The following is a 55,244-nucleotide window of genomic DNA, read 5'->3' on the forward strand; positions in this document are numbered from 1 at the left end:
GGCCGTCGAGCGGCTCGCATGGCTGGCCGTACCCCACCGGGACCGAGAGGTCACAACCCTATCCACCAGGGCTGCAGAAGGGATGGTCCTCTAGTGAGCGCGGCAGCCAAGAAGGTCGTCGTCTTCGACTACGGCTTCGGCAACGTACGGTCCGCCGAGCGGGCCCTTGCCCACGTCGGCGCCGACGTCGAGATCACCCGGGACTACGACCGGGCCATGAACGCCGACGGGCTCCTCGTCCCCGGCGTCGGCGCCTTCTCCGCCTGCATGCAGGGCCTTCGCGACGCACGCGGCGACTGGATCGTGGGGCGCCGGCTCTCCGGCGGCCGCCCGGTCATGGGCATCTGCGTCGGCATGCAGATCCTCTTCGAGCGCGGCATCGAGCACGGCGTCGAGACGGAGGGCCTGGACGAGTGGCCCGGCGTCGTCGAGCCGCTCAACGCCCCGGTCGTGCCGCACATGGGCTGGAACACGGTGAAGGCCCCCGAGGGCAGCGAGCTGTTCGCGGGCCTGGACGCCGAAGCCCGCTTCTACTTCGTGCACTCCTACGCCGTGCGCGACTGGAGCCTCGAAGTCACCAACCCCAAGATCCGTGCCCCCAGGGTCACTTGGGCCACCCACGGCGAGCCGTTCGTCGCCGCGGTGGAGAACGGTGCGCTGTGGGCCACCCAGTTCCACCCCGAGAAGTCCGGCGACGCCGGAGCCCAGCTGCTCACCAACTGGATCGGAACCCTGTGATGGCCCCCAAGCTCGAACTCCTCCCCGCCGTCGACGTCCGCGACGGCCAGGCCGTACGCCTGGTCCACGGCGAGTCCGGCTCCGAGACGTCCTACGGCTCGCCCCTGGAGGCGGCCCTCGCCTGGCAGCGCTCCGGCGCCGAGTGGCTGCACCTGGTCGACCTGGACGCCGCGTTCGGCACCGGCGACAACCGCGCGCTGATCGCCGAGGTCGCGGGCGCCATGGACATCAAGGTCGAGCTGTCCGGCGGCATCCGCGACGACGCCTCCCTGGCCGCCGCCCTCGCCACCGGCTGCACCCGCGTCAACCTCGGCACGGCGGCCCTTGAGACCCCGGAGTGGGTCGCCAAGGTCATCGCCGAGTTCGGCGACCGGATCGCGGTCGGCCTGGACGTGCGCGGCACCACGCTGCGCGGCCGCGGCTGGACCCGCGACGGCGGCGACCTGTACGAGACCCTGGCCCGCCTGGACTCCGAGGGCTGCGCGCGCTACGTCGTCACCGACATCGCCAAGGACGGCACGCTCCAGGGCCCCAACCTGGAGCTGCTGCGCAACGTCTGCGCGGCCACGGACAAGCCGGTGGTGGCCTCCGGCGGCGTCTCCTCCCTGGACGACCTGCGGGCCATCTCCGAACTGGTCCCGCTCGGAGTCGAGGGCGCGATCGTGGGCAAGGCCCTGTACGCGAAGGCCTTCACGCTGGAAGAGGCGCTCAAGGCGGTTGCCGCATGAGCGACGAGGTCCGCAAGATCTCCTCCGGCGCCCCCTGGGAGGAGCGCTTCGGCTACTCCCGCGCCGTGGAACTCCCGGGCGGCCTTGTCCTGGTGGCCGGTTGTACGTCGGTGACCAACGGCCGCATCGACGAGGGCGGTCCGTACCAGCAGACGGTGAACGCGTTCGGCGTCGCCATCAAGGCGCTGGAGTCCATCGGCCTCGGCCGCGCCGATGTGGTCCGCACCCGTATGTACATCACCCATGCCCGGGACGTGGAGGATGTGGGCCGAGCCCACAAGGAACTGTTCGACGACGTACGCCCCGCGTCCTCGATGCTGATCGTGTCGGGCTTCGTGGACCCGAGCCTGGTGGTAGAGGTCGAGGTAGAGGCGTACAGGGGAACGGTGGCGTCATGACCTTGGCCGTACGAGTGATCCCCTGCCTGGACGTGGACAACGGCCGGGTCGTCAAGGGCGTGAACTTCCAGAACCTGCGCGATGCCGGCGACCCCGTCGAGATGGCCAAGCTGTACGACGCCGAGGGCGCGGACGAGCTGACGTTCCTCGACATCACGGCGTCCTCCGGCAACCGCGAGACCACGTACGACGTGGTGCGCCGCACCGCGGAGCAGGTCTTCATCCCGCTGACGGTGGGCGGCGGCGTCCGAAGCACCGACGACGTGGACAAGCTCCTGCGGGCGGGCGCGGACAAGGTGGGCGTGAACACGGCCGCCATCGCCCGCCCCGACCTGATCCGCGAAATCGCCGAACGCTTCGGCCGCCAGGTCCTGGTCCTCTCGGTGGACGCCCGCCGAACCGCGTCGGGCACCTTCGAAGTGACGACCCACGGCGGCCGCAGGGGCACGGGCATCGACGCGGTCGAATGGGCGCACCGGGCGGCCGAGTTGGGGGCGGGGGAGATCCTGCTCAACTCGATGGACGCGGACGGCACGAAGGACGGCTACGACACGGAGATGATCGCGGCGGTCCGCCGCCACGTGACCGTCCCGGTCATCGCCTCGGGCGGCGCCGGCCGCCTGTCCGACTTCCCCCCGGCCATTGAGGCGGGCGCGGACGCGGTCCTGGCGGCGTCGGTCTTCCACTTCGGCGACCTGCGCATCGCAGAGGTGAAGGAAACCCTGCGAAAGGCGGGCCACCCGATCCGCTGAACCCCGTCCCCACCCCACCCCTTCCCGAGACCCGCCGGGGGTGAATCAGGTGCGGACCGTGGGCGGCTGGTCGCGCCCACGCGGCGCAGCCGCACAATGTCGCAGCCCCGCGCCCCTAGCGGCATGCGGTACGGGCATACCCAGCCTGTCCGGCGCTTGAGGACGAGCGCCCTCAAGGCGCGAACGGGGTCTGGGGCGGAGCCCCAGGAACGACCACCGGGCCGCAGCCGAGCCATCTCACCCCCGGCGGGTTTCGGGAAGGGGGGTGAGGGCTCAACGGGGTCTGGGGCGGAGCCCCAGTGATGCTGGGCCACCACGACACCCCTGCCAGATGCGCAGCACTTCTTGCGCAACTTTTATTGCGCAACATTCCTTTCCTATCTACGCTCGATGCCATGGCACCCAAGGGCAACCGCAGGATCACCGACGTCGACACCCTCAAGGCATTCGGCCACCCCCTGCGCATGAAGCTCTACCGCGCGCTCTACAACGCCCGCTCCGCCACCGCCTCCCAGCTCGCCGACCAGGTCGACGAAGCCGTCTCCCTCGTCAGCTACCACCTGCGCAAGCTCGCCGACCACGGGCTCATCGAGGAGGCCGAGCCGCAGGGCAAGGACGGGCGCGAGCGTTGGTGGCAGCCCGCGTCGGACGGGATCAGCTACCGCCACGAGGACTTCAAGGACGCCCCCGAGAAGGTCGCCGTGCACACCTCGGTGACCCGGCTCCTCCTGGAGCAGCGGATCGAGCTGTACCGCGCCTTCCTCGACGCCATGTCCGCCTGGCGCGAGGAGTGGGTGACCGCCTCGTTCAGCAGCGAGTACACGGCTCACCTGACCCCGGCCGAACTCACGGCGCTGGACGGGGAGTTGGACGCCGTGCTCGGCAAGTACAAGCAGCGCGGCGAAGCCGCCGTCGCGGCGGGCGACACCGAGGGGCGCGAGAACGTCGCGGTCCACCTGTACGGCTTCCCCTTCCGCGCCTGAGAGGACTTCCGTGTCGATGAGAACCCCGGTCGGGCCGGAAGCCGCCACCCTCATACCGGCCGCCCCCGCCCGCCCCGCCCACCGCGACGGCAACGTGCTGCGGTGGCTCGCCGCGTACACCTCGTCGCTCGTCGGCGACAGCGTGTACTACATGGCGCTGGCCTGGGCCGCGGCGCGTTCCGGGAGCCCCGGGCAGGCCGGGCTCGTGCTCGCGGTGGGCGCCGTGCCCAGGGCGCTGCTCATGCTCGGCGGCGGCGTGGTCGCCGACCGGTTCGGGCCGCGCCGGGTCGTGATCGGCAGCGACGCCGCCCGCAGCCTGATCATCCTGGGCATGGCCGCGACCCTGCTGGTCACGGGCCCCGAACTGTGGCTCCTGATCGTGCTCGCGCTGGTTTTCGGGGCCGTGGACGCGGTGCTGCTGCCCGCGCTCGGCGCGCTGCCGCCCAGGCTCACCGGCCCCGGCGAACTCGCCCGGGTGCAGGGGCTCAAGGGGATCGGTGCGCGGGTCGCCAACATCGCCGGGGCCCCGCTCGGCGGGCTCGCCGTGGCGCTCGGCGGGACCGCGGCCACCTTCGCCGTGGCGGGAGCCCTGTTCGCCGTCTCGACCGCCCTGCTGGTGCGCGTACGCATCGCCCGGCTGCCCGGCGACGACCAGAAGGCCGAGGAGCCCGCGCTGCGGGAGCTCGCCGACGGGCTGCGCTACATCCGCCGCCACGCCCTGCTCGCCCCGCTGATGCTGGTCATAGCCGTCGGCGAGCTGGGTTTCGCCGCCCCGCTCAACATCGGGCTCACCCTGCTCGCGAAGGAGCGGGGCTGGGGCGCGGCCGGCATGGGATGGATCGTCGCCGCGTTCGGGGCGGGCGCGGGGGCCGCCTCGCTGCTGCTCTCGGTACGCGGCCGGATCCCCCGCGCCGGGCTCGTCCTGCCGGTGTCCCTGCTCGGCGGCGCGACCGCCATAGGCGCCCTGGCGTACACCCACTCGGTGGCGCTCGCCGCGGCCGCCGGCGTCCTCATCGGACTGCTCGCCGGGCTGAGCGGCGCCCTGTGCGGGGCGCTGGTGCAGACCGCGACGGAGCCCGCCTACCTCGGCCGGGTCACCGCCGTGTCGTCCCTGTTCACCATGGGCATCGCGCCGCTCGGCTATCCGCTGGCGGGCGCCGCCATCGGCGCCTGGGGCACCACGCCCGTGTTCCTGGCCAGCGCGGCGGTGTGCGCGACGGGCGCGGTGACGGGACTTGCCTCCGGCCACCTGCGCCGCGCGGAGCTGCCCAAGACCGCGGTCTAGATCCCGAGCTTCGCCTCCAGCGCCCGTGTGGACGCCTCCTTGTCGCCCTCCAGCTCGACCTGCGCCGCCTCCTGGCGGCCGTGCGCGAACAGCGTCAGCTCGCCCGGCTCGCCCGTGACCGTCACCACCGGGGTGCCCTTGTGCGCCACCGCCGTCTGGCCGTCCGGGCGGCGCAGCACGATGCCCACCGGCGACCTGCGGCCCATCAGCCGGGCCGCCTTCTCCAGGCGGGACCACAGCGCGTCCGAGAACACCGGGTCGAGCTCGCGGGGCGTCCAGTCCGGCTGCGCCCGGCGGACGTCCTCGGCGTGAACATAGAACTCCACCGCGTTGGCGCCCTCGTCGACCTGCTTGAGGTTGTACGGGGAGTACTTCGGCGGGCCGGTGCGGATGAGCTGGATCAGTTCCTCGTACGGCTTGGCGGCGAATTCCGCCTGGACCCGGTCGAGGCGGTTCTTCAGGGCCGGGATCACGATCCCGCCCGCCGCGTCGAGGCGCCGCTCGCGCACCACGACATGGGCCGCGAGTTCGCGGGCCGTCCAGCCCTCGCAGAGGGTCGGTGCCTCGGGGCCCGCCGCCTCCAACAGGTCGGCGAGCAGAAGCCGTTCACGCTTGGCATGGGTCGACATGTCCGCCAGCGTACGGCCGCGGCCGTCGTCCGGACAGTGGACGCACCGCCCGACAGCCCCGTCGGCCACGGCAGAATGGGGGCATGACCAGCAATCTCGACCCCGCCATCGCCGCCCGCCTCAAGCGCAGCGCCGACGGTCTGGTCCCGGCCATCGCCCAGCAGTACGACACCGGTGAGGTGCTCATGCTCGGCTGGATGGACGACGAGGCCCTGCACCGCACCCTGACCACCGGCCGCTGCACGTACTGGTCGCGCAGCCGTCAGGAGTACTGGGTCAAGGGAGACACCTCCGGGCACGTCCAGCACGTGAAGTCGGTCGCCCTGGACTGCGACGCGGACACCGTCCTGGTCAAGGTCGACCAGGAGGGCGCCGCCTGCCACACCGGGGACCGCACCTGCTTCGACGCCGACGTGCTCGACCTCGGGAAGTAGTCATGGACCTCGACACCTTCCGCAAGCTCGCCGTCGACCGCCGCGTCATCCCCGTCCACCGCCGCCTGCTCGCCGACGGCGACACCCCGGTGGGCCTCTACCGCAAGCTCGCCGCCGAGCGGCCCGGCACCTTCCTGCTGGAATCCGCCGAGAACGGCCGGTCCTGGTCGCGGTACTCCTTCGTCGGCGTGCGCTCCGACGCGACCCTCACCGTGCGCGACGGAGAGGCCCACTGGATCGGAACGCCGCCGGTCGGCGTCCCCACTTCGGGTGATCCTCTTACGGCCCTCAAAGCCACCGTCGAGGCCCTGCACACCCCGCGCGACCTGGTCGCCGGAATGCCGCCCTTCACCGGCGGCATGGTCGGCTACCTCGGCTACGACATCGTGCGCAGGCTCGAAAAGATCGCCGAGCACGGGGGCGACGACCTCCGGCTGCCCGAGCTGACCATGCTGCTCACCTCGGACCTCGCCGTGCTCGACCACTGGGACGGCTCGGTCCTGCTGATCGCCAACGCGATCAACCACAACGACCTCGACACCGGCGTCGACGAGGCGTACGAGCACGCCGTGGCCCGGCTCGACGCGATGGAGGCCGACCTCGCGAAGCCCGCCGAGTACGCGCCGGTCGCGCTGCCCGCCTCCGAGCTGCCCGAGTACACCGCGCTGTGGGGCGGCAAGGCCTACCAGGACGCCGTCGAGGACATCAAGGAGCGCATCCGGTCCGGCGAGGCCTTCCAGGTGGTGCCTTCGCAGCGCTTCGAAACGCCGTGCCGGGCAAGCGCGTTGGACGTCTACCGGGTGCTGCGGGCGACCAATCCGTCGCCGTACATGTACCTGTTCCGCTTCGACGGCTTCGACGTCGTGGGATCGAGCCCCGAGGCGCTCGTCAAGGTCGAGGACGGGCGCGCGATGCTTCACCCGATCGCCGGGACCCGGCCGCGCGGCGCCACCCCGCAGCGCGACCAGGCGCTCGCCGACGAGCTGCTCGCCGACCCCAAGGAGCGCGCCGAGCACCTCATGCTCGTCGACCTCGGCCGCAACGACCTGGGCCGGGTCTGCGAACCGGGCTCGGTGGAGGTCGTGGACTTCATGTCGATCGAGCGGTACTCCCATGTGATGCACATCGTGTCGACCGTGACCGGCCGGGTCGCCGAGGGACGCACCGCGTTCGACGTCCTGACGGCCTGCTTCCCGGCCGGCACGCTCTCGGGTGCCCCCAAGCCCCGCGCCATGCAGATCATCGAGGAGCTCGAACCCAGCCGCCGCGGGCTCTACGGAGGCTGCGTCGGCTACCTCGACTTCGCCGGGGACTCCGACACCGCGATCGCGATCCGCACCGCACTGCTGCGGGACGGCACCGCCTACGTGCAGGCCGGAGCCGGCGTGGTCGCCGACTCCGACCCGGTCGCGGAGGACGACGAGTGCCGCAACAAGGCGGCCGCCGTCCTGCGCGCGGTCAACACGGCCAACCGGCTCAGCCGGTGAACGCGGCGGTCCCGTTCGGGGTGCCGAGCCCCGTCGGGCCGTCGTAGCCGCTGCCCGAGTTGCACAGGTAGCTCGGCGAGCAGCTGCCGTTGGAGCCGCTCGTCACGTCGTTGAGCGAACCGGTGTGGGCGTACGGGAACGAGGCGGGCGTGGAGCCCGAGGACGGGGTGCCCGCGAGCGCGTACACCGCGGCGATCAGCGGCGAGGAGGCGCTGGTGCCGCCGAACACCTCCCAGCCCGGGTCGCCGCCGTAGGTGTCGTACACCGCGACACCCGTGGCCGGGTCGGCGACCGCAGAGACGTCCGCGACGGTCCGCTTCGCGCAGCCGGTGTCCTTCTGCCAGCTCGGCTTCGCGTCGTAGGCGGAGCAGCCGGAACCGGCGTCGCTCCAGGCGCTCTCGGTCCAGCCGCGGCTGTTGGACGAGGAGTTGAGCGAGGTGCCGCCGACCGCGGTGACATAGCGGGAGGCCGCCGGGTACTCGGTGCCGTAGGCCCCGTCACCGGAGCTCACCGTGATGGCGACGCCCGGGTGGTTGAAGTACTTGGTGTCGTACGAGGTGTCGGAGGAGGACTCGCCGCCGCCGTAGCTGTTGGACACGTACTTCGCGCCGAGCGACACCGCCGTGTTGACGGCCGTGCCCAGGTTGGCCATCGACGACGACTTCGCCTCGACCAGCAGGATCTTGCAGTTGGGGCAGGCCGCGCTGACCATGTCGAGGTCGAGGGATATCTCCTCGGCCCAGCCGGCGTCGGCGCTCGGCAGGGTCGAGGTGCCGGTCTGGCCGACCTTCTGGAAGCAGCCGTTGGCCGTCGTGCAGGCCGGAAGCCCGTACTGGGAACGGTACTTGGCGAGGTCGGCGGCCGCGTTGGGGTCGTCGTACGCGTCGACGATCGCCACGGTCCGGCCCGAACCGGCCGTCGAGGACGGCAGCTTGTACGCGGACTGGATCGAGGCGGGGCCGTAGCCGGAGGGCGCGGCTGCGGCGGTCAGCGCGCGCTCGGCATTGGCGGACTTCACCGTGCCGCCGGTCACCTTCAGCGCCTTGCAGGCCATGACGTCCTTCTGCGTCGGGGCCGCGCAGGAGCGGACGGTGGTGACGTGCGCCGCGGTCGAAGGGGTGGCCGCCTGGGCGAGGGGAGTTGCCAGGGCGAGCGCTGCCGCGGCCAAGGTGGCGGCCAGGGCGGTGGGGGACTGGGATCTGCGCAACTTACTTCCTCCGTGAGGTGGGTCAACCAGGAGACGTGCGGGTGCGCTGTGCGGGCCGTGCCGCGTGGTGCGCGACTCGGACCGGCGGTGAACCTAGGTGTGACCCGGCCATGCCAACAAGAAGGTGGCTGGAATCTCTATCGCCGCTTTGCCTTCGGGGGCCGTTCAAGGTCTGTTCGGGGACAGTTCCCGGGCTGATCGGGGGCAGCTGATGGCCGATCCCTTGCCCGCCCTTGGTTCCTGTCGGCGGCTGGGCGTGGCAAGGACGCGGGCCCCGGGTGCGGCGCCGGGCCGCGCGCAGGCGATAGTGGAGTACGTGAGTGCCGCATCCGTACCCCAGCCCCGTGCCGAAGCAGCCGCGCCGTCCGCCCGCGGCGGCGGCCGCCGCAGCCTGGCCGCCGCACTGCTCGCCGGCGCCGTCGGCGCCGCCGTCGTCCTCATGGCCTCCGGGCAGACCTGGGCCCACGGCCAGGCCGCCGTCGGCGGTGGTGCGCTGCCGCTGAAGGCCTCCGGCGGCGACATCACCGGCGTGCCCTCCGCCCTCGCGATCGTCGGCCTGGCCGCCCTGGTGGCCGTCTTCGCGGTACGCGGCCCGGGCCGCGTCCTGGTCGCCGTGCTGCTCACGCTCAGCGGCGCCGGGGCCGCCGTGACCGCCTGGCTCGGCGTCGGCGACAGCGCCGCCCTGGACGAGAAGGCGGCCAAGGCCAGCGGCGACGCCGCGGCCACGATCAACGCGCTCACCCACACGAGCTGGCCCTACGTCGCCGTCGCCGGCGGTGCCCTGCTGCTGCTCGCCGGGCTGCTCGCCCTCCGCTTCGGCGCGTCCTGGCCCGCGATGGGCGGCCGCTACGAGCGCGACGGCACCCCCCGCCCGCGCAAGGCGCGCACCGCGCCCGACCCGGAGCGCCCCGAGGAACTCTGGAAGGCGCTGGACCGCGGCGAGGACCCGACGCGCGAGAGCTGACCCCCGCACCCGGGCATCCGTTCCGGTGCGGGACAATGGCGTGGAGCGTCGGGTTCGACGACAGCGGTGGCAGCGGAAAAGACGCCGACAGCAGCGCCGACAACGACAACAACACGGAAACACCTACGAGGAGCAACCCCCATGGCGAAGAGCGGCCACGGCCACACCCCGGCAGCCTGGACCGGTGTCATCATTGCCTTCATCGGATTCTGCGTGACCTGCGTCTTCATAGTGGCCGCCAACCCGGTGGGCTTCTGGGCCGGCATCGCACTCCTCGGCATCTCCGCCGTCGTCGGCGGCGTCATGAAGATGGCCGGCCTCGGCACCCCCAAGGACACGCCCGAGATGCAGCGCATGCGCGAGGACGCCGCCGCCAAGGTGCGCGCCCGTCTTGAGGCCCAGGCAGGCTGAACCGCCGGCCACCCTGTTGGGCGCAGCCCCCACACGGGCTGCGCCTTTTCATGTGATCGGGGGACAATCACCCAGTGGACGCAGCCCAGCCGACCCCCGCCCCGGCGCATCCGGCCGCCACGCCCGCCACCCCGGCCAGGAGGCTCCTGGTGCCGTTCGGCACGCTCGGCGCGGTGGCCTCCGCGTTCGCGTACGTGGGCCTCGTCGACCCGAACCATCCGGGGCACTATCCGGTCTGCCCGCTGTACCGGTTCACCGGCGTCTACTGCCCCGGCTGCGGCGGGCTGCGCAGCGCACACGACTTCATCACCGGGCACTTCGCCGCGGCCGTCCACTCCAACGCCCTCGCCGTCGCCGGCTATCTGCTCTTCGCCGCGGGCTGGGTCCTGTGGGCCGTCCGCTCGGCCCGGGGGCTGCCCGTGCGATTCACGCCGAGCGATCGCCAGTGGTGGTTGATCGGATCGGTCGTGTTGATCTTCTCGGTGGTCCGGAACCTGCCGTTCGGCTCGGTACTCGCGCCGTGACGGAATCGGTGAATCCGCAGGTGACGTCCCAATTATTGGGACGCCGGTCAACCGGATGCGACCCCTTCGCTCCGGTGCGGATACCATCGTCATGGCTGATCGTGACCGCTTGTGAGGGTCACCCTCGTCCTGACCGACATCACCGTCCCGGAAGGGGGCCGCTCGCGTGAGTGTGCTCGACGAGATCATCGAAGGCGTCCGCGCCGACCTCGCAGAGCGGCAGGCGCGTGTCAGCCTCGACGAGCTGAAGGAGCGCGCCGAAAAGGCGCCCCAGGCCCGGGACGGGGTCGCGGCCCTGCGCGGCGACGGCGTGAAGGTCATCTGCGAGGTCAAGCGCTCCAGCCCCTCCAAGGGCGCGCTCGCCGCCATCGCGGACCCCGCGGCCCTCGCCGCCGACTACGAGGCGGGCGGCGCGTCCGTCATCTCCGTGCTGACCGAGCAGCGCCGGTTCGGCGGCTCGCTCGCCGACCTGGAGGCCGTCCGCGCCAAGGTCGACATCCCGGTCCTGCGCAAGGACTTCATCGTCACGGCCTACCAGCTGTGGGAGGCCCGCGCGTACGGCGCCGACCTCGCGCTGCTCATCGTGGCCGCCCTGGACCAGCCGGCCCTGGTGTCGCTGATCGAGCGCGCCGAGTCGATCGGCCTCACCCCGCTGGTCGAGGTGCACGACGAGGACGAGGTCGACCGGGCCGTGGACGCGGGCGCCAAGATCATCGGCGTCAACGCGCGCAACCTGAAGGACCTCAAGGTCGACCGCACCACGTTCGAGCGGGTCGCCCCGGAGATCCCGAACCACATCGTGAAGATCGCCGAGTCCGGCGTCCGCGGCCCGCACGACCTCATCGCGTACGCCAACGCGGGGGCCGACGCCGTCCTGGTCGGCGAGTCCCTGGTGACCGGCAAGGACCCGCGCGCGGCCGTCGCCGACCTCGTCGCGGCGGGCGCCCACCCGGCCCTGCGCCACGGGCGGGGCTGACCGACCCCATGTCCATCGCCGTCCGCCTCGCACCCGGCTGCCGCCCCCGCGGCTGCCGCGCTCCGGCGCGCCGGGTGCACGGACGGCGCGTGCGGTACGTGATCGGCTCGGAGCCGGGTCAGGTCAACGGCATGCGATGGCGCGGTGCCCTGAGCGCCGCCTGAGTGACGTACCGCGCGACCGGCCCTTCGCGGCCCGTGGTCGCGCGCCTCGCTCATCACCTGCGGCGCCCGGGCGCATCCGTGCCAACACGCCAACCCAGGACCGGGGCTGCGACGCCCCTGCGAGGTATCCGCATGTCCAACGAGAACGAGTTCTTCGTACCCGACCCCGAAGGTCAAGTCCCAAGCCCCCAGGGCTACTTCGGCGCCTTCGGAGGCAAGTTCATCCCCGAGGCGCTGGTCGCCGCGGTGGACGAGGTGGCCGTCGAGTACGAGAAGGCCAAGCACGACCCGGCCTTCGCGGCCGAGCTCAACGACCTCATGGTCAACTACACCGGCCGGCCCAGCGCCCTGACCGAGGTGCCCCGGTTCGCCGAGCACGCGGGCGGCGCCCGGGTCTTCCTCAAGCGCGAGGACCTGAACCACACCGGCTCGCACAAGATCAACAACGTGCTCGGCCAGGCGCTGCTCACCAAGCGCATGGGCAAGACCCGCGTCATCGCCGAGACCGGGGCGGGCCAGCACGGCGTCGCCACCGCCACCGCCTGCGCCCTGTTCGGCCTCGAATGCACCATCTACATGGGCGAGATCGACACCCAGCGCCAGGCGCTGAACGTCGCCCGGATGCGGATGCTCGGCGCCGAGGTCATCCCGGTCACCTCCGGCAGCCGCACCCTCAAGGACGCCATCAACGAGGCGTTCCGCGACTGGGTCGCCAACGTCGACCGCACGCACTACCTGTTCGGCACGGTCGCAGGACCGCACCCCTTCCCCGCGATGGTGCGCGACTTCCACCGCGTGATCGGCGTCGAGGCCCGCCGCCAGATCCTGGAGCGCGCCGGACGCCTGCCCGACGCGGCCGTCGCCTGCGTGGGCGGCGGCTCGAACGCGATCGGCCTCTTCCACGCCTTCATCCCGGACGCCTCCGTACGCCTCATCGGCTGCGAGCCCGCGGGCCACGGCGTCGAGACCGGCGAGCACGCGGCGACCCTGACCGCGGGCGAGCCCGGCATCCTGCACGGTTCACGGTCGTACGTCCTCCAGGACGAGGAGGGCCAGATCACCGAGCCCTACTCGATCTCGGCGGGCCTGGACTACCCCGGCATCGGCCCGGAGCACTCCTACCTCAAGGACATCGGCCGCGGGGAGTACCGCGCGGTCACCGACGACGCGGCGATGCAGGCCCTGCGGCTCCTTTCGCGCACCGAGGGCATCATCCCGGCGATCGAGTCGGCGCACGCGCTCGCGGGCGCGCTCGACGTGGGCAAGGAGCTCGGCAAGGACGGGTTGATCGTGATCAACCTGTCCGGCCGCGGCGACAAGGACATGGACACGGCCGCGCGCTACTTCGGCCTGTACGACGGTGGACACGAGGGGGACGCGAAGTGAGCGGGAACGTAGAGCTGCTGAACGGCACTCTCGCCAAGGCGAAGGCCGAGAACCGGGCCGCGCTCATCGCCTACCTGCCGGCCGGCTTCCCGACCGTCGACGGCGGCATCGAGGCGATCAAGGCCGTGTTCGACGGCGGCGCCGACGTCGTCGAGGTCGGCCTGCCGCACAGCGACCCGGTCCTGGACGGCCCGGTCATCCAGACCGCCGACGACATCGCCCTCAAGGGCGGCGTGAAGATCGCCGACGTGCTGCGCACGGTTCGCGAGGCCCACGCGGCCACCGGCAAGCCGGTCCTGGTCATGACGTACTGGAACCCCATCGACCGCTACGGCATCGAGCGCTTCACCGCCGAGCTCGCCGAGGCGGGCGGCGCGGGCTGCATCCTGCCCGACCTGCCGGTCGAGGAGTCCGGGGTGTGGCGCGAGCACGCCGAGAAGCACGGCCTCGGCACGGTCTTCGTGGTCGCCCCGAGCAGCAAGGACGCCCGCCTCGCCACGATCACCGCGGCCGGTTCGGGCTTCGTGTACGCGGCCTCGCTGATGGGCGTCACGGGCACCCGGGAGTCGGTCGGCGCCTCGGCCGAGGACCTGGTGCGCCGGACCCGGGCGACCACGGAACTCCCGGTCTGCGTGGGCCTCGGCGTCTCGAACGCGGTCCAGGCCAAGGAGGTCGCGGTCTTCGCCGACGGCGTGATCGTCGGCTCGGCCTTCGTCAAGCGCATGCTGGACGCGCCGGACGAGGCCGCGGGCCTGGTGGCCGTACGGGAACTTGCGGCCGAGCTCGCCGAGGGCGTTCGCCGGGCGTCGTAGCGCGTTCATCGCACGGATAATCCGTACGAGTGGAAGTGGGACCGGGGAGGCACGAGCGTGCCTCCCCGGTTCGTTGCTGCGGGTGTGAGTGACAACCGTGATGCGAAGCGGGCCGCGCGAGACCGGCTCATCCAACAACGCGAGCAGCAGAAGGCGGGCGAGCGCCGCCGGCGGCAGCTGATCGTGGCCGGAGCCGTGGTGGGCGTGCTCGGCTTGGCCGCCGTGATCGGCGTGATCGCCGCGAACGCGGGCGGCAGCGAGAGCGCCAAGAGCGCGAGCACGGCGGGCCCCGCCGTGCCCCCTGCCGGAGCCGACGACAAGGGGAAGCTGGCCATCCCGGTCGGCGCCGCCGACGCCCCCTCCACGCTCACGGTGTGGGAGGACTTCCGCTGCCCGGCCTGCGCCGCGTTCGAGAAGGGCTTGAGGGCCACCATTCACGAATTGGAGAACAGCGGCCAGGTGCGCGTCCAGTACCACCTGGTCACCCTCATCGACGACAAGACCCGGGGCGGCGGCTCGCTGCACGCGGCCAACGCGGCGGGCTGCGCGCAGGACGCGGGGAAGTTCTCCGCGTACCACGACGTCCTCTACACCAACCAGCCCGACGAGATGGACGACGCGTTCGCGGACAACGCCAAGCTGCTCGATCTGGCCAAGAAGGTGCCGGGCCTGGACACGCCCGCCTTCCGCTCCTGCGTCCAGAACGGCACGCACAACAGCTGGGTCGTGAAGTCCAACGAGGCGTTCCAGGCCGGCAAGTTCAGCGGCACGCCGACCGTGCAGCTCAACGGCGAATCGATCTTCCCGGCGAAGGGCAACGAGCCGATCACCCCGGCCAACCTGAAGAAGTGGGTGACCCAGGCCAACAAGGGCAAGCGGGCCGGAGAGGCGAGCCCGGCCTCCTGAGCCACGGGGTCCTCGTTACTCATAAGTTGCCGGGCGGGTTGCCGCTGCGCCCGCCCGGCACGGTAGCGTCGACCCTGCCATGGAACTTGCCTTCATCCCCAGCCCGTCGACCGGTGTGATCCACCTCGGACCGATCCCGCTGCGCGGCTACGCCTTCTGCATCATCATCGGTGTCTTCGTTGCCGTCTGGTACGGCAACAAGCGGTGGGTCGCCCGCGGCGGCCGCTCCGGCACCGTCGCCGACATCGCCGTCTGGGCGGTGCCCTTCGGGCTCGTCGGCGGCCGGCTCTACCACGTCATCACCGACTACCAGCTGTACTTCAGCGACGGTGAGGACTGGGTCAACGCCTTCAAGATCTGGGAGGGCGGCCTCGGCATCTGGGGCGCGGTCGCGCTCGGCGCGGTCGGCGCCTGGATCGGCTGCCGCCGCCGGGGCATCCCGCTCCCCGCCTGGGCCGACGCGCTGGCCCCCGGCCTCGCCTTCGCCCAGGCCATCGGCCGCTGGGGCAACTGGTTCAACCAGGAGCTGTACGGCCGCCCCACCGACGTGCCCTGGGCCCTGAAGATCAGCGAGGGCCCGAACCGGATCGCGGGCACCTACCACCCGACGTTCCTGTACGAGTCCCTGTGGTGCGTCGGCGCCGGCTTCCTGGTCATCTGGGCCGACCGCCGCTTCAAGCTGGGCCACGGCCGGGCGTTCGCGCTGTACGTCGCCACGTACTGCGTGGGCCGCTTCTGGATCGAGTACATGCGGGTCGACGAGGCCCACCACATCCTGGGCCTGCGCCTGAACGACTGGACCGCGGGCGGCGTCTTCGTGCTGGCGGTCGCCTACATCGTGATCTCGGCGAAGCTGCGGCCCGGCCGCGAGGAGATCGTCGAGCCGGGTGCGCAGGACGATGCCGTCGAGGAGAAGGACGGCGAGTCCGTGTCCCTGGACAAGGGCGACCCCGCCGAACCCACGGACGAGCCCACCGACGAGCCCAAGGCGGAGTCGGTGGCATCGGAGCCGGAGCCGAAGAAGGCCTGACGCCCTCCCCGTACATGGCTGAGCCCCCGCTGGTGCCGGAACCCCGGCCACCGGCGGGGGCTCGCTCGTGAAAGCCCCGTACGCCCCTTTACGCGCCGATCTCCGTCCTGTACGGCATCGACGTGGCCGCCCCCGGCCGCTGCACCGACAGCGCGGCGGCGCTGGACGCCCAGGCCAGGGCGTCCAGCATCGGACGGCCCTCGGCCAGGGCCACCGCGAGGGCGCCCACGAAGGTGTCGCCCGCGCCTGTCGTGTCCACGGCGGTGACCGGCGGGGCAAGCACCGCCACCGGCTCCGGCTGCGCCCGGGACGCGTACAGACAGCCCCGCGCGCCCAGCGTGATCACGACCTCGGGCACGTGCGCGAGGAGTGCGGCCGCGGCCCGCTCGGGGTCGCCCGAGATGCCGGTCAGCGTCGCGGCCTCGTGCTCGTTGGGCACCAACAGGTCGGTGACGGCGAGGAGTTCGGGGGGCAGCGGCCGGGCGGGCGCGGGGGTCAGGATCGTACGGACCCCGTTGCGCCGGGCCGCTTCCGCACCGGCCAGGACCGCGCTCATCGGCAGTTCCAGCTGGATCAGCAGGGACCGCGCCTCGGCGATCATCGCGCGGTCCGCGTGGCTGAGCGAGGTGACCGAGCCGTTGGCGCCCGGGATGACGACGATCGCGTTGGCGCCGTCGCCGTCGACCACGATGTGGGCGGTGCCGGAGGGGCCCTCGGTGGTGCGCAGCAGGTCGATGTCGACGCCCGAGTGTTCGAGCGTGGCACGCAGCCGGTCGCCGAACTCGTCCGTGCCGACCGCGCCGATCATCGCCACCTCCGCCCCGGCCCGGGCGGCGGCGACGGCCTGGTTGGCGCCCTTGCCGCCGGGGACGGTGCGGAACTCGTGGCCGGTGACGGTCTCGCCGCTGCGCGGCGCGGTGGTGACGTACGCGACGAGGTCCATGTTGGTGCTGCCGAGCACGGTGATCCGGGTCATGCCGGGATTGTCCACCCTGGGCGGCCGGTTCCGTGGGTGCGGGGTGCCCGGCGCGTTCGACGGGCCGCACGAAAGGGGGTTCGGCGCGTCCTTTTCGCTCCGTCGGTAAGGCCTTGCTTACTGAGCCCAACCTCACTAAGTAAGGCCTTACTTGCTGGCGCGGCCCTTACATCGGGCGTAGTTTCGACGGTGTTGAGGGGGCGCGGGACGTGAAGTGCCCGCTGCCGGAAGCAAGGGGATAGCTGTGTCCATCATCGATACCGAAGCGACGCTGCACGAGGCGCACCGCGACAACCACACCCACCGCGATGTCAACGGTGGCTGGCTGCGCCCGGCCGTGTTCGGCGCGATGGACGGCCTGGTCTCCAACCTCGCCCTGATGACGGGCGTCGCCGGCGGCGCGGTCTCGCACCAGACCATCGTCATCACCGGCCTCGCCGGCCTCGCGGCCGGCGCCTTCTCGATGGCGGCCGGCGAGTACACCTCGGTCGCCTCGCAGCGCGAGCTCGTCGAGGCCGAACTCGACATCGAGCGGCGGGAGTTGCGCAAGCACCCGGCCGACGAGGAGCGCGAGCTCGCCGAGCTCTACATGTCGCGCGGCGTCGAGCCGAAGCTCGCCCGCGAGGTCGCCCGCCAGCTCTCGCAGGACCCCGAGCAGGCGCTGGAGATCCATGCCCGCGAGGAGCTCGGCATCGACCCGTCCGACCTGCCCTCGCCCACCGTGGCCGCGGTCTCCTCCTTCGCCTCCTTCGCCCTCGGCGCGCTGCTGCCCCTGCTGCCGTACCTGCTGGGTGCGACCGCGCTGTGGCCCGCGGTGCTGCTCGCGCTGATCGGCCTCTTCGGCTGCGGCGCGGTGGTCGCCAAGGTGACGGCCCGCTCGTGGTGGTTCAGCGGTGTGCGCCAGCTGGCCCTCGGCGGCGCCGCGGCCGCCCTCACCTTCGGCATCGGCTCCTTCTTCGGTACCGCCATCGGCTGACGAACGCGGAGGTCGTGACACGGGGCGGTGCCATTCGGCGCCGCCCCGTGTGACGTACGTCCTGCGCGCTTCGCCGCCCCGGGCCGTAGGATGGCGGAGTATGCATGAGGCCACATAAGTAATCGTTACTCGGCGGTTTCGGATCTTTTACCGCCGGGCATAGGCCGTACACACCCGAACGGCACGCCCGCGTGCGCCCCCGTGGGCAATGAAGCCCGCACCTCGGGTGTCCGCATGCTGGAATGCACTATCCGGTTCCCGAGATACGTTCCATCATGTAACCTGCACGAAATTTCGCAGAGGGCCAACGTCGCCCCTCGGCTACGACTCCCCAAGCTCTCTCCCCCAAGCCCTCGACCTCGTTCGAGCAGGGGGACCCCCAGATCGAGCAGGGAGCCCCCAATGCCACTAACGACGACGGGAGAGCCGATGCGTTCCGACGCCTGGTCGCCCATGGACGGTCGCCCCGCCCAGCAGGGGATGTACGACCCCCGTAACGAGCACGACGCCTGTGGCGTCGGGTTCGTGGCCACCCTCACCGGTGTTGCCAGCCATGAGCTGGTCGAGCAGGCCCTGACCGTACTGCGCAACCTGGAACACCGCGGCGCCACCGGCTCCGAGCCGGACTCCGGTGACGGCGCCGGCATCCTGCTCCAGGTTCCGGACGCGTTCCTGCGCGAGGTCAGTGACTTCGAGCTGCCCGAGGCGGGCTCGTACGCCGTCGGTATCGCCTTCCTGCCCCTGGAGGAGACCAGCGAGGCCGTCTCACGGATCGAGACGATCGCCGGTGAAGAGGGGCTCACCGTCCTGGGCTGGCGTGAGGTCCCCGTCACCCCCGCACTGCTCGGCAACGGCGCCCGCGCCACCATGCCCGCCTTCCGCCAGCTCTTCGTGAGCGACGGCAACTCGTCCGGCATCGCGCTCGACCGCAAGGCCTTCGTGCTGCGCAAGCGCGCCGAGCGGGAGGCCGGTGTCTACTTCCCGTCGCTCTCCGCCCGGACCATCGTCTACAAGGGCATGCTGACCACCGGCCAGCTGGAGCCGTTCTTCCCGGACCTCTCCGACCGCCGCTGCGCCACCACCGTCGCCCTCGTGCACTCGCGGTTCTCCACCAACACCTTCCCGTCCTGGCCGCTGGCCCACCCGTACCGCTTCGTCGCGCACAACGGCGAGATCAACACGGTCAAGGGCAACCGCAACTGGATGGTGGCCCGCGAGTCCCAGCTCGTCTCCAACCTGTTCAACTCGGGCGCCGGCAAGCTCGACCGGATCTTCCCCGTGTGTACGCCGGACGCCTCCGACTCCGCGTCCTTCGACGAGGTGCTCGAACTCCTCCACCTCGGCGGCCGCTCGCTGCCGCACTCGGTGCTGATGATGGTCCCCGAGGCGTGGGAGAACCACGAGTCGATGGACCCGGCACGCCGTGCCTTCTACCAGTTCCACGCCACGATGATGGAGCCCTGGGACGGCCCGGCCTGCATCACCTTCACCGACGGCACCCAGGTCGGCGCGGTCCTCGACCGCAACGGCCTGCGCCCGGGCCGGTACTGGGTGACCGACGACGGCCTCGTGGTCCTGTCCTCCGAGGTCGGCGTGCTCGACATCGACCCGGCGAAGGTCGTCCGCAAGGGCCGCCTGCAGCCCGGCAAGATGTTCCTCGTCGACACCGCCGAGCACCGCATCATCGAGGACGACGAGATCAAGGCGTCCCTCGCCGCCGAGAACCCGTACAAGGAGTGGCTGGAAGCCGGCGAGATCGAGCTGGAGGACCTGCCCGAGCGCGAGCACATCGTGCACACCCACGCCTCGGTCACCCGCCGCCAGCAGACCTTCGGCTACACCGAGGAAGAGCTCCGCGTCATCCTCGCGCCGATGGCCCGCACCGCCGGCGAGCCGCTCGGCTCCATGGGTACGGACTCGCCGATCGCCGCGCTCTCCGAGCGTCCCCGGCTCCTTTTCGACTACTTCACCCAACTGTTCGCGCAGGTCACCAACCCGCCGCTCGACGCGATCCGCGAAGAGCTCGTGACCAGCCTGCGCTCCACGCTCGGCCCGCAGGGCAACCTCCTTGAGCCGACCGCCGCCTCGTGCCGCAGCGTCACGCTGCCCTTCCCGGTCATCGACAACGACGAGCTGGCGAAGCTGATACACATCAACGCCGACGGCGACATGCCGGGCATGAAGGCCGCCACGCTCTCCGGCCTGTACCGGGTCTCCGGCGGCGGCGACGCGCTTGCCGCCCGCATCGAGGCCATCTGCAAGGAGACCGACGCCGCGATCGAGGACGGCGCCCGCCTGATCGTCCTGTCCGACCGGCACTCCGACGCCGAGCACGCGCCGATCCCCTCGCTGCTGCTCACCGCCGCCGTCCACCACCACCTCATCCGCACGAAGCAGCGCACCCAGGTGGGCCTGCTCGTCGAGGCCGGTGACGTCCGCGAGGTGCATCACGTCGCGCTGCTCATCGGTTACGGTGCCGCCGCGGTCAACCCGTACCTCGCCATGGAGTCCGTCGAGGACCTGGTCCGGGCCGGCACCTTCATCGAGGGCCTTGAGCCCGAGCAGGCCATCCGCAACCTGATCTACGCGCTCGGCAAGGGCGTCCTGAAGGTCATGTCGAAGATGGGCATCTCGACGGTCGCCTCCTACCGCGGCGCCCAGGTCTTCGAGGCCGTCGGTCTCGACGAGGCCTTCGTCCAGAAGTACTTCATCGGCACCGCGACGAAGATCGGCGGTGCGGGTCTGGACGTGGTCGCGCGCGAGGTCGCCGCCCGGCACGCCAAGGCCTACCCCGCCTCCGGCGTCCCCTCGGCGCACCGCGCCCTGGAGATCGGCGGCGAGTACCAGTGGCGCCGCGAGGGCGAGCCGCACCTGTTCGACCCGGAGACGGTCTTCCGTCTCCAGCACGCGACGCGCAACAAGCGCTACGACATCTTCAAGCAGTACACGGACCGCGTGAACGAGCAGTCCGAGCGCCTGATGACGCTCCGGGGTCTGTTCGGCTTCAGCAGCGAGCGCGAGCCGATCTCCATCGACGAGGTCGAGCCGGTCTCCGAGATCGTCAAGCGCTTCTCGACCGGCGCCATGTCGTACGGCTCCATCTCGCGCGAGGCCCACGAGACGCTCGCCATCGCCATGAACCAGCTGGGCGGCAAGTCCAACACCGGTGAGGGCGGCGAGGACGCGGACCGCCTGTACGACCCGGCGCGCCGCTCCTCCATCAAGCAGGTCGCCTCCGGCCGCTTCGGGGTGACCAGCGAGTACCTGGTCAACGCGGACGACATCCAGATCAAGATGGCGCAGGGCGCCAAGCCCGGCGAGGGCGGCCAGCTGCCCGGCCACAAGGTCTACCCGTGGGTCGCCAAGACCCGGCACTCCACCCCGGGCGTCGGCCTCATCTCGCCGCCGCCGCACCACGACATCTACTCCATCGAGGACCTGGCTCAGCTGATCCACGACCTCAAGAACGCCAACCCGGCCGCGCGCATCCACGTGAAGCTGGTGTCCGAGGTCGGCGTCGGGACGGTCGCCGCGGGTGTCTCCAAGGCGCACGCGGACGTCGTCCTCATCTCCGGCCACGACGGCGGTACGGGCGCATCGCCGCTGACGTCGCTCAAGCACGCCGGTGGGCCGTGGGAGTTGGGCCTCGCCGAGACCCAGCAGACCCTCCTGCTCAACGGCCTGCGCGACCGCATCGTCGTGCAGACCGACGGCCAGCTCAAGACCGGCCGTGACGTCATCATCGCCGTGCTGCTCGGCGCCGAGGAGTTCGGTTTCGCGACCGCGCCGCTCGTCGTCTCCGGCTGCGTCATGATGCGCGTCTGCCACCTGGACACCTGCCCGGTCGGCATCGCCACCCAGAACCCGGTCCTGCGCGACCGCTTCTCGGGCAAGCCCGAATTCGTCGTGAACTTCTTCGAGTTCATCGCCGAAGAGGTCCGCGAGATCCTGGCCGAGCTCGGCTTCCGCACGATCGAGGAGGCCGTCGGCCACGCCGAACTCCTCGACACCGACCGGGCCGTGACCCACTGGAAGGCCCAGGGCCTCGACCTGGAGCCGCTGTTCTACGTGCCCGAGCTGCCCGAGGGCGCCGTACGCCACGCGGTGATCGAGCAGGACCACGGCCTGGCGAAGGCGCTGGACAACGAGCTCATCAAGCTCGCCGCCGACGCGCTCGAAGCCGAGTCCGCCGAGGCCGCGCAGCCGGTCCGCGCGCAGATCGCGATCCGCAACATCAACCGGACCGTGGGCACCATGCTCGGCCACCAGGTGACGAAGAAGTTCGGCGGTGCGGGCCTGCCCGACGACACCATCGACATCACCTTCACCGGCTCGGCCGGCCAGTCCTTCGGTGCCTTCCTGCCGAGCGGCGTGACGCTGCGCCTGGAGGGCGACGCCAACGACTACGTCGGCAAGGGCCTCTCCGGCGGCCGTGTCATCGTCCGCCCGGACCGGGGCGCCGACCATCTCGCCGAGTACTCGACGATCGCCGGCAACACGATCGCGTACGGCGCGACCGGCGGCGAGCTGTTCCTGCGGGGCCGCACCGGCGAGCGCTTCTGCGTCCGCAACTCGGGTGCCACCGTCGTCTCGGAGGGCGTGGGCGACCACGGCTGCGAGTACATGACCGGCGGCCACGCGGTCGTCCTCGGCGAGACCGGGCGCAACTTCGCGGCCGGCATGTCCGGCGGCATCGCCTACGTCGTCGACCTGGACCGGGACAACGTCAACTCCGGGAACCTGAACGCCATCGAGACACCGAGCGACACCGACAGGCAGTGGCTGCACGACGTCGTGCGCCGCCACTTCGAGGAGACCGGCTCGACGGTCGCCGAGAAGCTGCTCGCCGACTGGTCCGTGAACGTGGACCGCTTCAGCAAGATCATCCCGACCACGTACAAGGCCGTGCTCGCCGCCAAGGACGCCGCTGAGCTCGCCGGTCTCTCCGAGCAGGAGACCACCGAGAAGATGATGGAGGCGGCGACCAATGGCTGACCCCAAGGGCTTCCTGACCACCGGGCGCGAGGTCGCCAAGACCCGCCCGGTGGGCGAGCGCGTCAAGGACTGGAACGAGGTCTACGTTCCCGGTTCGCTGCTGCCGATCATCAGCAAGCAGGCCGGGCGCTGCATGGACTGCGGCATCCCGTTCTGCCACAACGGCTGTCCGCTGGGGAACCTGATCCCCGAGTGGAACGACTACGCCTACCGCGAGGACTGGCAGGCCGCGTCCGAGCGCCTGCACGCCACGAACAACTTCCCGGAGTTCACCGGGCGGCTGTGCCCGGCTCCCTGCGAGTCGGCGTGCGTGCTCGGCATCAACCAGCCCGCCGTCACCATCAAGAACGTTGAAGTCTCGATCATCGACAAGGCGTGGGACACCGGCGACGTCAGGCCGCAGGCGCCCGAGCGCCTCTCCGGCAAGACCGTCGCGGTCATCGGCTCGGGCCCGGCGGGCCTGGCCGCCGCCCAGCAGCTGACCCGGGCAGGACACACGGTCGCCGTGTACGAGCGCGCCGACCGCATCGGCGGCCTGCTGCGCTACGGCATCCCCGAGTTCAAGATGGAGAAGGTGCACATCAACCGCCGCATCGAGCAGATGCGCGCGGAGGGCACCAAGTTCCGTACCGAGGTCGAGATCGGCCGTGACATCGACGCCGCGAAGCTGCGCAAGCGCTACGACGCGGTCGTCATCGCGGCCGGTGCCACGGTCTCCCGCGATCTCCCCGTCCCTGGACGGGAGTTGAACGGCATCCACTTCGCGATGGAGTACCTGCCGCTCTCGAACAAGGTGCAGGAGGGCGACTTCGTCACCCCGCCGATCACCGCCGAGGGCAAGCACGTCGTGGTGATCGGCGGCGGCGACACCGGCGCGGACTGCGTGGGCACCGCCCACCGCCAGGGCGCGGCCTCCGTCACGCAGCTGGAGATCATGCCGAAGCCGGGCGACGAGCGGAACCCGGGCCAGCCCTGGCCGACGTTCCCCATGCTCTACAAGGTGACCTCCGCGCACGAGGAGGGCGGCGAGCGCGTCTACTCGGTCTCGACCACCCACTTCGAGGGCGACGAGGACGGCAACGTCCAGTTCCTGCACCTCGTCGAGGTCGAGTTCGTCGACGGCAAGCTGACCCAGAAGCCGGGCACGGAGCGCAGGATCCCCGCCCAGCTGGTCACCCTCGCCATGGGCTTCACCGGCACCGACCAGGCCAACGGCCTGGTGGCGCAGTTCGGCCTTGAGCTCGACGAGCGCGGCAACGTCGCGCGCGACGCGGACTTCGCGACCAACGTCGACGGCGTGTTCGTCGCCGGTGACGCGGGCCGCGGCCAGTCCCTGATCGTCTGGGCGATCGCCGAGGGCCGCTCCGCGGCGCGCGGCGTCGACCGCTACCTGACCGGCGCGAGCGACCTGCCCGCCCCGATCCGCCCCACGGACCGCGCGCTCACGGTTTAGCGCCCCCGGGTCCAGGACCCCTCATACGTCCCGTACAACGACGTGCGGAACTGACCGGCGCCCGCCCCACTGTCCCCGACCGGACGACTGGGCGGGCGCCGCGGCGTGTTCGGGCCACGGCCGGCGCCACGTATTGACTATTAGTCAATTGCGCTCCACCCTCGGGACGAGCCGCCGTCCGTCACCGGGAGGATCCGTTGAGCAACGAAGCGCTGTCGCAGTTGAGTACGGAGCTGGGGACCGCGCCCCCGGACTCCCTGGCCGAGCTGACGACCAATCAACTCTCTTTCCTGACAGGCGCGTTGCGCAAGGAGCGCGAGGGCCGGGCGGCCGGTCTCGGCGAGGCCGCCGAAGAGGCCCTGAAGCTCGTGCCCGCCCTCGCCCGCGGCCCCGTCCGCCGCATCCTCTTCAAGTGAGGCCGGCCATGGACACCCGCGACAAGCTCCGCAACCGTGCCGAGACCGAGAAGATCGCGGCCCTGCTCGGCGAGCGCCCCGAACGCCTCGCCTTCCTCGAAACCCTGCCCGCCGAAGACCTGAAGAAGCTCCGCGAACAGGCTGTGGCCGCCCTGTTCGACGGCATGCCGGACATGCTCGACCGCATCGCGCGGGCCACCAAACTCGTCCCGGCCGGGGTCGCCGCCGCCATCTCGCAAAAAGCCCTCGGCCCACGCCTCGCCGCCGCCGTAGCGGGCCGACTCGAACCGGCCCGGGCCGCCGACATCATCGAAAAACTCCCCGTGGCGTTCACCGCGGCGTCCTGCGCCCACCTGGACCCGCGCCGCATCGCGGGCATCGTCGACCGCCTCGACGAGAACCTGCTCGTACGGATCTCGGTCACTCTCGCCGAACGCGGCGACCACCTCACGATGGGCCGCTTCGTCGGCCACCTGCGCGACTCGGCGCTGACCCGCATCCTGCCGCAGGTCGACGACGCGGTGGTCCTGCGGACCGGGTTCGCGGTCGACCAGCCCCAACGCCTCGGCAGGATCGTCGAGTTGATGGGCGACGAGCGCCTGGCCCAGGTCATCGCGTCGGCGGCCGACGGCCTGTGGCCCGAGGCCCTGGCGGTCGCGGGCATGGTGACGGGGGACCAGCGCGCCCGCATCGCGACACTGGCCGCGCGCCAGCCCCAGGACCGACTGGACACGCTGGTACGGACGGTGGCCGACCAGGACCTGTGGGAGTCGCTGCTCCCGCTGGTGGCCCTGCTTGGCGAGGAGGACCGCCGGGCGGTGGCCGTACTGCCCTCCCTGACCGACCCGTCGGTCCTGGCCGGCATCGTCCCGGCGGTGGTGGCGACCGCGTTGTGGGCGGAGTTCCTGCCGCTGGTGGAGCTGCTGCCCGAGGAGTCCCGCAAGGTGGTGGCGGACGCGGCAGGCGCCCTGACGGACGAGGACCTGGACGCCCTGACGAGAGAGGTGGACAAACAGAACCTGTGGGAACTGGTGCTGCCGCTGGTGGAGTTGATGGAGGACGCGGCGAAGGAGCGAATCTTCGCGCTGCCGGCTTTCCAGGACCAGGCCCCGTAGGACTCGGCGCGGGCGACCAAACCCCCTGAGGGACGCGGGGAACGACCGGGGCCAGCCGGAACCACCCCGCATCGCGTAACCTCGCACCGGGTGCGTAGGCAACGCGGGGTGCCCCGCCGCCGGAACCACCCCGCGCGGAAGGGGTCGTACGGTGAAGGTGTTGCGGGCCGCCGTCAGGAAGGCCGTGCCGTGGAAGAACGGCGGCGGAGTGACCCGGAGCGTCGCCGCCCACCCCGAAGGCTCGGGGACGGCGGAGTTCGAGTGGCGGGTCAGCCTCGCGGACGTCGGCGCGGACGGCCCGTTCTCCGGGTTTCCGGGCGTGGACCGGATCCTCACCGTCGTCGAGGGCGCCGGAATGGACCTCACCGTGAACGGTCAACGGCGCCTGGTGGACGAACGGTTCGTGCCCCAGCACTTCCCCGGTGACGCCCCCACCGACTGCCGGCTCCTGGCCGGTCCTGTCGTCAACTTCAACGTGATGTTCCGCCGGGGCCGCCCCGCCCCGGCGGTCGCCGTGGTGCGGGGCGGCCTGACGATCACCGGGCCAGCCCTGGTCGTCGCTCTCGACGCGCCCGCCCACGTCGACGGCGTACGCCTGGGCCCGTACGACGCGGTGCTCACCGAGGAGGGCGGTGCGGTGGTGCGGGCCGAGGGGCACGCGGCCGTCGTCACCCTCCCGGCGCGGCAATCCGGACAGGAGATGTCGGGTATCTGAGGTCTCCTGGAGCCATGGCAACCAAGGAGACAGGAACCACGGCGGTCGGTTGGAGCGAGTTCCGGCGGGCCGAGGCGCAGTTCGCCGAGCGCGTCGAGGCGCGGTTCAAGATCTACAAGCACCACGTCCTGGCCACGCTGCGCAAGGACGGCTCGCCCCGGGTGACCGGCCTGGAGGTGGAGTTCCAGGGCGGCGAGCTCTGGCTCGGCATGATGCCGAACTCGATGAAGGCCCTCGACCTGCGCCGCGACCCGCGCTTCGCGGTGCAGGCCAACCCCGGCCCGGACGCCGAGATGGCGGACGGCGACGTACGGGTCAGCGGCCGCGCGGTGGAGGTCACCGACCGCGAGGTGATGGCCGCCTTCGCCTCGCAGGTCGAGCCGCCCGAGCCGTTCCACCTCTTCCGCGCCGAGCTGACCGAGGTCGTCTGGACCGGCCTCGACAACGACGAGCTGGTCGTACGGGCCTGGCGACCCGGTGCCGCGCTGCGCACGCTGCGGCGCGGCAATGACGAAGGAGTCCGCGAGGACGCCTGAGGCGCAGGCCGCTACAGTCGCCCTGGGCATGCGACGGATTCGAAGATCCAGGGGAATTCATGAGCAGCGAGCACAACAACGGCCCGGTCACCCTCGTCACCGGCGGGGCGAGCGGGATCGGCGCCGCTAGCGTCCGGCGGCTCCTGGACGGAGGCCACCGGGTCGCCGTCACCGGCCGCGACCAGGCGAGGCTGGACGCCTTCGCGGCCGAACTCGGCGCGGGGGAGCGGGTGTTGGCGGTCGCCGCCGACACCACCGACCTCGCCTCGATCGGCGCCGCGGTCGAGGCGACCGTCAAGAACTTCGGGCGGCTCGACCACGTCGTCGCCAACGCCGGGTTCTCCACCCACGACAACCTCGCCGACGGCGACCCCGAGCACTGGCGCGAAATGCTCATGGTCAATGTGCTGGGCCCGGCCGTCCTGGTGAAGGCCGCGCTGCCCGCGCTCACCGAGAGCGGCGGCCGCATCGTGATGGTGGGCAGCACGGCGGGGATCAAGAACACGCCCGGCAACATGTACTCGGTGACCAAGGGCGCGCTGACCTCGCTCGCCGAGAACACCCGGGTCCTGGTCACCGGCTCGGGCGTCGGCGTGACGCTGGTCGCGCCGGGCCGGGTGGACAGCCCGTTCTGGTCGAGCCACCCGACGGGCGTCGTCCCGGACGGCCCCGCGATGACCCCGGAGGACGTGGCCGAAGCGATCGTGTGGGCGCTGGCCCAGCCGGCCGGGGTCGAGGTGAACCAGGTGGTGGTCCGCCCCACGGGTCAGGTCCACTGATCACTGGCCCGCCAGCACTGCCGCCCGGCACTCGCTCGGCGACCCCCACGCGTCCCTCAGCGGACGCGCCTTCCGCAGCCAAAGCGACAGGTCGAGCTCCTGGGTGTAGCCCACCGCACCGTGCAGTTGCAGCGCGGTGCGGGCGGCGGCGTACGCGGCCTCGCCCGCCGTCACCTTCGCCGCGGCCACATCCCCCGGCGCGAGCGAGAGCGCGGCCCCGTACAGCAGCGGCCGCGCGAACTCCACCGCGACCAGCGTGTCCGCGAGGCGGTGCTTGACCGCCTGGAACGACCCGATGGGCGCCCCGAACTGGGTGCGCTGCTTGACGTACGCCACGGTCCGGGCAAGCAGCGCCTCCGCGATCCCGAGGCACTGGCCTGCCGCGGCGAGCCGCGCCCAGACCGTGGCGTACGCGACGGCCTCTGCCAACTGGGGCCCTGTGGCGAGGAGTTCACCGCCGGGCAGCGGGCGGGAGAGGCGCCGGGCCGGGTCGGCCGAGGGCTGGACGGGGCCGTGGCCCGGCGCTAGCCGCGCCTCCTGGCCCGTGACGGCGAGCACCACGTCCGCCGCGTCCGCGTCGAGCGCGTACGGGCTCGCGCCCGGGAACAGCACGCTCGCCGCGCACGCACCCGATGCGATCGAGGGCAGCAGCCGCTTGGCCGGGCCCTCCTCGCGGAGCTCCGCGAGCCGGGCGAGGAGGGCGGACGCCGCGACCGTCTCCACGAGCGGGCCCGGTACCGCGTGCCGCCCCAACTCCACGTAGGAGAGGGCCAGTTCGACGGGCAGCGGCCCGACCCCTTCGTACGCCTCGGGCGCGGTGAGCGCGAACACCCCGGCCTCGGCGATCCGGGACCACAGGGCGCGGCCAGGCCCCGCGTCCCCCGCGCCCCAGGCCCGTACCGCCGAGGGCGTGTCGGCGGCGGTCAGCATCGCGTCGAGGGAGCGGGCGAAGTCGAGCTGTTCCGGGGTGAGCAGGAACCTCATCGGCGGCCCTTCGGCAGGCCGAGCAGACGCTCGGCGATGATGTCGCGCTGGATCTCGTTCGTCCCGGCGTAGATCGGACCGGCCAGCGAGAAGACGTGGTTCTCGGCCCAACTGCCGCATGCGGGAGCCTCGTTGGCTTCGTCGGACAGTTCGCCGTACGGGCCGAGCAGGTCGAGTGCGGTCTCGTGCAGGGCGATGTCGTACTCCGACCAGAACACCTTGTTGAGGCTCGACTCGGCGCCGATGGCCTCGCCCGCGGCGAAGCGGGCGGCGCCCGCGCAGGTGAACAGCTGATAGGCGCGCGCTCCGATCACCGCGTCCGCGACCCGGTCGCGCAGCGCGGTGTCCGCCGGGTCTCCCTGCGCGTGCCAGAGCTCGACGAGCCGCGCGGCCGAGGCGAGGAAGCGGCCGGGGGAGCGCAGCATCAGGCCGCGCTCGTTGCCGGTCGTGGACATGGCGATCCGCCAGCCCGCGCCCACCTCGCCGATGACGTCCTCGTCGGGCACGAAGACGCCGTCGAGGAACAGCTCGGCGAAGGCCGGCTTGCCGTCGATGCGCCCGATGGGCCGGACCGTCACACCGGGCGCCCGCAGGTCGAACATCAGGTAGGTGAGGCCCTGGTGGGGCTTGGTCGCGTCCGGATCCGTACGGAAGATGCCGAAGGCGCGGTCGGCGAACGCGGCCCGCGACGACCAGGTCTTCTGCCCCGAGAGCAGCCAACCGCCTTGCGTGCGCACGGCTTTGGACCGCAGCGAGGCGAGGTCGGAGCCGGCCTCCGGCTCGGACCAGGCCTGCGCCCAGATCGTGGCGCCGCTCGCCATGTCCGGCAGGATCCGCGCGCGCTGCTCGGGCGTCGCGTGGTCGAACAGGGTGGGCGCGAGGAGGTTGATGCCGTTCTGGGAGACACGCCCCGGGCCGCCCGCCGCGAAGTACTCCTCCTCGAAGACCAGCCACTTGAAGATGTCGACGCCCCGGCCCCCGTACTCCTCGGGCCACGACACCACCGACCAGCGGTCCGCGGAAAGGCGCGCCTCCCACTCCCGGTGCGCGGCGAAACCCGCCTCGGTCTCCAGCGAGGGGAGCGGCGTGGCAGGGACGTGCGCCGCGAGCCAGTCGCGCGCCTCGGCCCGGAAGGCCTCCTGATCGGGCGTGGGGTCCAGGTCCATGGGTACGGCACACCATCCTTCCCTAACAAGTGTTTGGTAGGTTAACGTGGCGCCGTGACGGACAACAAGGCTCAGTACGTGCCGGGCCACGGCCTCCTCGACGGCCGCACCGCCGTCGTCACGGCGGCGGCAGGCGCCGGGATCGGCGGCGCCACCGCCCGCAGGCTCCTCGAAGAGGGCGCCCGCATCGTCATCGGCGACGCCCACGCCCGCCGCCTGGGGGAGACCGAGCGGGCGCTCGCCACCGAGTTCGGTGCACACAACGTTGCCTCCCTCCCCTGTGACGTGACCGACGAACAACAGGTGGCGGCTCTCTTCGCGCTCGCCGCGCGCGAACACGGCGGACTCGACATCGTCGTCAACAACGCGGGCCTCGGCGGCACTTGCTCCCTCGTCGACATGAGCGACGAAGCCTGGTCCAAGGTCCTCGACGTCACCCTGAACGGCACCTTCCGCTGTACGAGGGCGGCGCTGCGCGCCTTCGAGGAGTCCGGCCGGGGTGGCGTCATCGTCAACAACGCGTCCGTCGTCGGCTGGCGTGCCCAGGCGGGCCAGGCCCACTACGCCGCGGCCAAGGCGGGCGTCATGGCGCTCACCCGGTGCGCGGCGGTCGAGGCCGCCGCGTTCGGCGTGCGGGTCAACGCGGTCGCGCCCAGCCTCGCCATGCACCCGCACCTGGTGAAGGTCACCTCCGCCGAACTCCTCGAAGAGCTCACCGCCCGCGAGGCGTTCGGCCGGTACGCGGAGCCCTGGGAGGTCGCCAACGTCATCGTGTTCCTGGCCAGCGGCTACTCCTCGTACCTGACCGGCGAGGTCGTCTCCGTCAGCAGCCAGCGCGCCTAGCGGGAGCAGCACAATGGGCGGGTGCCAACGAACAAGAAGAAGACGCAGGTGACCGCCTCGCCCGAGCGGCGGCGCGAACTCCTGGCCACCGCGGCCGAGGTGTTCGCCGCCCACGGGTACAACGCCACCACCGTCCGGAAGATCGCCGACGAGGCGGGCCTGCTCGCGGGGAGCCTCTACTACCACTTCGACTCCAAGGAGTCGATGCTCGACGAAATCCTCTCGACCTTCCTCAACGAGCTCTGGGAGGGGTACGACGCCGTGCTCGCCGCCGGACTCGGCCCGCGGGAGACCATCGAGGCCCTCGTCACCGAGTCCTTCCGCGAGATCGACCGGCACCGCGCCGCCGTCGCGATCTACCAGAAGGAGTCCAAGCACCTGGCCGCGCTGCCCCGCTTCCACTACCTGACCGACTCGCAGCAGAAGTTCGAGAAGGCATGGCTGGGAACCCTTGAGCGCGGGGTCGCCTCGCACGCCTTCCGCGCCGACCTGGACATCCGCCTCACCTACCGCTTCGTGCGCGACACGGTGTGGGTGGCCGCGTCCTGGTACCGCCCCGGCGGCCGGCACAGCCCGGAGGAGATCGCCCGCCAGTACCTCTCGATGGTCCTGGACGGAATCGCCGTACGTACGTAACTCGCTTACCTGATTGGGGAGTTGGCATGTCCGAGGCCTACATCGTCGAAGCGGTGCGCACCCCGGTGGGCCGGCGCGGGGGAGGGCTCTCGGGGGTCCACCCCGCGGACCTCGGCGCCCACGTCCTCAGGGCGCTCGTCGAGCGCGTCGGCGTCGACCCGGCCGCCGTCGAGGACGTCGTCTTCGGCTGCCTGGACACCGTGGGCCCGCAGGCCGGCGACATCGCCCGTACGTCCTGGCTGGCGGCGGGCCTGCCCGAAGAGGTCCCCGGCGTCACCATCGACCGCCAGTGCGGCTCGTCGCAGCAGGCGATCCACTTCGCGGCGCAGGGCGTGCTCTCGGGCACCCAGGACCTGGTGGTCGCGGGCGGCACCCAGAACATGTCGATGATCCCGATCGCCTTCGCCTCCCGTCAGGCCGCCGAACCGCTCGGCCTGACCGACGGCCCCTACCTCGGCAGCGAGGGCTGGCGCGCCCGCTACGGGGAGGCGCCGGTGAACCAGTTCCACGGCGCGCAGCTGATCGCCGAGAAATGGGGGATCTCGCGCCTCGACATGGAGGAGTTCGCGCTGCGCTCGCACCAGCGGGCGGTCCGCGCCGTCGACGAGGGCCGCTTCGAGCGGGAGACCGTCGCGTACGGAGCCGTCACCACGGACGAGGGGCCGCGCCGGGACACCACCCTGGAGAAGATGGCACGCCTCAAGCCCGTCATGGACGGCGGCACGATCACCGCGGCCTGCTCGTCCCAGGTCTCCGACGGCGCGGCCGCCCTCCTCATGGCCTCCGAGCGCGCCGTCGCCGAGCACGCACTGACCCCGCGCGCCCGCATCCACCACCTCTCGGTACGCGGCGAAGACCCCATCCGCATGCTGTCCGCCCCGATCCCGGCCACCGCGTACGCCCTGAAGAAGACGGGCATGAGGATCGACGACTTCGACCTGGTCGAGATCAACGAGGCGTTCGCGCCGGTGGTGCTCGCCTGGCTGAAGGAGACCGGCGCAGACCCGGCCCGGGTCAACGTCAACGGCGGCGCGATCGCGCTCGGCCACCCGCTCGGCGCGAGCGGCGTCAAGCTGATGACGACGCTGCTGCACGAGCTGGAGCGAACCGGCGGCCGCTACGGCCTCCAGACGATGTGCGAGGGCGGCGGCCAGGCCAACGTGACGATCATCGAGCGGCTGTAGGCGCGGGGGACGCCCGCGACGCTGGGGGACGCCGGCCGACTGCGTCCCCCAGCGACGAGTACGTGACGAGCCACACGGACGTGCCGCACGGCGGCGTGCTATCGTGGTGGCTGTTGCAGTTTTGGTACCCATATACTTTATGTGCGCCTGACGGGAATGATCCTCAGGCGCATTATTTGTTTCCGGGGTTTCTCCGGATGGGCTCAATGCGGCGACGAGGAATCCGTAAATCCGCGGATTTCCGGAACTGCCCCTGTCTTAGGAGAAATGACATGGCTACTGGCACCGTGAAGTGGTTCAACTCGGAAAAGGGCTTCGGCTTCATCGAGCAGGACGGCGGCGGCCCCGACGTCTTCGCCCACTACTCCAACATCGCCTCCTCCGGCTTCCGTGAGCTCCTTGAGGGCCAGAAGGTCTCCTTCGAGGTCACCCAGGGCCAGAAGGGCCTGCAGGCGGAGAACATTCTCCCCGCCTAATCGCCGACGAGGCGTATTTTGCAGCCGCGGATTTAGCGGCTCGCGAATTTCGCAGCCGGGGCCCGCACCCTCAGGTGCGGGTCCCGGCTTGTGCTGTCTTGTCCCAGGAAGGCAAATTCCGTATGACGCGCATGACCAGCAAGCGCTCCGGTGCCGGTTCCGGTGCCGGTACCGGCTCCCGTTCCGGTTCCGGTTCCGGTTCCGGTGCCCGCAGGGGTTCCGGCCGGCCCGCCGCCAAGTCCACGAAGCCCGCCAAGGGCCGGACCATGGCGCCGCAGGGCGAATTCAAACTGCCCGAGACCCTCACCCCCGCGCTGCCCGCCGTCGAGGCCTTCGCCGACCTGGACATGCCCGCGGCGCTCCTCAAGACGCTCGACGCGCAGGGCGTGACCGAGCCGTTCCCCATCCAGGGCGCCACCCTGCCGAACTCGCTCGCGGGCCGCGACATACTCGGCCGCGGCCGCACCGGCTCCGGCAAGACCCTCGCCTTCGGCCTCGCCCTGCTCGCCCGCACCGCGGGCCGGCGCGCCGAGCCCGGGGCGCCGCTCGCCATGGTCCTCGTACCGACGCGCGAGCTCGCCCAGCAGGTCACCGACGCGCTCACGCCCTACGCGACGGCCGTCAACCTGCGCCTCACCACGGTCGTGGGCGGCCTCTCCATCACCAAGCAGTCCAATGCACTGCGCCGTGGCGCCGAGGTCATGGTCGCCACCCCGGGCCGGCTCAAGGACCTCATAGAGCGGGGTGACTGCTCACTGGAGAACGTGGGCATCACCGTCCTCGACGAGGCCGACCAGATGGCCGACATGGGCTTCATGCCGCAGGTCACCGCGCTGCTCAAGCAGGTCGAGCCGGACGGCCAGCGGATGCTGTTCTCGGCGACCCTGGACGCCAACATCGACCGCCTGGTCCGGATGTTCCTCACCGACCCGGTGGTGCACTCCGTCGACCCGTCGGCCGGCGCGGTCACCACGATGGAACACCACGTCCTGTACGTGATGGACGAGACCGACAAGAAGGCCGTCACCACGCGCATCGCGGCCCGCGACGGGCGCGTGATCATGTTCCTGGACACCAAGCGGTCCGTGGACCGGCTGGTCAAGCGGCTGCTCTCCAGCGGTGTCCGCGCGGCGGGCCTGCACGGCGGACGCTCGCAGCCGCAGCGCAACCGCACGCTGGACCAGTTCAAGAACGGCCAGGTCACGGCGCTGGTCGCGACGAACGTCGCCGCGCGAGGCATCCACGTCGACGACCTGGACCTGGTCGTGAACGTCGACCCCCCGACGGACCACAAGGACTACCTCCACCGCGGTGGGCGTACCGCCCGGGCCGGCGAGTCGGGCAGCGTCGTCACGCTCGTGCTGCCCGAGGAGAAGCGCGAGATGACCAAGCTCATGTCCTTCGCGGGCATCCGTCCTCGGACGGCGGAGATCAAGTCGAGCTCCGAGGAGCTTGTACGGGTCACGGGGGCGCGGGAGCCGTCCGGCGTGCCGGTGGTCATAGAGGTGCCGGCTCAGCCGGAGCCGAAGCGGGCTGCGTCCGGGCGCAGTCGGGGTCGCCGCGGCGGGCAGGGTTCCCGCGGGGGCGCGGGCCAGCCCGCCGCGTCCCGCTCGCAGGGTTCTGGCTCCGCCAGGCAGGCTGCGGGTCAGCCTTCCGGGGCTCGCTCGCAGGGTTCCGCTGCTGGCAGGCAGGGTGCTGCGCCCCGTTCGCAGGGTTCTGCCTCTGCTCGGCAGGGTGCGGCTTCCCGTGCGCAGGGTGGGCGCGGGCGCCGGTCCGGGGCCTGATTTCTTCCCCACCCCGCTGTGACACTCCGCGGCGTGGCCTCCGGGGGTGGCGCTGCGGCCCGGCGGGGTGCGCTGGGGCTCCGCCCCAGACCCCGGGAGGCCCCACCCCGCCCCTTCTCGAAACCCGCCGGGGGTTGGAAAGGGAGCCGAGCCTCCTGGGGCTCCGCCCCAGACCCCCTGCGGGGACTCCGTCCCCTGCACCCCTGCTCCAGGGGCTCCGCCCCCGGACCCCGTTCGCGCCTGAAGGGCACTCGTCCTCAATCGCCGGACGGGCTGAAGTGGGCTGACGTCCGAGTTCGCCAGACGGCTGGGAGTGGGTTGACGCCCGATTCCGTCGCCCGACCGGGAGCGCCCGCATGGCTCCCTTGCCAAGGCCAACCCCGCCAAGGCCAACCCTGTTGGGGGCGCGGGGAACTGCGCGACCAGCCACGTACGGTCCGCGGTCGAAGGCGGTTTGGGGCGCGCGGCTATGACGGCGTGCGGCTCCGCCGAGCGGGCGCGACCATCGGTACTGGGTGCCCTACAGGGGCGCGGGGAACGGCGCGAGCAACCAGGCACGGTCCGCAGTCGAAAGCGCTGTTAGGGGCACGAGGAACGGCGCGGCCAGCCATGTCGGTCCCGCGGTCGAAAGCGCTGTTGGGTGCGCGGGGAACTGCGCGAGCAACCACGTACGGTCCGCGGTCGAAGGCGGGTTCAGGGGGCGCGGGGAACTGGGCGATCAAGGCGCCCTCACCCCGCAGGCGGACCCCGCACCCAACCCCTCCCGCGAAGCGGAGCCGCGGGGTCTGGGGCTCGGCCCCGGGAGGCGTCGGGGCGCCGAACCCTCAACCCGCCGCCCGCAGAGGGCACCCCGTGCCAGCCCGTGCCTCAAGCTCGGCGCGCAGGGCCGCGAGTTCGCTGATGCGGGCGTCGATGACCCTGATCTTCTCCTCGAACAGCGCGGACAGCGCCTCCGCACTGTCCGGCGCGTCCCGCAACTCCTCGCCGGTCCGGGCGATCTCGGCCAGCGAGAACCCCAGGGCCTGGGCGGTGCGCACGTACTGGAGCCACGGCACCGTCTCCGGCGGGAAGTCGCGGTAGCCGTTCGGCAGCCGTCGGCCCGTGACGAGGCCGACCTTCTCGTAGAAGCGGATGGCGTCCCTGCTCAGACCCGCCTGCGCGGCCAGCTCCCCGATGCGCACGGCTCTCCTCCGGATTGCGAACTGCGAAGCGCCAACGGCCTACTTCCACCGCGGACTTGACCTTGGACAGTACTCCACTGTTTAGCGTCGAGGCGTTCATGCAGGAGAACGCCAGCAGGAGACCCGCCGTGATCCGTTCCACGACCCGTTCCATGGCCCGTTCCGTGACGCCTTTCCGTCCCGGCTATCTGCGCGCCGTACGCGCCAGCGCCTGGTACGACCTCGTCGTCACCGCCGGATTCGCCACCCCCTGGACCTACACGGTGGTGCACGACGCGCTGTCGAAGCTCGGGGGCGGGCTCGGGCTCGGCACCCTGCCCGCCCTCGCTCCGATGGAGATGCTCTACGCGAACCTCATGGGGTCGGTGGTCGTCGTCTGGGCGCTGCTGCGGATCGTCAAGCCGTTGGCCGTGCACGGGCTGTTCGACGGGGTCGCGCGTACGCTCTTCGCCTCGTGGCAGGCGTACGCGCTCGCTCACGGCGCCCCGCGCTGGCTGTGGCTGTTCTTCGTGGTCGAGGTCTCGTTCGGTGTCGTCGAGCTCGCACCCTGGGGGCGGGCCCGGCGCGTCGGCCTCGTGCGCGCCTCCGCCTGAATCAGCTCACCAGCCTGGACCGCAGCGCTGCCAAGTCGCCGAGACTCAGGCCCAGCCCCTGCGTCAGGTACCCGTACAAGTCGCCGTACTGGGACGACAGTTGGGACAGCGCCGCGTTCAGGTAGTCGAGGCGCACTTCCTGCAGCGGGATCAGCAGGTCCGGGTTCTGCATCATGCCCGACTGTTTCAGGCCCGCCCGCAGTGCCGCGTCGGCCGCCGCCCGGAAGCCGTTGGACGCCAGGTAGTCCTGCTGGGCCGTCGCGTCCGGCACCCCGAGGGCGCGCAGGAGTACGTAACTCTCCCAGCCCGTACGGTCTTTGCCCGACGTGCAGTGGAAGAGCAGCGGCCCCCGCCCCGCCGCCAGGTCCTTGAGTGTCGCTCCGAACTGCGCGCGGCTCGCCGGGTCCGAGACGAAGTCCTGGTACACCGTCCGCATGAGGGCCTCCGCCTTGCCGTGGCCCAGCATCGCGTCCTGCTTCGCCGGGTCCTTGGACCCGATCGCCGCCAGCATCTGCGCGTACAGGCCGCTGTCGGAGACCGGGCGCGCGGTCGGGGCCAGCCCGGCGGGGAGGCGGTCGGGGCCGTCGTACTGGAGCTCCAGCGGCACCCGGAAGTCGACCACCTCGCGCAGGCCGAGCCGCGAGAGCGTCGTGATGTCCGCGTCTGTTGTCTTGTTCAGGGCGTCTGCCCGATAGGCGAGTCCGTACCGGACCCGCTTGCCGTCGTACGTCCAATAGCCGCCCAGATCACGGGCGTTGACCGCGCCCTGCAGGACGACCTGGTGGATCGGCGACGCCTCCTGCCGGTGCGCGCCGCCGACAGCCACGGCCGGCGCCGCCGTCGGCATGCCCACCGCCAGGATCGCGGCGACCACGGCGGTCGCCATCCTGGCACGTGTCACCTTGCGGATGGAGTGGTGATGGTTCATGGGGGATCGATCAACTCCCTTGCGTCTAAGGGGGATTCGTCCAAATGGGATTGAAGGGGATTCAAGGGGGTTCACTCTGCCGTCGGCAGGGTGGCCAGCACGTGCGCGGCCTCGGTCAGCACGCGGGTGATCAGTTCCTCGCAGCTCGGGAGGTCCTCGATCAGCCCGGCGACCTGGCCCGAGGCCATCACGCCGAGATCGGTGCGGCCCTCGACCATCGACGCCCGCAGCAGCATCGGAGTGTTCGCGGCCAGGAGCGTCTGGCTCCAGGTCAGGTTCTTGCCGTGCTTCATCGCGACGCCGTCCCTGACCAGTTGGGGCCAGCTCAGGCCGGAGATCTTCCGGAAGCCGGATGCCCGGCGCACCGCCTGCGCCAGCGCCCTGACGCGGCCGGCCCCTTCCAGCGACGCGACGAGTTCCGTACGGAGCATGCGGTGCGGCAGCCCGTCCACGGCCGTCGTCACGGTGACGTCCTTGACCGTCGCTTCCAGGTACTTCGCCTTGACCGCGTCCGGGACCGTGGAGTCCGAGGTAAGCAGGAAGCGGGTGCCCATCGCCACGCCCGCCGCGCCGAAGGCGAGCGCCGCCACCAGGCCCCGGCCGTCGTGGAAGCCGCCCGCCGCGATCACCGGGATGTCGACCGCGTCCACGACTTGCGGCAGCAGCACGGTGGTCGCGACCTCCCCCGTGTGGCCGCCGCCCTCGCCGCCCTGCACGATCACCGCGTCCGCGCCCCACGCCGCGACCTTCTCGGCATGCCGCCGCGCGCCGATGGAGGGGATCACGACGACGCCCGCGTCCTTCAGCTCGGCGATGAGTTCGCGGGAGGGGGCGAGCGCGAAGGACGCCACGCGCACGCCCTCGTCGATGATGATCCGGACCCGCTCGCGGGCATCGGCGGCATCGGCCCGCAGATTGACCCCGAACGGCTCCTCCGTACGGGCCTTGACCTCCCGCACCGCCAGACCCAACTGCTCGGTCGTCATCGTGGCGGAGGCGAGGATGCCCAGGGCGCCCGCGTTCGCGGTGGCCGAGACCAGGCGGGGGCCCGCGACCCAGCCCATGCCGGTCTGCACGATCGGATGCCGGACGCCGACCAGCTTCGTCAGGGCCGTCTCCAGGCGGGGCGTCGTCACGGCCTGACCTCGCGGTCGCGCAGGTCGTCCGGGTCGATGACCTCTCGGATGAGGCGGAGTTCCTCGGGGGTGGGTGCGCGGGTGTACGCCGGCTCGTCGAGGCCGGACAGGTCGAACGCCGTCGCCTCCCGCACCTGGTCGACCGTCACCCCCGGATGCAGCGACACCACCCGCATCGAGTGGTCCGGCGTCGCGAAGTCGAAGACGCCCAGGTCGCTCACGACGCGCGGGATGCGGTGGTAGCGCGTCGCGGACGGGCCCGCGGCCGCCGCGCTGTCGTAGCCCACCCCGCTGATCAGGTCTACCTTCGGCACGAAGACCCGGGTCGAGTGCTTCGGTACCCAGTAACTCACCGGATTGTTGAGGGTGTTGACCGGTGCGCCGCGTACGCCGAGGAGCTGGCGGGCGGGCTGCTTCCAGTCGCCGATGCAGGAGATGTTCTGGTTGCCGAACCGGTCGATCTGGCTCGCGCCCATCATGACGTGCCGCCGGCCGCCGGTGACCATCGCGAGGTGCTGGCGGTACGGCAGCCAGCCCTCGGGCTCCCCGTCGAGGCCGACCAGCATCGCCTCGCCGTCGGTGAGCAGCAGGTCGGGCGAGAAGGTGCGCCGGGCGAGCCGCGCGCCGACCGACGGGATCAGACCCATGGGGCTCGCGAGCACCTCCCCGTTGTCGCGCCAGGCCTCGGCGCAGGCGATCACGCAGTACTCGGCGCGGCTGACACGCACGGTGCTCGTCGTCATTTCTGCTCCTCGTGCCAGCTCTGCACGGCCGACTGGTAGGACTTCTCGTCAGGCCCGGACAGGAAGCGCTCGGCGAACTCGGGCCAGGGCGTGCTCGCGTACAGCTTCTGGAACGGCTCGTCGCGGCCGTAGTCGGGGACGCAGGACGTGAAGTGCGCGCCGTTCGGGCTCTCCACGACTCCCGTCACCGCATACCGCTTGACCAGCAGGGACTGCGGCACTGTGGCCCCGAAGCCGTCCACGATCCGCTCGCACGAGACGTACGCGCTGTCGGCGGCCTCGCAGAACAAGTCGTCGAAGTACGGGTCGGGTCCGAGGTACTGGCCGTTGCCGAGCCGGTCCGCGCGGTTGAGGTGGACGAGCGCCGCGTCCATGCGCAGGGCCGGCATCGCGACGAACGTCTCGCCGTCCTCGTACGGTGAAGTGACCGTACGCAGCGCCGGGTTGACCCGCATCACGTCGGAGCCGATGCCCGCGCGGACCGGCAGGAACGGCAGCCGGTTGGCGGCCGCGTGCAGCCCCCACATGAACATCGCCTCGTCGACCTCCATCAGCTCGAACGCGCCCGCCTGGCGGGCCGCGCGGAAGTGCGGCTCCAGGGGGATCGAGTCGAGCGTCGCGAAGGGCGCGACCAGTTTGCGGATCCTCCCGGCGGCGGCGAGCAGGCCGACGTCGGGGCCGCCGTACGAGATCACCGTGAGGTCGGTGACGGGGGAGCGGAGCAGGGCGCGCACCAGCGCCATCGGTTTGCGGCGCGAGCCCCAGCCGCCGATGCCGATGGTCATGCCGCTGCGCAGCCGCGCGACGACGTCCTCGGGCGTCATGGTCTTGTCCGTCACGGGGAGGCCTCCTCGGTGGCCGGTGCGCGGGAGGTGTCGGGTGCTCCGAAGGTGCCGCGGACGCGGTCGGCGACGCCGCTGAGGTTGGCCTCGAAGGTGAAGCCCTGCTCGAAGCGGTAGCTGCGGCGTACGTCGACCGGGTCGATGCCGTTGATGGCGGCCTTGGCGAGCCGGATCAGCGTGCCGTCCTTGCTGGCGATCTCCCGCGCCAACTCCAGTGCTGCGTACTGGAGTTCATCACGGGGGACCACCTTCCACACCGCGCCGTGGGCGTGCAGCTCCTGGGCCGTCGCCGCGCGCGAGGTGTAGTACAGCGCGCGCATGAGGTGCTGCGGGACCAGGCGGGCGAGGTGGGTGGCGGCGCCGAGTGCGCCGCGGTCCAGTTCGGGCAGGCCGAAGACGGCGTCGTCGCTCGCCACGATCGCGTCCGCGTTGCCGACCAGGCCGATGCCGCCGCCGAGGCAGAACCCGCCGACCGCCGCGACGACCGGCACCTCGCACTCGTACACGGCGGCGAAGGCCTCGTAACAGCCCCGGTTCGCGCCGATGAGGGCGGTGTGGCCGGGGTCGCGCTGCATCTCCTTGATGTCGACCCCGGCGTTGAAGCCGCGGCCCTCGGCGGCGAGCACCACACAGTGGTTCCCGGGGTCGCGCCCAGCCGCGCGGACCGCGTCGGCGAGGTCGTACCAGCCCTGCACGGGAAGGGCGTTGACGGGCGGGAAGTCGACCGTGACGAGGCAAATGCCCTTCTCGGGGCTTGAGGTGGAGACACCCATGGGCGGATCAGCTACCTTTCCACCAAACATTTGTTAGGTCAGGTGTTAGCTCAGGAAGGTAGCAGCGGATGGAGCTGGCCGGGAAGGCAGTCGTCGTCACCGGTGGCACCCGGGGCGTGGGCGCGGGGATCGCGAAGGCGTTCCTCGGAGCGGGCGCGGACGTGGTCGCGTGCGCCCGCCGACCGCCCGACGAACCCGTCGAACTCGGCGGCCGGAAAGCCGAGTTCCGCCCGCTGGACCTGCGGGAACCCGACGCCGTACGAGCCTTCTTCGCCGAGGTCGCCGCCGACTACGAGCGCCTCGACGTGCTGGTCAACAACGCGGGCGGCACCCCGTACCGGCTGCTCGACGAGGGCGAGGCCGAACGCCACGCGCGGGTCGTCGAGCTGAATCTGACGGCCCCGCTCACCGCGTCGCTCGCCGCCCGGCCGTATCTGCGGGCGGCCCGCGGCTCGGTCGTGATGATCGGCAGCGTGAGCGGAGGGCGGCCCTCGCCCGGATCGGCAGCGTACGGGGCCGCGAAGGCGGGCCTGGAGAGCCTCGCCCGCTCGATGGCGGTGGAGTGGGCGCCCGAGGTCCGGGTCAACACCCTGGTGCTCGGGATGGTCCGCACGGAACTGAGCGAGCTGCACTACGGCGACGCGGAGGGCGTCGCGCGGGTGGGCGCGACCGTGCCGCTCGGCCGGCTCGCCGAGCCCGAGGAGGTCGGGGCGGCCGCCGTCTTCCTCGCCTCGGCGAAGGCGTCCTACATCAGCGGCGCGTCGCTGCTCGTCCACGGCGGCGGCGAGCGCCCGGCGTTCCTGGCGGCGGCCACGGTCAATCAACGTGTCAACTCACTTGAAGGGAACGGAAGATGAGCGGTTTGTGCGAGGGCCGGGTCGTGATCGTGACCGGCGCGGGACGGGGGCTCGGGCGCGCCCACGCGCTGGCGTTCGCCGGGCAGGGGGCGCGGGTCGTGGTCAACGACCTCGGGGTCGGAGTCGACGGGCAGGGCGTTCCCCAAGGTCTCGGCTCGGCTCGACCAGGGGAGGCCCCGATGGCCGGCCCCGCCCAGTCGGTGGTGGACGAGATCCAGGCGGCGGGCGGCGAGGCGGTGGCGCACGGCGGCGACATCGCGACGACCGAGGGTGCGGCCTCGCTGATCGCGACGGCGTTGGACGCGTTCGGCGCGCTGCACACCCTGGTCAACAACGCGGGGTTCCTGCGCGACAGGATGCTGGTCAACCTGGAGGAGGACGACTGGGACGCGGTCATGCGGGTCCACCTCAAGGGCCACTTCCTGCCGCTGAAGCACGCCGCCGCGTACTGGCGCGCCGAGGCGAAGGCGGGCCGCGAGGTCGCGGCCCGGGTGGTCAACACCAGCTCCGGGGCAGGGCTGTTGGGCTCAGTCGGCCAGGGCAACTACAGCGCAGCGAAGGCCGGGATCGTGGGGCTCACCCTGGTCGCGGCGGCCGAGATGGGCCGGTACGGAGTCCAGGTCAACGCGATCGCCCCGGCGGCCCGCACCCGGATGACGGAGGGGACCTTCGCGGAGGCGATGGCGGCGCCGGGGAAGCCGGGGGCCTTCGACGCGATGGCTCCCGACAACGTCTCGCCGCTCGTGGTGTGGCTGGGCTCGGCCGCGAGCGAGGGCGTCACCGGCCGGGTCTTCGAGGCGGAGGCGGGCCGCATCACCGTGATGGAGGGCTGGCGCCCGGGACCGACGAGCGACAAGGGCGCCCGCTGGACCCCGCGCGAGGCGGGCGAGGCGGCCCTCAAGCTCCTTGCGGAGGCGGAGACTCCGGGGGTGGTGTACGGATCGCGATAGGGGCGTTGAACGATCTCAGGTTGCGGATGCCTTAACCGCCCGTGGCGCTTTCATTACGCATGTGACCGCCTCGGTTAACAGGTAGAAAAATCAACGGTGTTGGCGTTGACGGCCTCCGCTCTACGCGCGTCATCATGGTGCACATGACAATCCCCCCACGTTTCGCAGCCCTCGGCGGCGCCTTCGCCGTAGCCGCCGCCCTCCTCGCGGGTCCGGTCGCCGGCACCGCGTCGGCCGCCCCCACGGCCACCGCCGCCTCCGCCTCCGTGTCCGTGAAGTCGGTCGGCGACGTCTGTTACTCCGCGCTGCCGTCCCAGGCGCACGACACGATCAGCCTCATCGACCAGGGCGGCCCGTTCCCGTACCCCCGGGACGGCATCGTCTTCGACAACCGCGAGCAGGTGCTGCCGAGCCAGAGCAGCGGCTACTACCACGAGTACACCGTGATCACCCCGGGCGCGCCGACGCGCGGCACCCGCCGCATCATCACGGGCGAGCAGGACCACGAGGACTACTACACCGCCGACCACTACGTCACGTTCCGCCTGGTCGACTTCGGCTGCTGAACCGGGAGTTGACCGGTAGTCGACCGGGAGCCGCCATGCGACGAGGCCCGCCTCGCCCCTTCCGGGGGTGGGGCGGGCCTTGGTGTTCACGCGGGGGCCGCCGAGGCTGAGCAAGGGTGGCTCGGATGGGCCTCGGCCGCATGCTGCCCCCTCCTTGGGACGCCTCTCACTGGGACGCCTCTGCCCTCGCGCCGGTCTGCTTCTGCGCGGTGCGCCGGAGGCGGCGGTTGACCGCGTCGATCGCAGCACACGAGCCCTCGCCGTCTTCGACGCGCTCCCGGAAGTCGGACCAATCCGCGTCGGTCCAGCGGTCGAGGGCGGCCGGGAACGACGTGTCCTCGCCGGTCACTGGCCCTCCGGCGGGTCCGTATCCGGGGTGACCGGCTCGGGGTCGGCGAGGCAGCACGCGTGGTGCAGCAGCTCGACGGCCTGAGCCGACGCATGGAGCCGCACGCGGGGTACCGGCCGGTCCGGGAGTACCTGGCGGACTTCGACGACGCGCGCAGGGCCAGAATGCTTCTGCTGGCCGACATCATCCCGTCGTCACCGGGAGGCACCCCCGCATGAGGCCCCAGGCTCCTACACCTGCCGATCCCGAAGCGTGGAATGCCTACCTCGCCGAAGGCAATGCCAAGCAGGCCCGCAAACGCGTCGCCGCCGATGTACTGCTCCGCGATCCGTCGGGACGTGTGCTGCTGGTGAACCCCACCTACAAACCCGGATGGGACCTCCCCGGCGGGATGGTGGAAGCGAACGAGCCGCCGGAGGACGCCGCGATTCGGGAGCTGAGTGAGGAACTGCGGTTCCGGCCGACGTTGCGGGGACTGCTCGTGGTGGACTGGGTGGCACCGCACGGTCCCTGGGACGACCAACTCGCGTTCGTCTTCGACGGGGGCACTCTCGACGAGGCAGTGGCGGCCTCGTTGCGGCCCCGTGACGAGGAGTTGTCCGAGGCGGTGTTCGTGGCACCCGACGAGGTGCCCCGCCGGGTCAGTGACCGTATGCGGCGGCGATTCACCGCCGCACTGGATGCCCTCGCCACGGGGCGTCCGCGGTATCTGAGGGACGGCAGCCCTGTGGCATAGCCCGTACGCGGAGGTGACGGCGGCCCGCTGCTGTGCCTGCCGAACTGCGCCGTCACCGCGTTCGGTGAGCGATGGGACCGGCACGGCACCGAACCCGGGTTCGTGGCCGTTCTCGTCAACACGAACGGATTACGGGCTGAAGGCGGGGGATGGGGCGGGCCCCGCCGCAAACCCCCGCCTCACTCTTCCCCGAGCTGCCGCCCCAGCGCGCTCGTCGCCGTCGAGTTGTGGACCGTGAACGCCACCGTCCCCGGCAGATAGCGGTCCTCCGACCACTCCACCGGGGTGCCCGCCGGGTCGGTCGAGCGGCGGCGTTCGCGCAGCAGGGCGTGGCCCGTGCGGCAGTCGAGCAGCTGCGCGTCGTCCGCGTCGGCCAGCACCACGTCGATGGTGTGGTGCGCGTCGGTGAACAGGACGCCGTGCAGCTCCAGTTGGTGGGAGTGCGACACCTCGTCGACGTCCATCGCGGCCACCAGCTCGCCGATCCGCTCCGGGTACGTCGAGCGCTCCACCATCACCGGCGCGCCGGACAGGGTGCGGACCCGGCGAACCCTGAACACCCTTGTTCCAGAGGGGAGTTGGAGGTGATGGGCTTCCTCTTCCGTCGCCTCGGCCGGGTCGACCGCCACCGTCCTGCCGCCCGGTTCCTCGCCCAGCGAGCGGGCCCAGCGGGCGAACGAGCGCAGCTCCCCGAAGCTCTGCAACCGGGCCGCCCCGCCGAGCACCACCCGGCGGGCGCCGCGCCGCGAGGTCACCAGGCCGTCCGCTCGCAAAGACGCGAGGGCCTGGCGGACCGTGCCTCTCGACACGCCGTAGCGGCGGGCGAGTTCGTCCTCGGCGGGCAGCCGTGCGCCCGAACCGTACTCGCCCGCCGCGATGGCGGTCCGCAGATCACCGGCCACTTTCCGGTAGAGCGGCGACTTGCTGGACACCCCGGGCCCCCTCAACTGCCTATCAGTGAGCGGAGCAAGGTGAGGTCCGCCTCCTCCAGACTAGTCAGCACCGTGCGGCCGGCGGCGGGCGCTATCGGTTCCACCGACGGAACCGCGAGCACCGCACACCCCGCGGCCTCCGCCGACGCGACGCCCGTCGCGGTGTCCTCGACCGCCACGCAGCGCGCCGGGTCCGCGCCGAGCGCCGCGGCCGCCGCCAGGTACGGGTCGGGCGCGGGCTTGGTGCGCTCGGTGTCCTCGGCCCCGTACACCGCGTCGAAGCGGTGGCCGTCGAGTGACGTCGCGACCCTGCGTACGATCGCGCTCGGTGATGCCGACACCAGTGCGGTCAGTACCCCCGACTCCCGCAATGCGCGCAGGAGCTGGAGTGCGCCCGGTCGCGGCTCGGCGCCGTCCGCCAGGCGTGCCGTGAAGTCCGACCCCAGTTCGGCGGCCAGCTCCTCGCGCCGGGCGCCCAGCGACACGTACAGGAGCTCGGCCGTGTCCTCCACCGAGCGGCCGTACACCGAGCGGCGCTCCTCGCCCACCAGCGCGTGCCCGTAGCGGGCCGCGACCTTCTCCACGACCTCGACCCAGGCCTCCTCGGTGTCGACGAGGGTGCCGTCCATGTCGAACAGGACCGCCCGCAGCCCGCTCACGCAGCCTCACCGGCCGCGAGCACGGGACGCCGCTGCGGCCGTACGGTGACGCTCGCGCCCGCGCCGAAGGAGCCGGCGGCGTGCGAGGGCAGGTCGGCCTTGACCACGGTGCCGTCCGCGAGCCGCACGGTCAGGCGGGTGCTCGCACCGTGGAAGGAGGAGCCCGTCACCGTGTCGGGGCCGCCGTCCGTCACCTCCAGGGCTTCGGGGCGCAGCAGGAACACCGAGCCCGTCGCCGGCCCGTCCACCGGCAGACGCACGCCCAGCACCTCGGCGAGGCCGTCGGAGGCGATCCTGCCCGGGACGCGGTTCATCGTCCCGACGAACGACGCCACGAACGCGGTCGCCGGACGGTCGTACAACTCGGCCGGGGCCGCGCACTGTTCGAGCCGCCCGCCGCGCATCACCGCGACCTTGTCGGCCATGGAGAGGGCCTCCTCCTGGTCGTGGGTGACGAACACGGTGGTGATGCCGAGTTCCAGCTGGAGGCGCCGGATCTCCTCGCGCAACTGGACGCGGACCTTGGCGTCCAGGGCCGAGAGCGGCTCGTCCAGGAGCAGCAGCCTTGGTTGGAGGGCGAGCGCGCGGGCGAGCGCCACGCGCTGCTGCTGCCCGCCGGAGAGCTGGTGCGGGAAGCGGTCGCCGTGCTCGGGCAGGCCGACCAATTCCATCAACTCGGCGGCACGAGTCCGGCGTTGGGGCGCCGGGACCTTGCGCATCTTCATGCCGAAGGCCACGTTGTCGGCCGCGCTCAGATGCGGGAAGAGGCTGTACGACTGGAAGACCATGCCGGTGTCGCGCCGGTTGGCCGGCACCGGCACGATGTCCTCGCCGTCGAGCAGCACCTCGCCCGCGTCGGGCCGCTCGAAGCCCGCGAGGACCCGGAGCGCGGTGGTCTTGCCGCAGCCCGACGGGCCGAGCAGCGCCAGGAGTTCCCCCGGCGCGACATCGAGGTCGAGCCCGTCGAGGGCCACGGCGGACCCGAAGGTGCGGCGAAGGCCCCGGATCGTGAGGGCGGTGCCGGTGCGCGGCGGTGCGGTGGTCATCAGACGGCTTCCTTCTTACGAGACTTGCGGGTGCCGCGGGTGCGGGCGAGGCCGGTCACGACCAGGAGCAGCCCCCACGTGAGCAGCAGGCTGAGCAGCGAGACCGCCACCGACAGCTGGGCGTTGTCGCCGGAGGCCTGCACGATCCACACCGCGAACGGCTGGAACCCGAGCAGCGAGGCCACGGTGAACTCGCCGAGCACCAGGGCCAGCGCCAGGAACGAGGCGTTCAGGATCGCGGTGCGCAGATTGGGCAGCACGACCGCGAACAGCGCCCGCGGCCAGGACGCGCCCAGATCGCGGGCGGCCTCCACCAGGGTGCGCACATCGACGGCCCGCAGCCCCGCGTCCAGCGAGCGGTACACGAACGGCAGCGCCATCACGACGTACGCGAAGACCAGGACCAGCGGGAACGACGGGTTCTGGACCGCGACGAACGTCTGGTACAGCGGGGTCGTGGCGAGATGGTCCGGGCCCCACTTGAGGACCGTGCCCAGGCCCGCGACCAGCGCCACCGGCGGCACCACAAGGGGCAGCGTGCACACCACTTCGAGCACCGCCCGCAGCCGCCCCGAACCGGAAAGCCGCACCGCGAGCGCGGCCGGAAGCGTCAGGACCAGGGCGAGCGCGACCGTGCACAGGGCGAGCCCGACCGACCTGAGCAGGGCCGCGGTGAACCCCTCGGCGCCGAAGATCTGCGTGTACGAGGAGAGGGTGAGGCCCTGCCCGGGCACGTCCACCGTGAACACCAGGGAGGCGAGCAGCGGCACCAGGAAGTAGGTGCCCGCGACCAGCAGGACCGCGCCGCGCCACGGGCGCAGGGGATACGTCAGGCGAGCCATCGGGCGCTCCTTCGCTGAAGGGGCAGGTGCACGGCCATAACGAGGAGGGCGACGATCACCATGTCGAGGCTGAGCGCGAGCGCCACGTTCTCCTGGCCGACCAGCACGTTGCCGGACAGGGCGTCCGCGATCTGCATCGTGACCAGCGGCACCGAACTGCCCACCATCGAGGCGGCCGTGGCGTACGCGGCGAACGCGCTGCCGAACAGCAGGACGAAGCCGCCGAGCAGGGTGGGAAGCAGCACCGGGACGCCGACATGGCGCCAGTACTGCCAGGCGCTCGCGCCGCTGCTCTGAGCCGCCTCGCGCCACTGCGGGCGAAGGCCGTCCAGGGCCGGTGCCACGGTGAGCACCATCAGCGGGACGAGGAAGTACAGGTAGGTCAGGGCCAGGCCCCAGAAGCTGTAGAGGCTCCAGCCGTGTTCGGCCAGGCCCAGCTTGGTGGTGAGGACGCCCGCGTTGCCGAGGGTGGCGACGAAGGCGAAGGCGAGCGGCACGCCGCCGAAGTTGGCGAGCACCCCGGACGCGGTGAGCACGGCCTCGCGCAGTGCCTTGCCGCGCGAGGTGACGACGGCCTGCGCGAGCAGCAGGCCGAGCACGGCGGCGATGGCGGCGGTGGTGGCCGCGAGCTTCACGCTGCCGAGCAGGGCCGTCCAGTACGCGCCGTGCACGGACTGGCTCATGTTGCCGAGCCCGTACGAGCCGTTGACGGACAGCGCGCCGTTCAGCATGGCGAGGGCCGGGACGCCGAAGGCGAGCGTGACGAAGGCGAGCAGCGGAACCGCGGCGAGCCAGGCGCCGGGACGCCTGCGGCCCCGGCGCTGCGTCGGTCGCTCAACTGCCGTGACAGCGACCGGAGTTGAGGTGGTAGTGGTGAGGGTCATGGAGTGATCAGCCCGAGATCGCCTTGGCCCAGCCATTGGCGAGGACCGTCTTCGCCTGGGTGTTCTGCGCCTCGGTGGGGAAGGTGGGGGTGCCGGCGACCTGCGGGAGCTTGGCGGCCGCGGCCTTGTCGAGCGTGCCGTCCTTGTCCATGGCGGGCATGAGCGTCGGGCGGGCGTACCCCTTCAGCCACAGGTTCTGGCCCTCGGTGGAGTACAGGTACTCCTGCCACAGGCGGGCGGCCGCCGGGTGCGGGGCGTCCTTGTTGACGGCCTGCGAGTAGTACTGGGCGTAGACGCCGTCGGTGGGGACCGCGGTCTTCCAGTCGAGGCCCTTGCCCCTGAACTGGTCGGCGTAGCCGGCGTTCAGGTAGTCCCAGTCGATGGAGATGGGCGTCTCGCCCTTCTCGACGGTGGCCGGGGTCGACTCCACCGGGTTGTAGTTGCCGGCCTTCTTCAGCTTGGCGAAGAAGTCCAGGCCGGGCTGGATGTTGTCGAGCGAACCGCCGTTGGCCAGCGACGCCGCGTACACCCCGGCGAAGGCCGAACCGGACTTGGTGGGGTTGCCGTTGAGGGCGACCTGCCCCTTGTACTCGGGCTTCAGCAGGTCCGCGAACGTGGTCGGGCACACCTTGACGCGCTTGGCGTCGCAGCCGATCGAGACGTAGCCGCCGTAGTCGTTGAACCAGCGGCCCTGCGCGTCCTTCTGCGCCGCGGGGATCTTGTCGAAGCCCTCGACCTTGTACGGGGCGGTCAGGCCCTGGTCGCCCGCGGACTGGGCGAAGGAGGCGCCGAGGTCGAGGACGTCGGGGGCGCGGTCCTGGCCCTTGCGGGTCTTGACCGCGTTGATCTCGTCGGCGCTGGTGCCGTCCGGGTTCTCGACGGAGACCTTGATGCCGTACTTCTTCGTGAAGCCGTCGATGAGCGCGCCGTAGTTCGCCCAGTCGCGCGGGATGGCGATCGCGTTGAGCGTGCCCTCCTTCTTCGCGGCGGCGATCAGCGCGTCCATGCCGCCCGCGTCCTTCGCGGAGGTGGCGGCCGCGGGGCTCTTGCCGCCCTTGCCGCCGTCGGCCGCGCTGGTCGAGGCGTCGGACTTGGCGCCGCAGGCGGCGAGGGCGAACGCGGAGGCGGCCAGGGTCACGGCGAGGCCTGCGGTGCGTATGCGGGGGGCGATCACGGGAGCTCCAAGTTGTACGGACAACTGTTGTACAGACAACTCCATTACGAGGGTGGTGGGTGTCCCGTTGGTGAACGCGGGGCGAAGCGCGCGATGCGGTTGGCAGGCGGATCCGGTCACCACCTTTCAGCCACCCTGGGGCTCCGCCCCAGACCCCGTATCGCGCCTTAAGGGCGCTCGTCCTCAAGCGCCGGACAGGCTGAAGATGCCGGTGCCGGCCAGCAATGACGCCGCTAGGGGCGCGGGGCTGTGACATTTGCGGCTCCGCCGCGTGGGCGCGACCAGCCATGGACGGCCCGCAGTCGAAAGGTAAGGGGCGCGGGGAACTGCGCAAACAGCCCCCCACCCCCGCGGAGCGCTACGTGTCGCACTCCAGCACCGCCCCGCACAACCCGCACCGCGCCCGGACCCGCCCCCGCACCGGCACCCGGATTCGCTGGCAGCACGTCGGGCAGGCGAAGCGCACCCGCAGGCCGTCCGGGGCGGGCTCGAAGGAGTAGGGGGAGCCGGGCTCCGCCCAGGCACCCCCGTGCTCAGACGCGTACCGCCGGTCCTTCGCGTAGCGCCGCCGTCCCGTCCAGCCCGCCGCGACGAGCGGAGGCTGCTGCCCGTCCCGGCGTGCCTGGGCCGCGCCCGCCGTGTACGCGGGGTACGCCTGCGGGCTGGTGAACCAGGGCGAGGGGTCCTCGCCGAACAGTTCGGCCCGCTTGGCCAGGACGTACCCGAACTCCTCCGGGGTCAGATATCCCAGCTTCTGGCTGGACACCCCGTCCTCGCGGAACGCGTCGAGCAGCAGCCATCCCGCACCCAGGTACGTGGTCGCCGTGTCGGTGAGGATCTCGTTGTCGCGGGTGCCCGGGAACGTCAGGTCCAGGCGGTGGAGCAGCACGTGGGTGATCTCGTGGGCGAGCGCCGCCCCGATGTCCCGGCGGTGGCTGCGGAACCGGTCGTTCAGTTCGATGAAGTACTCGGGTCCCGCCGCCAGTTCGACGCTCGCCGCGTGCTGCATCTCGCGGAAGCCCACGATCATCCGGGCGTCGGGCAGGTGCAGGTGCTGGACGAGCGCGCGGGCCACCCGCTGGGCGCCCAGGTGCAGGTCGTCGTGGTCGGCGAAGGCCACATCGGCGGGGAGCACGCTGGTCGCGTACCCCTGGAGCCCGTCCCGGGACAGCCGCTTGTGCAGCGCCGTGATGGCCGCGCGCACCGTGGCGAGGTGCGGATAGCCGTGGACGACCGGGCTCGACGTGCCCACGCTGCCACCCCCGTTCCGAACCGCGGACCGGATTCCACTGTAAGGGCGCCGGGCGGTGGCGGCCCCGTCCGGGCGCTGGCCGGAAAGCGGCCCTTGTGAGCGGCGCGGAGGCCTCCGCATAATCCCCGCAACGCATTGACACGCCCATGACAGAACGGGCCCGTCCGTGCGTATGACAGCCAACCCCCCACGAGAGGCAGTCAGTTGAAGAAGATGATGCGAGCCCTGCGCAGATGTCTGGCCGTGACGGCCGTCCTCGCCGCCGCGTTCAGCCTGCCCGCCACCGACGCCTTCGCCTCACCCGCCTCACCCGCCTCGCCCCGGCCCGTCGTCGGCGGGGCGCAGGCCGCCCAGGGCGAGTTCCCGTTCATGGTCCGGCTCTCCATGGGCTGCGGCGGCGCCCTGTACACCCAGCAGATCGTCCTCACCGCCGCCCACTGCGTCGACGGCAGCGGCGCCAACACCTCCATCACCGCCACCGGCGGCGTCGTCGACCTGCAGAGCTCAAGCGCGATCAAGGTGAAGTCCACCAAGGTCCTGCAGGCCCCCGGCTACAACGGCAAGGGCAAGGACTGGGCGCTGATCAAGCTGGCCAAGCCCATCAACCAGCCCACCCTCAAGATCGCCACCAGCACCGCGTACAACAGCGGCACCTTCACCATCGCCGGCTGGGGAGCGACCAGCGAAGGCGGCGGACAGCAGCGCTACCTCCGCAAGGCGACCGTCCCCTTCGTCTCCGACGCCGACTGCAAGGTGGCGTACGGCGACGACCTCACACCCGGTGACGAGATCTGCGCCGGCTACGTCGACCAGGGCGGCGTCGACACCTGCCAGGGCGACTCCGGCGGCCCCATGTTCCGCAAGGACGACGCGGGCGCCTGGATCCAGGTCGGCATAGTCAGCTGGGGCAACGGCTGCGCCGAGCCCGGCTACCCCGGCGTCTACTCCGAGGTCTCGACCTTCGCCACCGCGATCGCCCAGGCCGCCTCGAACCTGTAGCGCGCGGAGCCGCTGACCCCGGCCCGGCCGGGCGCCCCGAATTTGCGGGCGTCCGGCCGAACCTGCTCATATAGGGGCATGTCGATCACAGTGGTCATCGCGGACGACCAGGAAATGGTCCGTACCGGCTTCCGCATGATCCTGGAGAGCAGGGACGACATCGAGGTCCTCGCCGACGTCGTCGACGGGCACGCCGCCCTCGAAGCCGTCGAGCGCCTCCAGCCGGACGTGCTGCTCCTCGACATCCGGATGCCCGGCCTCGACGGCCTCGAAGTCACCCGCCGCCTGGGCGGCCGCGACCACCCCCGCATCGTCATCTGCACCACCTTCGACCTCGACGAATACGTCCACGCGGCCCTGCGCGGCGGCGCCTCCGGCTTCCTCCTCAAGGACGCCAGCCCCGAAATGCTCGTCGAAGCGGTGCGCGCCGCGGCCGCCGGGGACTCGCTCGTCTCACCCGCGATCACCGTGCGGCTGTTGAAGGAACTCGCCTCGGCCCGCCCCGCCGAAGGCGTACGCAAACCGTCCGAGCCGCTCACCGAACGCGAACGCGACGTCGTGCGCTGCCTCGCCCGCGGCGCCACCAACGCCGAGATCGCGCGCGAGCTGTACGTCTCCCTGTCCACCGTGAAGACCCACCTCGCCAACGTCCAGGGCAAACTCGGCGCCCGCAACCGCGTGGAGATCGCCGCCTGGGCCTGGGAGAGCGGACTCGCCACGAGCGCCGCGTGACGCGCCCGTGAGCCCCGTACGCCGCTGGCTCGGCCACCATCCGCGCGTCGCGGCCACCGCCCGGCCCCTGCTCGCCGCCGTCCTCGTCGCCCTCGTCACCTACGAAGGCGTGGCACTTGCCCGCCAGCCCACCCGGCCGCACGCCATCGTGTGGAGCGCCGGGATCGTGGTGTGCGTCTGCGCGGTGCCCTGGACGAGGATCCCGCTCGTCCCGCGCGCCTGGACCGCGGCCGTCGTCAGCTGGACCGCGACCGCCCTGCTCTTCACCGGCCGCCCCGAGATCGTCTGGGGCATGGGCGAGGCCATCGCCCTCCTGGTACTGCTCTCCTCGGTGCTCCTGTACGCCCCCGCCCGCACCGCCGCCGTCCTCGGCCCGGTGCTCGGCCTCGGCTGCGTGGCGGCGCCGGTACGCGACGCACAACCCGGCCGGTTCACCCTCCTGTTCACCGTCCTCGCCGTCGTCGTCAGCGCCTACTCGCTGCTCCTGCGCGCCCAGTCGGGCCAGCGCGTCCGCGACCTGGAGGCGGTACGCACCGCCGAGCGCATCGAACTCGCCCGCGAACTGCACGACTTGGTCGCCCACCACGTCACCGGCATCGTCGTCCAGGCCCAGGCCGCCCGCTTCACCGCCGTCTCCGGTGAACGCGCCGCCGAGTCCTTCGCCCGCATCGAGGAGGCGGGCGGCGAGGCGCTCGGCGCGATGCGGCGCCTGGTGCGGGTGCTGCGCGAGGGCGACGCGGAGACCGAGCCGGTGGCCGGCCTCGCCCAGGTCCGCGAGCTCGCCGCCCGCTTCTCCCGCGCCGGACCCCCGGCCGTCCTGTACATCGAGACCGGCCTGGAGGAACACCTGCCCGGCGACGCCGCCGCCCTCGCCCACCGGGTGGTGCGCGAATCCCTGACCAACGTACGCAAACACGCGGCGGACGCCACGGCCGTACGCATCGGCATCCGCACCACCGGCGGCCGCCTCGAAGTGCGCGTCAGCGACGACGGGGCCAGCGCGGCCACCCTCGCCGAACAGGCCCGCGGCGGCGGCTTCGGACTTGCGGGCCTGACCGAACGGGTCACCGCGATGGGCGGCGACCTCGCCGCGGGCCCCACCCCCGAAGGCGGCTGGCAGGTCACCGCGGTCCTGCCCCTCGAAGAGGAGTAGGGCGCGCCCGCCGGATCCCGGCCGCCGGACGCGCCCCGGCCCCGGCCACCGATGCGGAGGCGGCCGGGGCGGCTCAGGGCCCGCTGGTCAGACCGCGAGGACCCGGATCGAGGGGTGCTCCACGGTGTTCAGGTACAGCTTCTCCTTCTTGCCGTCCTGCTCCAGCTCCACCACCAGGCGATAGCGGTACACGCCCGGCCGCGTGGTGCTCAGGATCGTGCCCGCCCAGTAGTAGTAGACCGGCGTGAACGGGTCGCGCATCCGGTCCGGCATCCCGTAGATCTTCAGCTCCGTACAGATCTTCCGCTCGATGACGTCCTCCTCGTCACCCCGCTCGGTGTCGAGGAAGACCAGGCTGCTGATCTTCGGCATCGGCGGCCAGGTGCCGTCGGGGCGCTTCTCCATGTCGACGGGCCGGATGATCCAGTTCAGGACCTGGCCCTGCTTGCAGACCGTCTCAAGGCGGTGGGTGCCCTGCCCGGTGCCGCCCACGCTGTTGTCCATCATGTACATGGAGTCCTTCAGCGAACCCGTCGCCGCCGCCCGCCCCATGTTCACGAGCGTCACGACATTGAGCTGCACGGAGTTCAGCTGACCCGGGTTCTGCTTCTCCACCTCGCTGGTGCGCGTACTCGTACTCAACGCTCCTCCTTCGGGCACGCCGGTCAGCCGAACAGGGCCGGCGGCAGAGTGGTCGTGATGGGATCGGTCCTCGTGCCCACCCTGAACCTGATCTGGTACGGCACGGACTGGACGTCGTCCTTCTTCACCGTCCCGATCCAGTACGCGACATCGGTACCCGGATAGATCTTCCGCTCCGGCTCGATCACGTCCCGGTCGATCACGATGTCGTCGATGCTGACGAACGCCTCGCACTCCAGCGCGAGCACGTTCCACAGCAGCTGGTCGCCGCGCTTGACCTTCGTCCGCAGCTCCTCGGTGCCGAACCCGGTCGAGCCGCCCGCCTTGTTGGTGTCGTACAGATACAGGTGGCCGTGCACGCTGTGGGAGGCGAGCGCCCCCACGCAGTCCACCACCGCGGTGATCGAGATCGGCCGCTTGGCGCCGG

General features: G+C 71.6%; 60 protein-coding genes and 1 pseudogene (1 of these 61 running past the window's edge). 40 read left to right on the top strand and 21 right to left on the bottom strand.

Annotated elements, in window-relative coordinates:
• Window positions 1–93: 93 nt before the first annotated feature.
• The 6 genes from hisH (at window position 94) to ADK54_RS24265 (ending at window position 4,884) form a co-directional block, all read left to right on the top strand.
• Window positions 94–738: an imidazole glycerol phosphate synthase subunit HisH gene (hisH, locus tag ADK54_RS24240; RefSeq protein WP_053727816.1), complete on the top strand. Its 645-nt coding sequence runs from the start codon at window positions 94–96 to the stop codon at window positions 736–738.
• A complete protein-coding gene (priA, locus tag ADK54_RS24245; protein WP_053727817.1) occupies window positions 738–1,466 on the top strand; it encodes a bifunctional 1-(5-phosphoribosyl)-5-((5-phosphoribosylamino)methylideneamino)imidazole-4-carboxamide isomerase/phosphoribosylanthranilate isomerase PriA in 729 nt (242 codons plus the stop codon). Before hisH ends, priA begins: the two co-directional genes overlap by 1 nt.
• Window positions 1,463–1,864, top strand: a complete 402-nt coding sequence (locus tag ADK54_RS24250) for a RidA family protein (RefSeq protein ID WP_053727818.1) — start codon at window positions 1,463–1,465, stop codon at window positions 1,862–1,864. Before priA ends, ADK54_RS24250 begins: the two co-directional genes overlap by 4 nt.
• Window positions 1,861–2,616: an imidazole glycerol phosphate synthase subunit HisF gene (hisF, locus tag ADK54_RS24255; protein ID WP_053727819.1), complete on the top strand. Its 756-nt coding sequence runs from the start codon at window positions 1,861–1,863 to the stop codon at window positions 2,614–2,616. Before ADK54_RS24250 ends, hisF begins: the two co-directional genes overlap by 4 nt.
• Window positions 2,617–3,011: 395 nt before the next feature.
• Window positions 3,012–3,599 (top strand): ArsR/SmtB family transcription factor, encoded by a 588-nt coding sequence (locus ADK54_RS24260; protein ID WP_053727820.1) that lies wholly within the window; start codon window positions 3,012–3,014, stop codon window positions 3,597–3,599.
• Window positions 3,600–3,615: 16 nt separating this feature from the next.
• Window positions 3,616–4,884 (top strand): MFS transporter, encoded by a 1,269-nt coding sequence (locus tag ADK54_RS24265; protein WP_053727821.1) that lies wholly within the window; start codon window positions 3,616–3,618, stop codon window positions 4,882–4,884.
• On the opposite strand, the gene ADK54_RS24270 is transcribed toward ADK54_RS24265, so the two are convergent.
• On the bottom strand, window positions 4,881–5,513 hold the full coding sequence (locus ADK54_RS24270) for a TIGR03085 family metal-binding protein (protein ID WP_053727822.1): 633 nt from the start codon (window positions 5,511–5,513) through the stop codon (window positions 4,881–4,883). The two genes, ADK54_RS24265 and ADK54_RS24270, sit on opposite strands and share 4 nt — an antisense overlap.
• An 83-nt stretch (window positions 5,514–5,596) precedes the next feature.
• Here ADK54_RS24270 and hisI point away from each other — a divergent pair, with 83 nt between their 5' ends.
• Together hisI and ADK54_RS24280 are read left to right on the top strand one after the other, a co-directional pair.
• Entirely contained in the window at window positions 5,597–5,947 is a 351-nt protein-coding gene (gene hisI / locus ADK54_RS24275; protein WP_053727823.1) for a phosphoribosyl-AMP cyclohydrolase, read from the top strand.
• A gap of 2 nt (window positions 5,948–5,949) precedes the next feature.
• Window positions 5,950–7,434: an anthranilate synthase component I gene (locus ADK54_RS24280; protein ID WP_053727824.1), complete on the top strand. Its 1,485-nt coding sequence runs from the start codon at window positions 5,950–5,952 to the stop codon at window positions 7,432–7,434.
• On the opposite strand, the gene ADK54_RS24285 is transcribed toward ADK54_RS24280, so the two are convergent.
• Window positions 7,424–8,641, bottom strand: a complete 1,218-nt coding sequence (locus ADK54_RS24285; protein ID WP_053727825.1) for a S53 family peptidase — start codon at window positions 8,639–8,641, stop codon at window positions 7,424–7,426. The two genes, ADK54_RS24280 and ADK54_RS24285, sit on opposite strands and share 11 nt — an antisense overlap.
• 307 nt (window positions 8,642–8,948) lie before the next feature.
• Between ADK54_RS24285 and ADK54_RS24290 the strand changes: the two genes are divergently transcribed.
• From ADK54_RS24290 to lgt, 9 genes are all read left to right on the top strand, one after another.
• Complete coding sequence (locus ADK54_RS24290; RefSeq protein ID WP_053727826.1) at window positions 8,949–9,605, top strand: TIGR02234 family membrane protein; 657 nt, start codon at window positions 8,949–8,951, stop codon at window positions 9,603–9,605.
• 141 nt (window positions 9,606–9,746) lie between these two features.
• Window positions 9,747–10,016 (top strand): HGxxPAAW family protein, encoded by a 270-nt coding sequence (locus tag ADK54_RS24295; protein ID WP_053727827.1) that lies wholly within the window; start codon window positions 9,747–9,749, stop codon window positions 10,014–10,016.
• 74 nt (window positions 10,017–10,090) lie between these two features.
• On the top strand, window positions 10,091–10,540 hold the full coding sequence (locus ADK54_RS24300) for a DUF2752 domain-containing protein (RefSeq protein WP_078966584.1): 450 nt from the start codon (window positions 10,091–10,093) through the stop codon (window positions 10,538–10,540).
• A gap of 166 nt (window positions 10,541–10,706) precedes the next feature.
• Window positions 10,707–11,516, top strand: coding sequence for an indole-3-glycerol phosphate synthase TrpC (gene trpC, locus ADK54_RS24305; RefSeq protein WP_053727829.1), 810 nt, complete (start codon window positions 10,707–10,709; stop codon window positions 11,514–11,516).
• 8 nt (window positions 11,517–11,524) lie between these two features.
• Entirely contained in the window at window positions 11,525–11,680 is a 156-nt protein-coding gene (trpM, locus tag ADK54_RS48850) for a tryptophan biosynthesis modulator TrpM (protein WP_398876782.1), read from the top strand.
• A 132-nt stretch (window positions 11,681–11,812) separates the two neighbouring features.
• Window positions 11,813–13,066, top strand: a complete 1,254-nt coding sequence (gene trpB, locus ADK54_RS24310; RefSeq protein WP_053727830.1) for a tryptophan synthase subunit beta — start codon at window positions 11,813–11,815, stop codon at window positions 13,064–13,066.
• On the top strand, window positions 13,063–13,878 hold the full coding sequence (gene trpA / locus ADK54_RS24315; protein WP_053727831.1) for a tryptophan synthase subunit alpha: 816 nt from the start codon (window positions 13,063–13,065) through the stop codon (window positions 13,876–13,878). Before trpB ends, trpA begins: the two co-directional genes overlap by 4 nt.
• Window positions 13,879–13,962: 84 nt before the next feature.
• Entirely contained in the window at window positions 13,963–14,784 is an 822-nt protein-coding gene (locus tag ADK54_RS24320; RefSeq protein WP_053727832.1) for a DsbA family protein, read from the top strand.
• Between the two features lie 79 nt (window positions 14,785–14,863).
• On the top strand, window positions 14,864–15,814 hold the full coding sequence (lgt, locus tag ADK54_RS24325) for a prolipoprotein diacylglyceryl transferase (protein WP_053727833.1): 951 nt from the start codon (window positions 14,864–14,866) through the stop codon (window positions 15,812–15,814).
• An 88-nt stretch (window positions 15,815–15,902) separates the two neighbouring features.
• Here lgt and rbsK read toward each other — a convergent pair whose 3' ends face one another.
• Window positions 15,903–16,790, bottom strand: coding sequence for a ribokinase (gene rbsK, locus ADK54_RS24330; protein WP_053727879.1), 888 nt, complete (start codon window positions 16,788–16,790; stop codon window positions 15,903–15,905).
• Between the two features lie 244 nt (window positions 16,791–17,034).
• On the opposite strand from rbsK, the gene ADK54_RS24335 reads away from it, so the two are divergent.
• From ADK54_RS24335 to ADK54_RS24370, 8 genes are all read left to right on the top strand, one after another.
• The gene (locus ADK54_RS24335; RefSeq protein ID WP_053727834.1) at window positions 17,035–17,766 is read left to right on the top strand and encodes a VIT1/CCC1 transporter family protein; all 732 of its coding nucleotides are present in this window, start codon (window positions 17,035–17,037) and stop codon (window positions 17,764–17,766) included.
• A 429-nt stretch (window positions 17,767–18,195) separates the two neighbouring features.
• Window positions 18,196–22,761 (top strand): glutamate synthase large subunit, encoded by a 4,566-nt coding sequence (gltB, locus tag ADK54_RS24340; RefSeq protein WP_053727835.1) that lies wholly within the window; start codon window positions 18,196–18,198, stop codon window positions 22,759–22,761.
• Window positions 22,754–24,214: a glutamate synthase subunit beta gene (locus tag ADK54_RS24345; protein ID WP_053727836.1), complete on the top strand. Its 1,461-nt coding sequence runs from the start codon at window positions 22,754–22,756 to the stop codon at window positions 24,212–24,214. The genes gltB and ADK54_RS24345 overlap by 8 nt, the downstream gene beginning before the upstream one ends.
• Window positions 24,215–24,411: 197 nt before the next feature.
• Window positions 24,412–24,630 carry a hypothetical protein gene (locus tag ADK54_RS24350; protein ID WP_053727837.1) on the top strand — a complete coding sequence of 73 codons (219 nt, stop codon included), beginning with the start codon at window positions 24,412–24,414 and terminating at the stop codon, window positions 24,628–24,630.
• A gap of 8 nt (window positions 24,631–24,638) precedes the next feature.
• Window positions 24,639–25,745 (top strand): hypothetical protein, encoded by a 1,107-nt coding sequence (locus tag ADK54_RS24355; RefSeq protein WP_053727838.1) that lies wholly within the window; start codon window positions 24,639–24,641, stop codon window positions 25,743–25,745.
• Between the two features lie 151 nt (window positions 25,746–25,896).
• On the top strand, window positions 25,897–26,460 hold the full coding sequence (locus ADK54_RS24360) for a HutD family protein (RefSeq protein WP_053727839.1): 564 nt from the start codon (window positions 25,897–25,899) through the stop codon (window positions 26,458–26,460).
• Between the two features lie 14 nt (window positions 26,461–26,474).
• Complete coding sequence (locus tag ADK54_RS24365; protein WP_053727840.1) at window positions 26,475–26,996, top strand: pyridoxamine 5'-phosphate oxidase family protein; 522 nt, start codon at window positions 26,475–26,477, stop codon at window positions 26,994–26,996.
• A 59-nt stretch (window positions 26,997–27,055) separates the two neighbouring features.
• On the top strand, window positions 27,056–27,775 hold the full coding sequence (locus tag ADK54_RS24370) for an SDR family oxidoreductase (protein WP_053727841.1): 720 nt from the start codon (window positions 27,056–27,058) through the stop codon (window positions 27,773–27,775).
• Here the strand turns inward: ADK54_RS24370 and ADK54_RS24375 are convergent, their stop codons facing one another.
• Together ADK54_RS24375 and ADK54_RS24380 are read right to left on the bottom strand one after the other, a co-directional pair.
• On the bottom strand, window positions 27,776–28,759 hold the full coding sequence (locus ADK54_RS24375) for an acyl-CoA dehydrogenase family protein (RefSeq protein ID WP_053727842.1): 984 nt from the start codon (window positions 28,757–28,759) through the stop codon (window positions 27,776–27,778).
• Window positions 28,756–29,925 carry an acyl-CoA dehydrogenase family protein gene (locus ADK54_RS24380; RefSeq protein ID WP_053727843.1) on the bottom strand — a complete coding sequence of 390 codons (1,170 nt, stop codon included), beginning with the start codon at window positions 29,923–29,925 and terminating at the stop codon, window positions 28,756–28,758. Before ADK54_RS24380 ends, ADK54_RS24375 begins: the two co-directional genes overlap by 4 nt.
• A gap of 54 nt (window positions 29,926–29,979) precedes the next feature.
• Between ADK54_RS24380 and ADK54_RS24385 the strand changes: the two genes are divergently transcribed.
• From ADK54_RS24385 to ADK54_RS24405, 5 genes are all read left to right on the top strand, one after another.
• Window positions 29,980–30,768, top strand: a complete 789-nt coding sequence (locus tag ADK54_RS24385) for an SDR family oxidoreductase (RefSeq protein WP_053727844.1) — start codon at window positions 29,980–29,982, stop codon at window positions 30,766–30,768.
• A gap of 21 nt (window positions 30,769–30,789) precedes the next feature.
• The gene (locus ADK54_RS24390; protein WP_053727845.1) at window positions 30,790–31,404 is read left to right on the top strand and encodes a TetR/AcrR family transcriptional regulator; all 615 of its coding nucleotides are present in this window, start codon (window positions 30,790–30,792) and stop codon (window positions 31,402–31,404) included.
• 26 nt (window positions 31,405–31,430) lie between these two features.
• Entirely contained in the window at window positions 31,431–32,588 is a 1,158-nt protein-coding gene (locus tag ADK54_RS24395) for an acetyl-CoA C-acetyltransferase (protein ID WP_053727846.1), read from the top strand.
• Between the two features lie 272 nt (window positions 32,589–32,860).
• Window positions 32,861–33,064, top strand: coding sequence for a cold-shock protein (locus tag ADK54_RS24400; protein ID WP_053727847.1), 204 nt, complete (start codon window positions 32,861–32,863; stop codon window positions 33,062–33,064).
• A gap of 131 nt (window positions 33,065–33,195) precedes the next feature.
• The gene (locus ADK54_RS24405; protein ID WP_078966588.1) at window positions 33,196–34,848 is read left to right on the top strand and encodes a DEAD/DEAH box helicase; all 1,653 of its coding nucleotides are present in this window, start codon (window positions 33,196–33,198) and stop codon (window positions 34,846–34,848) included.
• 824 nt (window positions 34,849–35,672) lie between these two features.
• Here the strand turns inward: ADK54_RS24405 and ADK54_RS24410 are convergent.
• Complete coding sequence (locus ADK54_RS24410) at window positions 35,673–36,029, bottom strand: MerR family transcriptional regulator (RefSeq protein ID WP_053727849.1); 357 nt, start codon at window positions 36,027–36,029, stop codon at window positions 35,673–35,675.
• A 152-nt stretch (window positions 36,030–36,181) separates the two neighbouring features.
• Between ADK54_RS24410 and ADK54_RS24415 the strand changes: the two genes are divergently transcribed.
• Window positions 36,182–36,622: a hypothetical protein gene (locus ADK54_RS24415; RefSeq protein ID WP_053727880.1), complete on the top strand. Its 441-nt coding sequence runs from the start codon at window positions 36,182–36,184 to the stop codon at window positions 36,620–36,622.
• 1 nt (window position 36,623) lies between these two features.
• Here ADK54_RS24415 and ADK54_RS24420 read toward each other — a convergent pair whose 3' ends face one another.
• The 5 genes from ADK54_RS24420 to ADK54_RS24440 form a co-directional block, all read right to left on the bottom strand.
• On the bottom strand, window positions 36,624–37,550 hold the full coding sequence (locus ADK54_RS24420) for a tyrosine-protein phosphatase (protein ID WP_234392185.1): 927 nt from the start codon (window positions 37,548–37,550) through the stop codon (window positions 36,624–36,626).
• A gap of 71 nt (window positions 37,551–37,621) precedes the next feature.
• The gene (locus ADK54_RS24425) at window positions 37,622–38,671 is read right to left on the bottom strand and encodes an NAD(P)H-dependent flavin oxidoreductase (protein WP_053727882.1); all 1,050 of its coding nucleotides are present in this window, start codon (window positions 38,669–38,671) and stop codon (window positions 37,622–37,624) included.
• Window positions 38,672–38,682: 11 nt separating this feature from the next.
• Window positions 38,683–39,429 carry a CoA-transferase subunit beta gene (locus tag ADK54_RS24430; RefSeq protein WP_053727850.1) on the bottom strand — a complete coding sequence of 249 codons (747 nt, stop codon included), beginning with the start codon at window positions 39,427–39,429 and terminating at the stop codon, window positions 38,683–38,685.
• On the bottom strand, window positions 39,426–40,268 hold the full coding sequence (locus tag ADK54_RS24435; protein WP_053727851.1) for a CoA transferase subunit A: 843 nt from the start codon (window positions 40,266–40,268) through the stop codon (window positions 39,426–39,428). Before ADK54_RS24435 ends, ADK54_RS24430 begins: the two co-directional genes overlap by 4 nt.
• Complete coding sequence (locus tag ADK54_RS24440) at window positions 40,265–41,044, bottom strand: enoyl-CoA hydratase family protein (RefSeq protein WP_053727852.1); 780 nt, start codon at window positions 41,042–41,044, stop codon at window positions 40,265–40,267. The genes ADK54_RS24435 and ADK54_RS24440 overlap by 4 nt, the downstream gene beginning before the upstream one ends.
• 68 nt (window positions 41,045–41,112) lie before the next feature.
• Here ADK54_RS24440 and ADK54_RS24445 point away from each other — a divergent pair, with 68 nt between their 5' ends.
• The 3 genes from ADK54_RS24445 to ADK54_RS24455 all read left to right on the top strand — a co-directional run bounded on the left by ADK54_RS24445 (window position 41,113) and on the right by ADK54_RS24455 (window position 43,417).
• A complete protein-coding gene (locus tag ADK54_RS24445) occupies window positions 41,113–41,901 on the top strand; it encodes an SDR family oxidoreductase (RefSeq protein ID WP_053727853.1) in 789 nt (262 codons plus the stop codon).
• Complete coding sequence (locus ADK54_RS24450; protein ID WP_053727854.1) at window positions 41,898–42,851, top strand: SDR family oxidoreductase; 954 nt, start codon at window positions 41,898–41,900, stop codon at window positions 42,849–42,851. The genes ADK54_RS24445 and ADK54_RS24450 overlap by 4 nt, the downstream gene beginning before the upstream one ends.
• A 143-nt stretch (window positions 42,852–42,994) precedes the next feature.
• The gene (locus ADK54_RS24455) at window positions 42,995–43,417 is read left to right on the top strand and encodes a ribonuclease domain-containing protein (protein ID WP_053727883.1); all 423 of its coding nucleotides are present in this window, start codon (window positions 42,995–42,997) and stop codon (window positions 43,415–43,417) included.
• Between the two features lie 166 nt (window positions 43,418–43,583).
• Here the strand turns inward: ADK54_RS24455 and ADK54_RS45050 are convergent, their stop codons facing one another.
• Window positions 43,584–43,766 carry a hypothetical protein gene (locus ADK54_RS45050; protein WP_053727855.1) on the bottom strand — a complete coding sequence of 61 codons (183 nt, stop codon included), beginning with the start codon at window positions 43,764–43,766 and terminating at the stop codon, window positions 43,584–43,586.
• A gap of 59 nt (window positions 43,767–43,825) precedes the next feature.
• Between ADK54_RS45050 and ADK54_RS24465 the strand changes: the two genes are divergently transcribed.
• The 3 genes and pseudogenes from ADK54_RS24465 to ADK54_RS47650 all read left to right on the top strand — a co-directional run.
• Window positions 43,826–43,984, top strand: a complete 159-nt coding sequence (locus ADK54_RS24465; RefSeq protein ID WP_234392186.1) for a hypothetical protein — start codon at window positions 43,826–43,828, stop codon at window positions 43,982–43,984.
• Complete coding sequence (locus ADK54_RS24470) at window positions 43,981–44,502, top strand: NUDIX domain-containing protein (protein WP_053727857.1); 522 nt, start codon at window positions 43,981–43,983, stop codon at window positions 44,500–44,502. The genes ADK54_RS24465 and ADK54_RS24470 overlap by 4 nt, the downstream gene beginning before the upstream one ends.
• A 27-nt stretch (window positions 44,503–44,529) precedes the next feature.
• Window positions 44,530–44,616, top strand: a pseudogene (locus tag ADK54_RS47650) (GNAT family N-acetyltransferase); the annotation flags it as partial.
• Between the two features lie 65 nt (window positions 44,617–44,681).
• On the opposite strand, the gene ADK54_RS24475 reads toward ADK54_RS47650, so the two are convergent.
• The 7 genes from ADK54_RS24475 to ADK54_RS24505 form a co-directional block, all read right to left on the bottom strand.
• Window positions 44,682–45,434 (bottom strand): GntR family transcriptional regulator, encoded by a 753-nt coding sequence (locus ADK54_RS24475; RefSeq protein ID WP_053727858.1) that lies wholly within the window; start codon window positions 45,432–45,434, stop codon window positions 44,682–44,684.
• Between the two features lie 11 nt (window positions 45,435–45,445).
• Window positions 45,446–46,093, bottom strand: coding sequence for an HAD family hydrolase (locus ADK54_RS24480; protein WP_063802044.1), 648 nt, complete (start codon window positions 46,091–46,093; stop codon window positions 45,446–45,448).
• A complete protein-coding gene (locus tag ADK54_RS24485) occupies window positions 46,090–47,139 on the bottom strand; it encodes an ABC transporter ATP-binding protein (protein WP_053727859.1) in 1,050 nt (349 codons plus the stop codon). The genes ADK54_RS24480 and ADK54_RS24485 overlap by 4 nt, the downstream gene beginning before the upstream one ends.
• Window positions 47,139–47,981 carry an ABC transporter permease gene (locus ADK54_RS24490; protein ID WP_053727860.1) on the bottom strand — a complete coding sequence of 281 codons (843 nt, stop codon included), beginning with the start codon at window positions 47,979–47,981 and terminating at the stop codon, window positions 47,139–47,141. The genes ADK54_RS24485 and ADK54_RS24490 overlap by 1 nt, the downstream gene beginning before the upstream one ends.
• Window positions 47,969–48,865 (bottom strand): ABC transporter permease, encoded by an 897-nt coding sequence (locus tag ADK54_RS24495; protein WP_053727861.1) that lies wholly within the window; start codon window positions 48,863–48,865, stop codon window positions 47,969–47,971. The genes ADK54_RS24490 and ADK54_RS24495 overlap by 13 nt, the downstream gene beginning before the upstream one ends.
• A gap of 7 nt (window positions 48,866–48,872) precedes the next feature.
• A complete protein-coding gene (locus tag ADK54_RS24500; protein ID WP_078966586.1) occupies window positions 48,873–50,084 on the bottom strand; it encodes an extracellular solute-binding protein in 1,212 nt (403 codons plus the stop codon).
• A 313-nt stretch (window positions 50,085–50,397) separates the two neighbouring features.
• The gene (locus ADK54_RS24505; protein WP_053727863.1) at window positions 50,398–51,291 is read right to left on the bottom strand and encodes a hypothetical protein; all 894 of its coding nucleotides are present in this window, start codon (window positions 51,289–51,291) and stop codon (window positions 50,398–50,400) included.
• 204 nt (window positions 51,292–51,495) lie between these two features.
• Between ADK54_RS24505 and ADK54_RS24510 the strand changes: the two genes are divergently transcribed.
• The 3 genes from ADK54_RS24510 (at window position 51,496) to ADK54_RS24520 (ending at window position 54,175) form a co-directional block, all read left to right on the top strand.
• On the top strand, window positions 51,496–52,290 hold the full coding sequence (locus ADK54_RS24510; protein WP_053727864.1) for a S1 family peptidase: 795 nt from the start codon (window positions 51,496–51,498) through the stop codon (window positions 52,288–52,290).
• 78 nt (window positions 52,291–52,368) lie between these two features.
• Entirely contained in the window at window positions 52,369–53,022 is a 654-nt protein-coding gene (locus ADK54_RS24515; protein WP_053727865.1) for a response regulator, read from the top strand.
• A gap of 7 nt (window positions 53,023–53,029) precedes the next feature.
• Window positions 53,030–54,175 (top strand): sensor histidine kinase, encoded by a 1,146-nt coding sequence (locus ADK54_RS24520; protein WP_053727866.1) that lies wholly within the window; start codon window positions 53,030–53,032, stop codon window positions 54,173–54,175.
• 87 nt (window positions 54,176–54,262) lie between these two features.
• Here the strand turns inward: ADK54_RS24520 and ADK54_RS24525 are convergent, their stop codons facing one another.
• Together ADK54_RS24525 and ADK54_RS24530 are read right to left on the bottom strand one after the other, a co-directional pair.
• Complete coding sequence (locus tag ADK54_RS24525; protein WP_159047883.1) at window positions 54,263–54,817, bottom strand: hypothetical protein; 555 nt, start codon at window positions 54,815–54,817, stop codon at window positions 54,263–54,265.
• A gap of 23 nt (window positions 54,818–54,840) precedes the next feature.
• A protein-coding gene (locus ADK54_RS24530; RefSeq protein ID WP_053727868.1) for a hypothetical protein crosses the window boundary here: on the bottom strand, window positions 54,841–55,244 show its 3' portion. The gene runs 34 nt beyond the window's last position; only the last 404 of its 438 coding nucleotides appear in the window; its start codon lies beyond the right edge, outside the window; the stop codon is at window positions 54,841–54,843.

Origin of the sequence: Streptomyces sp. WM6378 (assembly GCF_001279695.1) — a bacterium.
Taxonomy (GTDB): domain Bacteria; phylum Actinomycetota; class Actinomycetes; order Streptomycetales; family Streptomycetaceae; genus Streptomyces.

Bases quoted from the DNA above. Each gene is read 5' to 3' on its own strand.
- priA (WP_053727817.1), top strand. From the start codon at position 738: ATGGCCCCCAAGCTCGAACTCCTCCCCGCCGTCGACGTCCGCGACGGC.
- ADK54_RS24250 (WP_053727818.1), top strand. From the start codon at position 1,463: ATGAGCGACGAGGTCCGCAAGATCTCCTCCGGCGCCCCCTGGGAGGAG.
- hisF (WP_053727819.1), top strand. From the start codon at position 1,861: ATGACCTTGGCCGTACGAGTGATCCCCTGCCTGGACGTGGACAACGGC.
- ADK54_RS24260 (WP_053727820.1), top strand. From the start codon at position 3,012: ATGGCACCCAAGGGCAACCGCAGGATCACCGACGTCGACACCCTCAAG.
- ADK54_RS24265 (WP_053727821.1), top strand. From the start codon at position 3,616: ATGAGAACCCCGGTCGGGCCGGAAGCCGCCACCCTCATACCGGCCGCC.
- ADK54_RS24270 (WP_053727822.1), bottom strand. From the start codon at position 5,513: ATGTCGACCCATGCCAAGCGTGAACGGCTTCTGCTCGCCGACCTGTTG.
- hisI (WP_053727823.1), top strand. From the start codon at position 5,597: ATGACCAGCAATCTCGACCCCGCCATCGCCGCCCGCCTCAAGCGCAGC.
- ADK54_RS24280 (WP_053727824.1), top strand. From the start codon at position 5,950: ATGGACCTCGACACCTTCCGCAAGCTCGCCGTCGACCGCCGCGTCATC.
- ADK54_RS24295 (WP_053727827.1), top strand. From the start codon at position 9,747: ATGGCGAAGAGCGGCCACGGCCACACCCCGGCAGCCTGGACCGGTGTC.
- trpM (WP_398876782.1), top strand. From the start codon at position 11,525: ATGTCCATCGCCGTCCGCCTCGCACCCGGCTGCCGCCCCCGCGGCTGC.
- trpB (WP_053727830.1), top strand. From the start codon at position 11,813: ATGTCCAACGAGAACGAGTTCTTCGTACCCGACCCCGAAGGTCAAGTC.
- lgt (WP_053727833.1), top strand. From the start codon at position 14,864: ATGGAACTTGCCTTCATCCCCAGCCCGTCGACCGGTGTGATCCACCTC.
- rbsK (WP_053727879.1), bottom strand. From the start codon at position 16,790: ATGACCCGGATCACCGTGCTCGGCAGCACCAACATGGACCTCGTCGCG.
- gltB (WP_053727835.1), top strand. From the start codon at position 18,196: ATGCGTTCCGACGCCTGGTCGCCCATGGACGGTCGCCCCGCCCAGCAG.
- ADK54_RS24345 (WP_053727836.1), top strand. From the start codon at position 22,754: ATGGCTGACCCCAAGGGCTTCCTGACCACCGGGCGCGAGGTCGCCAAG.
- ADK54_RS24355 (WP_053727838.1), top strand. From the start codon at position 24,639: ATGGACACCCGCGACAAGCTCCGCAACCGTGCCGAGACCGAGAAGATC.
- ADK54_RS24365 (WP_053727840.1), top strand. From the start codon at position 26,475: ATGGCAACCAAGGAGACAGGAACCACGGCGGTCGGTTGGAGCGAGTTC.
- ADK54_RS24370 (WP_053727841.1), top strand. From the start codon at position 27,056: ATGAGCAGCGAGCACAACAACGGCCCGGTCACCCTCGTCACCGGCGGG.
- ADK54_RS24375 (WP_053727842.1), bottom strand. From the start codon at position 28,759: ATGAGGTTCCTGCTCACCCCGGAACAGCTCGACTTCGCCCGCTCCCTC.
- ADK54_RS24380 (WP_053727843.1), bottom strand. From the start codon at position 29,925: ATGGACCTGGACCCCACGCCCGATCAGGAGGCCTTCCGGGCCGAGGCG.
- ADK54_RS24395 (WP_053727846.1), top strand. From the start codon at position 31,431: ATGTCCGAGGCCTACATCGTCGAAGCGGTGCGCACCCCGGTGGGCCGG.
- ADK54_RS24400 (WP_053727847.1), top strand. From the start codon at position 32,861: ATGGCTACTGGCACCGTGAAGTGGTTCAACTCGGAAAAGGGCTTCGGC.
- ADK54_RS24405 (WP_078966588.1), top strand. From the start codon at position 33,196: ATGACCAGCAAGCGCTCCGGTGCCGGTTCCGGTGCCGGTACCGGCTCC.
- ADK54_RS24415 (WP_053727880.1), top strand. From the start codon at position 36,182: ATGGCCCGTTCCGTGACGCCTTTCCGTCCCGGCTATCTGCGCGCCGTA.
- ADK54_RS24420 (WP_234392185.1), bottom strand. From the start codon at position 37,550: ATGAACCATCACCACTCCATCCGCAAGGTGACACGTGCCAGGATGGCG.
- ADK54_RS24430 (WP_053727850.1), bottom strand. From the start codon at position 39,429: ATGACGACGAGCACCGTGCGTGTCAGCCGCGCCGAGTACTGCGTGATC.
- ADK54_RS24440 (WP_053727852.1), bottom strand. From the start codon at position 41,044: ATGGGTGTCTCCACCTCAAGCCCCGAGAAGGGCATTTGCCTCGTCACG.
- ADK54_RS24445 (WP_053727853.1), top strand. From the start codon at position 41,113: ATGGAGCTGGCCGGGAAGGCAGTCGTCGTCACCGGTGGCACCCGGGGC.
- ADK54_RS24450 (WP_053727854.1), top strand. From the start codon at position 41,898: ATGAGCGGTTTGTGCGAGGGCCGGGTCGTGATCGTGACCGGCGCGGGA.
- ADK54_RS24455 (WP_053727883.1), top strand. From the start codon at position 42,995: ATGACAATCCCCCCACGTTTCGCAGCCCTCGGCGGCGCCTTCGCCGTA.
- ADK54_RS24470 (WP_053727857.1), top strand. From the start codon at position 43,981: ATGAGGCCCCAGGCTCCTACACCTGCCGATCCCGAAGCGTGGAATGCC.
- ADK54_RS24485 (WP_053727859.1), bottom strand. From the start codon at position 47,139: ATGACCACCGCACCGCCGCGCACCGGCACCGCCCTCACGATCCGGGGC.
- ADK54_RS24490 (WP_053727860.1), bottom strand. From the start codon at position 47,981: ATGGCTCGCCTGACGTATCCCCTGCGCCCGTGGCGCGGCGCGGTCCTG.
- ADK54_RS24495 (WP_053727861.1), bottom strand. From the start codon at position 48,865: ATGACCCTCACCACTACCACCTCAACTCCGGTCGCTGTCACGGCAGTT.
- ADK54_RS24500 (WP_078966586.1), bottom strand. From the start codon at position 50,084: ATGGAGTTGTCTGTACAACAGTTGTCCGTACAACTTGGAGCTCCCGTG.
- ADK54_RS24515 (WP_053727865.1), top strand. From the start codon at position 52,369: ATGTCGATCACAGTGGTCATCGCGGACGACCAGGAAATGGTCCGTACC.